This window comes from Zhengella sp., from assembly GCF_041397485.1.
GTDB lineage: Bacteria > Pseudomonadota > Alphaproteobacteria > Rhizobiales > Rhizobiaceae > Zhengella.
In genome coordinates this window covers 672,926-730,596 of record NZ_JAWKWO010000002.1, presented here as the reverse complement: position 1 = coordinate 730,596, position 57,671 = coordinate 672,926, and the positions used below count along the sequence as shown (strand labels likewise).

The 57,671-nt window shown below is 63.7% G+C and carries 46 protein-coding genes, 1 tRNA gene and 1 riboswitch (2 of these 48 running past the window's edge); of the genes, 17 read left to right on the top strand and 30 right to left on the bottom strand.

Features of this window, described 5'->3' with window-relative positions; genetic code table 11:
- The 6 genes from R3D65_RS09535 to R3D65_RS09510 all read left to right on the top strand — a co-directional run.
- On the top strand, positions 1-525 hold the 3' end of the coding sequence (locus R3D65_RS09535) for an EH signature domain-containing protein (protein ID WP_371274975.1). The gene continues 789 nt to the left of window position 1, outside the view; only the last 525 of its 1,314 coding nucleotides appear in the window; its start codon lies off the left edge, out of view; the stop codon is at positions 523-525.
- A 79-nt stretch (positions 526-604) separates the two neighbouring features.
- Positions 605-2,191 carry a hypothetical protein gene (locus tag R3D65_RS09530; RefSeq protein WP_371274974.1) on the top strand — a complete coding sequence of 529 codons (1,587 nt, stop codon included), beginning with the start codon at positions 605-607 and terminating at the stop codon, positions 2,189-2,191.
- The gene (locus tag R3D65_RS09525) at positions 2,094-3,656 is read left to right on the top strand and encodes a DEAD/DEAH box helicase (protein WP_371275023.1); all 1,563 of its coding nucleotides are present in this window, start codon (positions 2,094-2,096) and stop codon (positions 3,654-3,656) included. The genes R3D65_RS09530 and R3D65_RS09525 overlap by 98 nt, the downstream gene beginning before the upstream one ends.
- A 324-nt stretch (positions 3,657-3,980) precedes the next feature.
- On the top strand, positions 3,981-4,466 hold the full coding sequence (locus R3D65_RS09520) for a hypothetical protein (RefSeq protein ID WP_371274973.1): 486 nt from the start codon (positions 3,981-3,983) through the stop codon (positions 4,464-4,466).
- A gap of 224 nt (positions 4,467-4,690) precedes the next feature.
- Positions 4,691-4,927, top strand: a complete 237-nt coding sequence (locus tag R3D65_RS09515) for a hypothetical protein (RefSeq protein ID WP_371274972.1) — start codon at positions 4,691-4,693, stop codon at positions 4,925-4,927.
- A complete protein-coding gene (locus R3D65_RS09510) occupies positions 4,914-5,939 on the top strand; it encodes a tyrosine-type recombinase/integrase (RefSeq protein ID WP_371274971.1) in 1,026 nt (341 codons plus the stop codon). Before R3D65_RS09515 ends, R3D65_RS09510 begins: the two co-directional genes overlap by 14 nt.
- A gap of 68 nt (positions 5,940-6,007) precedes the next feature.
- Here the strand turns inward: R3D65_RS09510 and R3D65_RS09505 are convergent.
- A tRNA-Gly gene (locus tag R3D65_RS09505) sits at positions 6,008-6,082 on the bottom strand.
- Between the two features lie 232 nt (positions 6,083-6,314).
- On the opposite strand from R3D65_RS09505, the gene R3D65_RS09500 reads away from it, so the two are divergent.
- Positions 6,315-8,006, top strand: coding sequence for a sulfatase-like hydrolase/transferase (locus R3D65_RS09500; RefSeq protein ID WP_371274970.1), 1,692 nt, complete (start codon positions 6,315-6,317; stop codon positions 8,004-8,006).
- A gap of 22 nt (positions 8,007-8,028) precedes the next feature.
- Here the strand turns inward: R3D65_RS09500 and R3D65_RS09495 are convergent, their stop codons facing one another.
- Both R3D65_RS09495 and R3D65_RS09490 read right to left on the bottom strand, forming a co-directional pair.
- Positions 8,029-8,610, bottom strand: coding sequence for a hypothetical protein (locus R3D65_RS09495; protein WP_371274969.1), 582 nt, complete (start codon positions 8,608-8,610; stop codon positions 8,029-8,031).
- An 81-nt stretch (positions 8,611-8,691) separates the two neighbouring features.
- Entirely contained in the window at positions 8,692-9,810 is a 1,119-nt protein-coding gene (locus R3D65_RS09490) for a 2'-deoxycytidine 5'-triphosphate deaminase (protein ID WP_371274968.1), read from the bottom strand.
- 46 nt (positions 9,811-9,856) lie between these two features.
- A riboswitch (SAM riboswitch) is annotated at positions 9,857-9,935 on the top strand.
- A gap of 44 nt (positions 9,936-9,979) precedes the next feature.
- On the opposite strand from R3D65_RS09490, the gene R3D65_RS09485 reads away from it, so the two are divergent.
- The gene (locus tag R3D65_RS09485; RefSeq protein WP_371274967.1) at positions 9,980-11,167 is read left to right on the top strand and encodes an O-succinylhomoserine sulfhydrylase; all 1,188 of its coding nucleotides are present in this window, start codon (positions 9,980-9,982) and stop codon (positions 11,165-11,167) included.
- A 4-nt stretch (positions 11,168-11,171) separates the two neighbouring features.
- Here the strand turns inward: R3D65_RS09485 and R3D65_RS09480 are convergent, their stop codons facing one another.
- The gene (locus R3D65_RS09480) at positions 11,172-11,786 is read right to left on the bottom strand and encodes a CDP-alcohol phosphatidyltransferase family protein (RefSeq protein WP_371275022.1); all 615 of its coding nucleotides are present in this window, start codon (positions 11,784-11,786) and stop codon (positions 11,172-11,174) included.
- 358 nt (positions 11,787-12,144) lie between these two features.
- Between R3D65_RS09480 and apaG the strand changes: the two genes are divergently transcribed.
- Complete coding sequence (gene apaG, locus R3D65_RS09475; RefSeq protein WP_371274966.1) at positions 12,145-12,537, top strand: Co2+/Mg2+ efflux protein ApaG; 393 nt, start codon at positions 12,145-12,147, stop codon at positions 12,535-12,537.
- 12 nt (positions 12,538-12,549) lie between these two features.
- On the opposite strand, the gene R3D65_RS09470 is transcribed toward apaG, so the two are convergent.
- From R3D65_RS09470 to R3D65_RS09460, 3 genes are read right to left on the bottom strand one after another with little or no spacing between them, the layout of a single operon-like run.
- Positions 12,550-13,527 (bottom strand): Hsp33 family molecular chaperone, encoded by a 978-nt coding sequence (locus R3D65_RS09470; RefSeq protein WP_371274965.1) that lies wholly within the window; start codon positions 13,525-13,527, stop codon positions 12,550-12,552.
- 2 nt (positions 13,528-13,529) lie between these two features.
- Complete coding sequence (gene argF / locus R3D65_RS09465; RefSeq protein ID WP_371274964.1) at positions 13,530-14,453, bottom strand: ornithine carbamoyltransferase; 924 nt, start codon at positions 14,451-14,453, stop codon at positions 13,530-13,532.
- A 30-nt stretch (positions 14,454-14,483) separates the two neighbouring features.
- On the bottom strand, positions 14,484-15,662 hold the full coding sequence (locus R3D65_RS09460; RefSeq protein WP_371274963.1) for an aspartate aminotransferase family protein: 1,179 nt from the start codon (positions 15,660-15,662) through the stop codon (positions 14,484-14,486).
- Positions 15,663-16,046: 384 nt separating this feature from the next.
- Between R3D65_RS09460 and R3D65_RS09455 the strand changes: the two genes are divergently transcribed.
- Positions 16,047-16,577, top strand: a complete 531-nt coding sequence (locus tag R3D65_RS09455; RefSeq protein ID WP_371274962.1) for a GcrA family cell cycle regulator — start codon at positions 16,047-16,049, stop codon at positions 16,575-16,577.
- A 107-nt stretch (positions 16,578-16,684) separates the two neighbouring features.
- Here R3D65_RS09455 and phoU read toward each other — a convergent pair whose 3' ends face one another.
- Together phoU and R3D65_RS09445 are read right to left on the bottom strand one after the other, a co-directional pair.
- Complete coding sequence (phoU, locus tag R3D65_RS09450; protein ID WP_371274961.1) at positions 16,685-17,398, bottom strand: phosphate signaling complex protein PhoU; 714 nt, start codon at positions 17,396-17,398, stop codon at positions 16,685-16,687.
- A 158-nt stretch (positions 17,399-17,556) separates the two neighbouring features.
- On the bottom strand, positions 17,557-18,780 hold the full coding sequence (locus tag R3D65_RS09445; RefSeq protein WP_371274960.1) for an ATP-binding protein: 1,224 nt from the start codon (positions 18,778-18,780) through the stop codon (positions 17,557-17,559).
- Positions 18,781-18,874: 94 nt separating this feature from the next.
- Here R3D65_RS09445 and ppk2 point away from each other — a divergent pair, with 94 nt between their 5' ends.
- A complete protein-coding gene (gene ppk2 / locus R3D65_RS09440; RefSeq protein ID WP_371275021.1) occupies positions 18,875-19,810 on the top strand; it encodes a polyphosphate kinase 2 in 936 nt (311 codons plus the stop codon).
- Here the strand turns inward: ppk2 and R3D65_RS09435 are convergent.
- The 3 genes from R3D65_RS09435 to R3D65_RS09425 all read right to left on the bottom strand — a co-directional run bounded on the left by R3D65_RS09435 (position 19,767) and on the right by R3D65_RS09425 (position 22,694).
- Positions 19,767-21,662: a glycosyltransferase gene (locus R3D65_RS09435; protein ID WP_371274959.1), complete on the bottom strand. Its 1,896-nt coding sequence runs from the start codon at positions 21,660-21,662 to the stop codon at positions 19,767-19,769. The genes ppk2 and R3D65_RS09435 overlap by 44 nt on opposite strands.
- Positions 21,663-21,670: 8 nt before the next feature.
- On the bottom strand, positions 21,671-21,883 hold the full coding sequence (locus tag R3D65_RS09430) for a hypothetical protein (protein ID WP_371274958.1): 213 nt from the start codon (positions 21,881-21,883) through the stop codon (positions 21,671-21,673).
- Between the two features lie 76 nt (positions 21,884-21,959).
- Positions 21,960-22,694 (bottom strand): LuxR family transcriptional regulator, encoded by a 735-nt coding sequence (locus tag R3D65_RS09425; RefSeq protein ID WP_371274957.1) that lies wholly within the window; start codon positions 22,692-22,694, stop codon positions 21,960-21,962.
- Positions 22,695-22,896: 202 nt separating this feature from the next.
- On the opposite strand from R3D65_RS09425, the gene R3D65_RS09420 reads away from it, so the two are divergent.
- A complete protein-coding gene (locus R3D65_RS09420; protein WP_371274956.1) occupies positions 22,897-23,748 on the top strand; it encodes a transporter substrate-binding domain-containing protein in 852 nt (283 codons plus the stop codon).
- Here R3D65_RS09420 and R3D65_RS09415 read toward each other — a convergent pair.
- Together R3D65_RS09415 and R3D65_RS09410 are read right to left on the bottom strand one after the other, a co-directional pair.
- Positions 23,724-24,584, bottom strand: coding sequence for a sterol desaturase family protein (locus R3D65_RS09415; RefSeq protein WP_371275020.1), 861 nt, complete (start codon positions 24,582-24,584; stop codon positions 23,724-23,726). The two genes, R3D65_RS09420 and R3D65_RS09415, sit on opposite strands and share 25 nt — an antisense overlap.
- A gap of 97 nt (positions 24,585-24,681) precedes the next feature.
- Positions 24,682-25,095 (bottom strand): tellurite resistance TerB family protein, encoded by a 414-nt coding sequence (locus tag R3D65_RS09410; RefSeq protein ID WP_371274955.1) that lies wholly within the window; start codon positions 25,093-25,095, stop codon positions 24,682-24,684.
- Positions 25,096-25,258: 163 nt separating this feature from the next.
- Between R3D65_RS09410 and R3D65_RS09405 the strand changes: the two genes are divergently transcribed.
- Complete coding sequence (locus tag R3D65_RS09405) at positions 25,259-26,914, top strand: lysine--tRNA ligase (RefSeq protein ID WP_371274954.1); 1,656 nt, start codon at positions 25,259-25,261, stop codon at positions 26,912-26,914.
- An 8-nt stretch (positions 26,915-26,922) separates the two neighbouring features.
- Here R3D65_RS09405 and R3D65_RS09400 read toward each other — a convergent pair whose 3' ends face one another.
- The 10 genes from R3D65_RS09400 to R3D65_RS09355 form a co-directional block, all read right to left on the bottom strand.
- On the bottom strand, positions 26,923-27,231 hold the full coding sequence (locus R3D65_RS09400) for a polyhydroxyalkanoic acid system family protein (RefSeq protein WP_371274953.1): 309 nt from the start codon (positions 27,229-27,231) through the stop codon (positions 26,923-26,925).
- A 50-nt stretch (positions 27,232-27,281) separates the two neighbouring features.
- Complete coding sequence (locus R3D65_RS09395) at positions 27,282-27,986, bottom strand: thermonuclease family protein (protein ID WP_371274952.1); 705 nt, start codon at positions 27,984-27,986, stop codon at positions 27,282-27,284.
- Positions 27,987-27,993: 7 nt separating this feature from the next.
- Positions 27,994-28,629 (bottom strand): helix-turn-helix transcriptional regulator, encoded by a 636-nt coding sequence (locus R3D65_RS09390; protein ID WP_371274951.1) that lies wholly within the window; start codon positions 28,627-28,629, stop codon positions 27,994-27,996.
- Positions 28,630-28,699: 70 nt separating this feature from the next.
- Positions 28,700-29,326 (bottom strand): 2-hydroxychromene-2-carboxylate isomerase, encoded by a 627-nt coding sequence (locus R3D65_RS09385; RefSeq protein ID WP_371274950.1) that lies wholly within the window; start codon positions 29,324-29,326, stop codon positions 28,700-28,702.
- An 81-nt stretch (positions 29,327-29,407) separates the two neighbouring features.
- On the bottom strand, positions 29,408-29,956 hold the full coding sequence (locus tag R3D65_RS09380) for a thioesterase family protein (RefSeq protein ID WP_371274949.1): 549 nt from the start codon (positions 29,954-29,956) through the stop codon (positions 29,408-29,410).
- 21 nt (positions 29,957-29,977) lie between these two features.
- Positions 29,978-32,197, bottom strand: a complete 2,220-nt coding sequence (locus R3D65_RS09375; RefSeq protein WP_371274948.1) for a 3-hydroxyacyl-CoA dehydrogenase NAD-binding domain-containing protein — start codon at positions 32,195-32,197, stop codon at positions 29,978-29,980.
- Between the two features lie 18 nt (positions 32,198-32,215).
- Positions 32,216-33,424 carry an acetyl-CoA C-acetyltransferase gene (locus tag R3D65_RS09370; RefSeq protein WP_371274947.1) on the bottom strand — a complete coding sequence of 403 codons (1,209 nt, stop codon included), beginning with the start codon at positions 33,422-33,424 and terminating at the stop codon, positions 32,216-32,218.
- Between the two features lie 26 nt (positions 33,425-33,450).
- A complete protein-coding gene (locus R3D65_RS09365; protein ID WP_371274946.1) occupies positions 33,451-34,623 on the bottom strand; it encodes an acyl-CoA dehydrogenase family protein in 1,173 nt (390 codons plus the stop codon).
- 81 nt (positions 34,624-34,704) lie between these two features.
- Positions 34,705-36,501, bottom strand: coding sequence for an acyl-CoA dehydrogenase C-terminal domain-containing protein (locus R3D65_RS09360; RefSeq protein ID WP_371274945.1), 1,797 nt, complete (start codon positions 36,499-36,501; stop codon positions 34,705-34,707).
- 197 nt (positions 36,502-36,698) lie between these two features.
- Complete coding sequence (locus R3D65_RS09355) at positions 36,699-37,148, bottom strand: MerR family DNA-binding transcriptional regulator (protein WP_371274944.1); 450 nt, start codon at positions 37,146-37,148, stop codon at positions 36,699-36,701.
- A gap of 430 nt (positions 37,149-37,578) precedes the next feature.
- Here R3D65_RS09355 and R3D65_RS09350 point away from each other — a divergent pair, with 430 nt between their 5' ends.
- The 4 genes from R3D65_RS09350 to R3D65_RS09335 all read left to right on the top strand — a co-directional run bounded on the left by R3D65_RS09350 (position 37,579) and on the right by R3D65_RS09335 (position 43,758).
- The gene (locus tag R3D65_RS09350; protein ID WP_371274943.1) at positions 37,579-41,403 is read left to right on the top strand and encodes a peptidoglycan-binding protein; all 3,825 of its coding nucleotides are present in this window, start codon (positions 37,579-37,581) and stop codon (positions 41,401-41,403) included.
- A 149-nt stretch (positions 41,404-41,552) separates the two neighbouring features.
- Positions 41,553-42,476, top strand: a complete 924-nt coding sequence (locus R3D65_RS09345) for a sulfite exporter TauE/SafE family protein (protein ID WP_371274942.1) — start codon at positions 41,553-41,555, stop codon at positions 42,474-42,476.
- Positions 42,476-43,273: a TIGR02186 family protein gene (locus R3D65_RS09340; protein ID WP_371274941.1), complete on the top strand. Its 798-nt coding sequence runs from the start codon at positions 42,476-42,478 to the stop codon at positions 43,271-43,273. Before R3D65_RS09345 ends, R3D65_RS09340 begins: the two co-directional genes overlap by 1 nt.
- 29 nt (positions 43,274-43,302) lie before the next feature.
- Positions 43,303-43,758 carry a DUF3429 domain-containing protein gene (locus tag R3D65_RS09335; RefSeq protein WP_371274940.1) on the top strand — a complete coding sequence of 152 codons (456 nt, stop codon included), beginning with the start codon at positions 43,303-43,305 and terminating at the stop codon, positions 43,756-43,758.
- 10 nt (positions 43,759-43,768) lie between these two features.
- Here R3D65_RS09335 and pdeM read toward each other — a convergent pair whose 3' ends face one another.
- From pdeM to R3D65_RS09305, 6 genes are all read right to left on the bottom strand, one after another.
- A complete protein-coding gene (pdeM, locus tag R3D65_RS09330) occupies positions 43,769-44,503 on the bottom strand; it encodes a ligase-associated DNA damage response endonuclease PdeM (protein ID WP_371274939.1) in 735 nt (244 codons plus the stop codon).
- Positions 44,496-46,970 (bottom strand): ligase-associated DNA damage response DEXH box helicase, encoded by a 2,475-nt coding sequence (locus R3D65_RS09325; protein WP_371275019.1) that lies wholly within the window; start codon positions 46,968-46,970, stop codon positions 44,496-44,498. Before R3D65_RS09325 ends, pdeM begins: the two co-directional genes overlap by 8 nt.
- Before the next feature lie 86 nt (positions 46,971-47,056).
- A complete protein-coding gene (locus R3D65_RS09320; protein ID WP_371274938.1) occupies positions 47,057-48,055 on the bottom strand; it encodes a methyltransferase domain-containing protein in 999 nt (332 codons plus the stop codon).
- A 90-nt stretch (positions 48,056-48,145) separates the two neighbouring features.
- Positions 48,146-49,225, bottom strand: coding sequence for a hypothetical protein (locus R3D65_RS09315; protein ID WP_371274937.1), 1,080 nt, complete (start codon positions 49,223-49,225; stop codon positions 48,146-48,148).
- Positions 49,226-49,304: 79 nt separating this feature from the next.
- Positions 49,305-50,831, bottom strand: coding sequence for a TolC family protein (locus R3D65_RS09310; RefSeq protein ID WP_371274936.1), 1,527 nt, complete (start codon positions 50,829-50,831; stop codon positions 49,305-49,307).
- 61 nt (positions 50,832-50,892) lie between these two features.
- Positions 50,893-57,671: the 3' portion of a DUF4347 domain-containing protein gene (locus tag R3D65_RS09305; protein WP_371274935.1), read on the bottom strand. It continues 5,776 nt past the right edge of the window; 6,779 of the gene's 12,555 nt are visible here — the last part of the coding sequence; its start codon lies off the right edge, out of view — the gene reads right to left on this strand; it ends in the stop codon at positions 50,893-50,895.

Sequence of the window (57,671 nt, the reverse complement as noted above, 5' to 3'; positions counted from 1 at the left end):
GCCTATAATGACCCCCGCCTGCACCATGGCGGCATCTGGGCGAGCTTCGACCCCGACCTGAAGCAAGTCTTCCTGCGGTGGCTGACCAAGCAGGACATGAAATTCTTCTGCGACATGGTAACGGCCACACAGGACAGCCATATGTGGCCGCCAAGGCGGGATTTCTGGCTTCGGCTTTATGATGACGGCTTGATCGATGAAGCCTGGGTCGCTTTCGGCAGCACGGCCAGGCAATATGCCCAACGGCATCTATTCCAATCAGGAGAAAGCAACTTCAATCGTCGATTTGGAAGACAACTCGACCGTGGGGGCAGCACGTCGCTGCTCATCATGCGGATCGGGAACAAGATCGTGGTTGACGGATGTCATAGCTACCAGACGCACATATTCCGCCTAGATGATCGGAGTGCGCCTGTGCTTTATCAATCTACCTACCATTGCGACCAAATTTTGCATCGCTCAACTAAATCGAAAACGCATTGGCCTATTCCGAACTGGGAACGATGGGTGATGCAGAATGTTTGAATCGCATCTCGCCCATTCCGTCGCAGACAATGGCGTCGAAATCCATTTCCCGGAGATCAAGCGCAGCTTCCTCTCACGGTTGCGCGGGCAACCTGCGCAGACGCCATCATTCACACACCTGGGTCCTGAGCAGGGCGATCTGCTGTTTGCGCTGGCAGACCTGCGCAATTGGCAAGAAGATCACGAGGATGAGGTGGTCATCGCCGACGATCATCTTCGCCTGTCGCATGACGCCATCGCAAGCCTGACCGCAAAGGCAGCCGCAGCGCTCAGTCTTCCACCGGATGTGCACCTGACGCTCAAGACCGATGTCACCGGCGTTCTCGGTCGCAGCGATTTCCGGCTCGACTACGAATGGCTGCTGCATGGCCAAAGGCAGATGCCCAAACGCATCGGCGCCTTTCTCCAGACGGCCGAAGGCCCTCGACGCATCCCGCTCTGGATGAAACGGGCGCTCGACCTTGCGGATGGCTTTGATTCATCGCGCCCGATCGAAGATCATTGGAGCGCGCTTGCCGAATTCAGGCAGGCGCTTGAACCGGATGATGCCATCCCGTCTTCCGTTCCGGCCAACCGTGAAATGGCCGGGCTATCCATGACCGCCTTTCTGCGCGGCCTTGAAGTGCGTATTGCCAACCGGTTCTCGATCTCACCGGACCGGTCGCTCGGCCAGTTCGAGGTTGTTCCCTATTCGTCGAGGCGTCTGGAAGCGGATGGCATAGCCGAGCATGACATTTCCGAGGCCAATGCCGAACTGACCGGCGAGGCCCTCGCGGTCTTTCAGAACAGGCTTCACACGCGCGGAGCCCGCCCCGCTTATCAGCTAGGCAATAATTCCTATCTCGTGATCGACAAGAGCAGTGCACCGATTCTCGAAGAACTGGCCCGGGTGCAGAAGGCGGATCGCGCGGAGCGCAAGGCTTTCATCGAGAACCCGCGTGCCTTCATCACCGAGGCGGTCAATCGCCATTTGTCGAACCAGGGCGCCTTTGACGGTCTTGATGAAGCCAGCCAGGAGGAACTGGTCGAATCCATCGCGGGACCCGGGCTTGTAGAAAGCCGTGAATATTCCGAGCGCGTGGTTGGCGTCGTTGTCTACCGCAAGTCCGGTGCGGATTTCGAGGGAAGTGGCACGGCCTGGTTACCGGAAGCTTTTCCCGAGCCTGTGGCGGAGGCAATCAAGGAGATGTCTCTTGAGCGCCTGAAGGACTTGCGTGACGAAATGACCCGGCATCTCGATGGTGGCGGCGAGAAAGCCGTTACGATTGATGGACAAGATGTAAGGGTTACGCCGGAGCGGCTTGCTGCTGTCGAAGCACAGATCAAGGGCCTTGAGAACGAAACCGAGGGCCGTTCGTCGAAGAGCGACGAACAAGCCGACGACCGCCCCAGTGAAGGGCCGATCATCCTCGACACGCTGGACAACTTTGCCAGCCTGTCATGGCATGCAGCGCTCCGGCCGCGGAAAACGAGTGTTCCCTTTGGAGATACCCGAGACCATCACGACGCCGCTGCGAGAACATCAGGTCGAGAGCTTTCGCTGGGCCACGAGCGCGTGGGCAAGTGGCCTGCCGGGTATCCTGAATGCCGACGAACAGGGACTCGGCAAAACGCTGCAAACGATCGCGTTCCTGAACTGGCTGCAGGCCCATACGCGCTCGCCTGACGCCACGGCGAACGGACCCATCCTGATCGTTGCGCCCACATCCTTGCTCCGCAACTGGGAGGAAGAGGTTGATCGCCATGTCGCGCCCCGCAAGTTCGGAACGCTGATCCGGCTCTATGGCTCCTCGATTTCCGGACACAAGCGGGTCGGTGCGTCTGCGACCGAGACCAGAACCGGCTTGCCCATGCTGGACCTCGACTGGCTGGACGAAGCATTCGAGGACGGCCGCGCGCATCGCTTCTGGTTTCTCACCACCTACACCACCCTTGCCAACTATCAGCATTCGCTGGGCAGGATTCCCTTCGCTGCGCTGGTGATGGACGAGATCCAGAATATCAAGAACAAGGACACGATCGCCGCCAAGGCCGCAGAGGCGATGAACGCGGATTTCCGCATTGGACTGACCGGCACGCCTATCGAAAACGCCACGATAGATCTCTGGACCATCATGGACAACATCGCTCCGGGCTCGCTGGGGTCGGGCATCGATTTCAAAGAAAAGTATCGCGATCCCGATGAAGGCAACATGGCCGAGTTGCATGCAAGGGTCTTCAAGCCACAGGAAGGCCATCCTGCCCTCGGCATCCGGCGCCTCAAGGAAGAGGTTGCACGCGACCTGCCAACCAAATCGCGCCTCCTTCATCCGCGGTTGATGCCACAGGTTCAGTCAAGGACCTATGACGACGCCAGGGCCAAACTCGCCACCGGCGGACCCGGCGCTGCGCTCAGGATGCTCCACCACATCCGGTCCGTGTCTGTTCATCCCGGGGCTTCAGAGAACGTCGCCCCGGAAGATTTCGTGGAGATGAGCGCGCGACTGAGCGCCACGATGGAAATCTTGCGCCAGATAGCCGAGCGGAAGGAACGGGTCCTTGTCTTCATCGAACACCGGGAGATGCAGTTCCGCTTTGCCGAGCTGGTCCGCTACTTTTTCCAACTTGAACGGGTCGATATCATCAATGGCGACACTCCGATCCCAAAGCGTCAGGCCATCGTGAACCGGTTTCAGAAACATCTGGAAAACGACGGTGGGTTCGATGTTCTCGTTCTCGGTCCCAAGGCGGCAGGAACAGGCTTGACCCTCACAGCGGCAACCAATGTCATTCACTTGTCCCGCTGGTGGAATCCGGCTGTAGAGGAACAGTGCAATGACCGGGTCCATCGCATCGGCCAAACGAAGCCGGTCGAAGTGCATGTGCCGATGGCCATTCATCCAGGTTACGGTGCGGAATCCTTCGACTGCCTGTTGCAAAGCCTGATGCAACGAAAGCGCAAGCTGGCATCCCAGGCGCTTTGGCCGATGGGCGATACCCGCGAGGATATGGCGGGCCTTCAATCGGGTATGACCGCCGGCTCAGCGGGATCGTCACAAACCGCGATCTCCGAGATCATGTCCGCGATGTTTCGGCGAGATGGCATCACGGACGCGATTCAGAATGAGCAAGGGGCATGGAGGATGCCTTGATCCCTTTGCGATTGGGCTCGGATAAAGTATCGCAGGCCGACGCTAAATGCTGACGTGTCAGGATTAATTATTTATTCTCAATCACTTATGATCAACACAACGAACTGGACCGTGATGCACATCTGCGTTGTGAAACAGCTTTTCGGTGCACGATCCGACATCAGATTTTCCGGAGGATCTGCTGAGGTGTCTAGGAACTTTCGACGATGGCTGGCGATGGCTGCCCTTGCATTGACCCTTTTTGCAAACGCGGGACCCGCGGAGGCCGCCATCCGCTGTGCCGAGATGTCAGGTCTCTCCTATCACGCGCCGATGCGGTTCTGCATGCGAAACGACATCTACATTGCAGCAGTCGGCAAGATCACGGCATCGACACCGGACGAGTTTACCGCGTTCCTGAAGAGAGTGCGGGCTGCCGGTTACACACCGCACAGCGTCACGTTCCACAGCCCCGGCGGCAACATGCTGGCCGGCATGAAGATGGGCGCCGATATACGCGACCGGAAACTGGACACGCATGTCGGCGAGAGCTCCCGCTGCGCCTCGGCATGCATGCTCGCCTTCATCGGCGGCTGGTCGCGCAAGGTTACCCATGACGGGCGCATCGGCAATCATCAGTTCAGCCATATCGATAGCGCCTATGCCGAGATCCAGTCGGTGCAGGACATGATCGGCTTTCTGTCCAGCTATCACGAGTTGATGCAGGTGAGCCCCCTGGCCGTGATGAGAGCCATGACCCGCCGCGCCGACGACATCTATTGGTATTCGCCGGCAGAACGCCGTGAATGGGGAATCGTGACGAAGCGGTAGCAAAGTGAGGCTTGCCAAGTCCTGGAGGGAAAAGTCTTATTGTCGGGCTCGCGCGAGCCAATCATCTTCCATATCGAGTATCGCCTTTAAAGGCTGGCGCCGGCCTTATCAGCGCGGTTAGCCACAAATGGCCAAAATCTGATTGTATATTTCTCAATTATCTACTTTTGATAGTGCGTCATTCTGCCGCAGCATTGCCTCTTCGCGATTGCTATAACGCAGTCATGAATGAGCAGTCCGGCACCAATGAAGGTCAATCGAGAAAATCACGTGCCAAGATTGGCACGCGACAGATGAAGGCTACACTCTCGGTTCTGCGTGAGGCTGGTCTCGAGCCGACGGCGCTGGATCTAATGCCTGACGGCACGTATCGTTGGCATCTTGCTTCACCTTCGATCGATGACACCGATGACCTCGATCGTGAGCTATTGGAGTTCAAGTCGAGACATGGTCAAGGTTGATCTGAAGGGTCTGCACAAGGTCAACAGCAAGGGCCGAACTTACTACTATGCTTGGCGCGGAGGGCCTCGGATAGCCGGGAAACCCGGGACACCAGAGTTCCACGCGGCCTATCAGAAGGCAATTGCCAGCCGCTCAGGGCCAGACGAAAACAGGTTCCGTGGACTCGTTGCGCTCTACAAGGCCAGCAACGATTACAAGAAACTGGCCGATACGACGAAGCAAACCTGGGCACCGTGGCTTGATCGGATCGCCGATTATTTCGGCGATCTGCGCATCGCACAGTTCGATCGGCCAGAGAAGATCCGGCCCGAGATTCGAAAGTGGCGTGGTAGCTATGCTGCGACACCGCGAGCCGCCGATACCGGCATGCAAGTATTGTCCCGGGTGCTATCTTACGCGGTCGATCCTCTCGGCAGGATCGCTAACAATCCCTGCGAGGGTATCAAACAGTTGTATTCTGGCTCACGCGCTGACATCATTTGGACAGACGCCGACATAGCGCGCCTCAAAGAGACCTGTTCATCCTCGATTGCAGATGCTGTCGATCTGGCAGCGCACACAGGCTTGCGCGTCAGCGACCTTATCCGACCATCCTGGTCTCACATTGATCAGAATGCGATCATCATAACAACCGGCAAGAGTGGGCACCGTCGCGAAGCAATAATTCCTCTATACGAGGACCTACGTGATGTTCTGGCCCGCATACCAAGATGCTCTCCGACGGTCCTGACCAACAGCAACCGCAAGCCCTGGACGCGCGACGGGCTTGGAAGTTCGTTCAACAAGGCAAAGCGGAAAGCTTGGCCTGACGGCGATAATTTGCACTTCCATGACCTCCGCGGCACTGCGGCAACCAAGTTCTATGTTGCCGGCCTGTCAGAGCGTGAAATCGCGGAAATGATGGCCTGGGAGGAGGAGCACGTGCACAGAATCATTCGGCGTTATGTCAGTCACTCCGCCGCGATGCGTGACCTGATCAGCAGGCTCGATCAGGCCAGAGGGAGAACATAGAGTGTAAAACCGGGTGTAAAACCCGCCGGTCGAGACCCAATCAAAACTCGTTAACGCCTTGGAATGACTGGAGCGGGCGATGGGGATCGAACCCACGACATCAAGCTTGGGAAGCTTGCGTTCTACCACTGAACTACACCCGCTCAGGTGATGCCATAGATTGACCGTGGCGGCCGGGAAGTCAAGCGGCAAGGCCGGCAGCATGGCAAGGGATGGCCCGGGATTTGGCAACGGGCATTGCGAATGCGCATGCGCGCTTGCCGTCAATGACACCGGGTGGCGCTAACCATTCCGGTTAAGTATTTTCGTATTCAATTGCCGACTAATTTATTCTTTTGTTGCATGATGCACGACTTCCAGCCGGGAGCGAATGCCATGCCATTGAACAAGATACTGAATATCGTCCTGCACCCGGTCGCGCTGACGGCGATCAGCCTTTGCGGCATTCTTTTCATAGCGCGAATGGACAACAGTTCGATGACAGTCCTGTACTGTATCGCAACGGTCCTCTTCATCGCCAGCCTGGCCTATGTCCTTTCGGGCCGCTTGGGGTTCTCGATCCTGCTGGCCTGGTTTCTTGTCGGTTTTCTGACAGTGGTCTCGACGCTCAAATACAAGATCAAGGGATTTTCGCTGCATTTCTACGACTTCGTGATGGTCGCGGAGGACCGCGAGGTCGCTTCCTTCCTGCTGGATTCCTACCCCATGCTGGCGCTGCCCGTTCTCGGGCTCGCCATCGCCTGCATTGCGGGGGCCGTGATGCTTTTCCGCTGCGACAAGAGGCAGACCATACGCCTGCCGCACCGTTTCGCCGGCGCTCTGGCCGCCGCCATGGTGCTGAAGCTGACCTTTCCGGCAGAGGCCTCGGCCGAGCAGCGCTATTTCTACTATCTCCAGGGGCGCCATGTTTCTGCATTCTTCGTGTCGCTTCTCGACCTGCAATACATGTTTGCTTCCAATGATTTCGAAAAGCGCATCGCCGGCATGGCGCCGGAGGCGCCTTTCAGCGGCGATGTGGATTGCGGCAACGGGCAGCGGCCGGACATCATCGTCGTGCTGGAAGAGAGCATGACCGACCCGGCCATCTTTCCCGAGATGCCGCACGGCAAGGCGATCTCCCGCCGGATGCAGGGCGCGGCAGACACCTTCAAGCCGCTTTTCGTCGAGACCTTCGGCGGCGGAACCTGGATCTCCAATCTTTCGCTGATGACCGGGCTGTCGGCGACCGATTTCGGGTGGCGCAGCCCCTATCTGACCATGATGCTGGAAGGAAAGGTGCGCGGAGCGCTGCCCGAGATGCTCTCGCAATGCGGATACCGGACGGCGGCGATCCTTCCGCTCAACTACACCTTCGTCAACGAAGGTCCCTTTCTTTCATCCATCGGCTTCGAGACGGTTCTCGACCGGTATGACATCGGAGCATCGTCCTACCACATGCGGGATGCGTTCTATTTCGACGCCGCGAGCCAGTTTGTCGAAGGGCACAGGGAACAGGACGAACGGCCGCTCTTCCTGCTCGTCCAGACCATGATTGCCCATTCGCCCTATGAAGAGGCCCTGCTGCCGGGCGTGCAACCGGACGCCGCCTCCCTCGATCCGGACCCGCAAACCGCCGAATATCTGCGCCGCATGGTGATCGGGCGCCAGGACTTCGAGACGTTCGCCGCGCGCGAGACCGCCCGCAAACAGGACCGCGGCCTCATCGTCATGAGTTTCGGCGATCATCAGACCTATGTGACGCTTGACCACGCCAAGCGCCTGTCGGGCGAGGATGCGCTGGCCCGGCCGCGCTCCATGGCCTATCGCACCTTCTACACGGTTTCTCCGCAGACCGGCGCCACAGCGCCGGCGCCCATCGACATCGCCTATCTGTCCACAGCCCTGCTGGACGCCGCAGGGATACCCGGATCGGATGTCTTCAAGGATTTGCGGCGGCTTGCGGGCCATTGCGGCGGGCGGTTCCACGACTGCCCCGACCGCGCCGGCGTGGACCGGCATATTGCGCGGCGCATCGCCGGCGGGCTGCTCGACCTGGGCGGCGATGACGCGGCCGCGCCTGGTTCCTGACCGCGCCCGCCCCTGCCCACTGTCACAGTGAGCGACGGTCACCCGCCGCAACACCGGCGCGGGCCTTGTAGGCTTCAGCGTCGCCGAAATCGGCGAAACCGGCATGGTAGGGATGGATGCCCCTGGCCTGTCTGGCATGCTTGATCGGGCACCAGCGGGTTTCCGTGCGCGCCGCGATCTCCCGCACATAGGCAAGAAGGCCATTGGCATAGGAACAGTACCAGCAATTGAGCTTTTCCAACCCGTTCAGATAGGCCAGCCTGTAGCGGTCGAAGACTATGTAATCGGCGCGCCGCACCTTCTCCAGCCCGTATGCGGGGAAGCAGACAGCCTGATAGACGGACGCAAAGACATCGAGCAGGACGAGCGGAATGAAGACCGAATAGATGACCGGTGCTGTCAGGATCACGGATAGACGGGCACCGGCGACGTATTTCAGCCAATGCGTCCGCATCTGGCGATGCAGGCGCAGGACTTCGGCCTCGAAGACAACCCGGCCGCGCTCCATGCGGTAGTTGAATGCCGCGCGGCGCTCCGCGATGGCCCTCTCAAGGTCGTCCTGCAGTTTCTCGAACTTCTCGGCCAGTTCCGGATAAATCGCCATTGCCATCTTCCCGCTGCGGTAGAGCCAAATCCTGGCGGGAAAGGGAGCCATGCGCCTTGGCTCAGGTCAAGGCAGGTGCCTTCAGCGGAAATGCTTCGACAGTTTCAGGCCCTGCGCCTGATAGTTCGATTTCAGGTCCGCACCGTAGAGGGTGCCGGGGCGCGCCAGCATGTGCTCATAGACGAGACGGCCGACGATCTGCCCGTGTTCGAGAATGAAGGGCACTTCATGGCTGCGCACTTCCAGCACGGCGCGCGCGCCCTTGCCGCCTGCCGAGGCATGGCCGAAACCGGGGTCGAAGAAACCGGCATAGTGGACCCGGAATTCGCCCACCAGCGGATCGAAGGGCGTCATTTCGGCGGCAAAATCCGGCGGCACATGAACCGCCTCGCGGCTGACGAGGATGTAGAACTCGTCCGGATCGAGCACCAGTTCGCCCAGGCCCCTGCCCTGCAACGGCTCCCAGAAATCCAGCACGTCATGGGCGGCGCGGCGGTCCACATCCACCAGGCCGGTATGGTGCTTGCCGCGATAGCCGATCAGGCCGCCTTCGCCGCCCATCAGGTCGATGGACAAGGCTACCCCGCCACCGGAAATATGCGGTTCGCCCTCGTCCACCAGCGCCTCGGAGCGGTGGAGCAGCATCAGCTCGCCTTCCGACAGCAGCGAATGGCCGTTGCGGAAGCGGATCTGGCTCAGCCTGGACCCGGTGCGCACGACGATGGGAAAGGTGCGCGGGCTGACCTCGATGAAGAGCGGGCCCGAATAGCCACGCGCGATCTTGTCGAATTCGCGGCCGTGGTCCGTCATCACGCGGGTGAAGATGTCGAGCCGGCCGGTGGAGCTTTTCGGATTGGCCGATGCCGAAACCGTGTCGGGCAGATGCAGGCTTTCCAGCAGCGGGATGATGTAGACGCAGCCTGTTTCAAGAACCGCGCCCTCGGACAGGTCGATCTCGTGCAGCTTCAGTCGCTCCAGCTTGCTTTCCACCGTCGCCGACGGACCCGGCAAAAAGGAAGCACGGACGCGATAGGCCGTATGGCCAAGACGCAAGTCGAGGCTGGCGGGCTGGACCTGGTCATCATCCAGCGGACGGGCGCTGATCAGCCCGCCCGTCTTGTGCAGTTCGGCAATGTCACGGTCCGGCAGAATGCCTGTCTGGCGCACGGTGCCGCCCTCCCCTGTCTGGCCGCAGAGCATTAACGCGCAAGCGCGTTGACGCAAGGGATCTGCAAGCCTATAAGCCCGTTTATCCCGTGGTGATTTGGCCGGCCGGCTTGCAGCCACGTTAAACAAGTCGCTAAAAAGGGCCGAATGACACCGGCTTTGCGACTTTCGCGGCCGGTTTTTTGTTGTGAAGGCTTGACCGATGGCTGAGACAAAACGCCCCCTCCACCCGCAGACAACCCTCGTTCACGGCGGCACGCTGCGCTCGCAGTTCGGCGAAACATCGGAAGCGATGTATCTGACGCAGGGCTTCGTCTATGACAGCGCGGAGGCTGCGGAAGCCCGTTTCAAGGGCGAGGCGCCCGGCTTCATCTATTCCCGCTACGCCAATCCGACCGTCGACATGTTCGAAAGGCGGATGGCGGCGCTGGAAGGGGCGGAAGACGCGCGGGCAATGGCGTCCGGCATGGCCGCCGTTTCGGCCGCCCTGCTCTGCCAGCTCAAGGCGGGCGACCACATCGTCGCGGCCAAGCAGTTGTTCGGCTCCTGCCGGTGGGTGGCGGAAACGCTGTGTCCGAAATTCGGCATCGAGACCACGATCATCGACGGCACCAGCCCGGAGGCGTGGGAGGCTGCCATCCGGCCGAACACGAAGGTGTTCTTCCTGGAAAGCCCGACGAATCCGACACTGGCGGTGATCGACATCGCGGCGGTCACAGCCCTTGCCAATGCCCATGGCATCACGGTCGTTGTCGACAATGTCTTCGCGACGCCGCTTTACCAGAAGCCGCTGGAACTGGGCGCCCATGTGGTCGTCTATTCGGCCACCAAGCACATTGACGGGCAGGGCCGGTGCCTTGGCGGCATCGTGCTGTCATCGAAGGACTGGATCGACGAGAACCTGCACGACTATTTCCGCCATACCGGCCCCAGCCTTTCGCCGTTCAACGCCTGGACGCTGCTGAAGGGGCTGGAAACGCTGCCGCTGCGCGTGGCGCAGCAGACGGCGAGCGCGGGCCAGATCGCCGATTTCCTGGCCGGTCACGGCAAAGTGGCGCAGGTCATCTATCCCGGGCGGGCCGACCATCCGCAGGCCGCCATCATCGCGCGGCAGATGGCCGGCGGCTCCACCATGGTCTGCATGGAACTGAATGGCGGCAAGGACGCTGCCTTCGCCTTCGAGAACGCCCTGGAGATCTTCGCCATTTCCAACAATCTGGGCGATGCCAAGAGCCTCGTCACCCACCCCAGCACGACCACGCACAAGAACCTGAGCGAGGAGGCGCGGCTGGAACAGGGCATCCGGCCCGGCACGGTGCGCCTGTCGGTCGGGCTGGAACATGCCGGCGACCTGATCGCCGATCTCGAACAGGCGCTGGCGCGGGCCTGACCGGTCAGCGGCGCGCGGCGAATGTGCGCCGGGCCAGCAGGATGCGCATGGCCGCCGTGTAGAGGCACACGGCGGCGAAACACCACGCGATGACGGCGAACCAGGCCGGGAACAGGCACATGGCGACGAAGACGGCAATGGTCTCGGTGGCTTCCGCCAGGCCGGTGGTGAAATAGAGCGACTTTTCGCCCCGGGCCGTGGTTTCCATGGCATGGCGCTCGGCCAGCACCGCATAGGCCAGAAAACTGGCGCCATTGGCATAGAAGGTGAAGAGAAGCGCCGCGGCCGCCAATGCATTGGCTTGCGGGTCGAGCATGGCGAAGGCCAGCGGGATGGCGCCGTAGAAAATGAAATCCAGGACGATGTCGAGATAACCGCCATAGCCGGTCTTGCCGCGGATCGCGGCGACGGCGCCGTCAAGCCCGTCGGCGAGCCGGCTGGCGAGCAGCAGGGCGAGCCCGGTCCATAGCCATCCGCCTGCAATGGCGCCAGCCGCCGCCATGCCGATCGCCCAGCCGCACCAGGTCACCATGTTTGCACTGACGCCCCAGGCGGCCAGCTTGCGCGCCATGGCCCTGAGGCCCGGATCGATGCGCCTGCGCACCCAGCCATCCAGCATGCTATCCCCCGTGAAAATGACCGCGCCTTGGCGGTTGCTCATCCTGTCGCGATTCAAGACGGGCGGGCAAGACCCGGTTTTTCAACAGAACTCCGATCGCACCCGATAGGCCGAAACGCCTCTATTCAGCAATGGTTGAACGGCTTGCTCGTCCGAACTGCGAACGACTTGACGCCATGGATCAACCTGTGTTTGTTTTCATCGCAAATACAACTATATGTTGTTTTTTCCTGAGCTTCTTTCTGAGGTTGAGGATTTCTCGGTTTCCCGTTCCGGCACCACCGTTCCTGACTGTCCGGGCCAAGCCCGTTGACGACAGGGCGCGCCATGGGTGTATGATCGCGCATTGGAGCCTGCCATGTATCGAGCACGTACCGAAAACATCGAAGTCAGCGTCGAGCCGATCTATCTCGATGACGAATCCGAGCCCGAGGAAAACCGCTTCTTCTGGGCCTACCAGGTTCTGATCGCCAATGAGGGCGATGTCGCTGTCAAGCTGCTCTTCCGGCACTGGCGCATCACTGACGCCCATGGACGGGTGGAAGAGGTACGCGGGCCGGGCGTGGTGGGCGAACAGCCGGTGATCGCGCCGGGCAGCCAGTTCGAATACACGTCGGGCTGCCCTCTGCCCACCCCTTCGGGCATCATGCAGGGCAGCTACACGATGAGCGACGCCCAGGGCCGGCACTTCGATGTCGACATTCCGGCATTCTCGCTGGACATTCCCGGCACCGTTCGCATGGTCAACTGACCTGCCGGCGGTTCATTCCTTCTTCAGGTCCGCCGGATCGAACGTGTAGCTGGTGGAACAGAATTCACAGGTTACCTGGATCCTGCCGTCCTCGATGCTCTCGTCGATCTCCTCGGCGGTGAAGCCGTCGAGGATCGCGCCGATCTTTTCGCGGGTGCAGGAGCATTTGTCATGGACCGGTGCCGGCTCATAGACCGTCGCGCCATGCTCATGGAACAGACGGTAGAGCAGGCGCTCGGCGCCGACGGTCGGATCCCAGAGTTCCGTCGGCTCGATGGTAGCAAGAAGCGCCTCCGTTTCGCGCCAGGCATTGTCCACCGGGACATGGGCGCTGCCATCGTCGCCGTCGCCGCCATGCAGGTCGGGCATGCGCATGCGCTCCGGCGCATCGGGCAGGAACTGGGCGACGATGCCACCGGCGCGCCATTGCTGGAGGTTTCCGGGCAGGATTTGCCGGCCGGCCGAAAGGCGTACGGCGGTGGGGATCTGCTCGGACTGGCGGAAGTATTTCTGCGCCACCGTTTCGAGGCTGGACCCGTCCAGTTCGACAATTCCCTGATAGCGCTGCATGTGAACGCCCTGGTCGATGGTCAGGGCCAGGATGCCCTTGCCAAGGAGATCCTCCGGCGCGGTGCGGCCGGTTTCCACCGCCTCGGCGAGCCGCGCCTCGTCATATCGGGCATAGGCGCGTACGCCGTCCGGCGTGGTGAAGTCGGCCACCAGCATGTCCACCGGCCCGTCGGACTGGGTCTGGAAGATGAACTTGCCGTTGAACTTCAGCGATGTGCCGAGCAGGACCGCCAGCGTCGTCGCCTCGGCCAGAAGCAGGCTGACCTCCGGCGGATAAGCGTGGCGGGAGAGAATGGAATCCAGTTCCGGGCCAAGCTGGACAATGCGGCCGCGCACATCCAGAGGCGACACCTGAAACGGCACGACGGCATCGTCGCCGGCGTGTCCGATCTCGCCAAGCTCCTTGTCACTGTCAGTCACGGTCAGCGCCCCGCTGTGAAACACCAGTTGATGATGGCCTTTTGCGCATGAAGCCGGTTTTCAGCCTCGTCGAAGACCACGGAATGCGGTCCGTCGATGACCTCGTCGGTCACTTCCTCGCCCCGATGGGCAGGAAGACAATGCATGAACAGGGCGTCGGGTTTCGCATGCGCCATCAGTTCCGCGTTGACCTGGTAGGGCAGAAAGACGTTATGCCCGCGGGCGCGGTGCTCCTGCCCCATCGAAACCCAGGTGTCGGTGACCACGCAATCGGCGCCGGTCACGGCTTCCACCGGGTCGGGGGTCAGCGTGATGGTGCCGCCATTTGCGCGGGCCCAGTCGACGAATGCCGGCGAGGGCTCGCTGCCTTCCGGATGCGCGATGGCCAGTTCGAACCGGAAGCGGGCTGACGCCTCCATGAGCGAATGGAGAACATTGTTGCCATCACCGGTCCAGGCGAAACGCTTTCCGGCAACCGGCCCGCGATGCTCCTCGAAGGTCAGCAGGTCGGCCATGATCTGGCAGGGATGCGTGTCATCGGTCAGGCCGTTGATGACGGGAACGGTCGCCGCATCGGCCAGTTCGAGCAGGCGGGCATGCTCTGTGGTGCGGATCATGATCGCATCGACATAGCGCGACAGAACCTTCGCGGTGTCCGCGATCGTCTCGGAGCGGCCGAGCTGCATCTCGGTACCGGTGAGCATGATCGTCTCGCCGCCGAGCTGGCGCATGCCGACATCGAAGGAAACGCGGGTGCGCGTGGACGGCTTCTCGAAGATCATGGCCAGCACCTTGCCCTCCAGCGGACGCGGACCTTGACCGGCCTTGGTGGCTGCCTTGATCTGGCGGGCGCTGTCGAGCATCCCGCGCAGTTCCGATGGACTGACGGCGGAAAGGTCGAGGAAATGGCGCATGGTGTCGGCCATGGCTGGGCTCCATCCGTTTCTTGTGATTGGCTATGGCGTGGCCAGGCTGGCGGCGGCCTCGCGAACCCGCTCGACCGCGATGCGGATCTCGTCGTCGGAGGCGGTGAGCGGCGGCAGGAAGCGAAGGACGTTGTCGCCTGCCGGCACGGCCAGAAGCCTGGCGGCCCGCAATGCGGTATTGACCGTCGCATTGGGCATCACGCATTTCACGCCGAGCATGAGGCCCGACCCGCGCACCTGTGCCAGCACGTCCGGAAATTCGTCGACGACCGAGGCAAGACCCTGCTTGAAGAGCAGCGCCTTGCGCGACACTTCCTCCAGGAACCCGTCTTCCAGAACCACGTCGAGCACGGCATTGGCCACTGCCATGGCCAGCGGATTGCCGCCAAAGGTGGTGCCGTGCGTACCGGCAGCCATGCCGCTGGCCGCCTCTTCCGTTGCAAGGCAGGCGCCGACGGGGAACCCGCCGCCAATGCCTTTCGCGATGGCCATGATGTCTGGCGTCACGCCCGACCATTCATGTGCGAACAGACGGCCGGTGCGCCCGACGCCGCTCTGCACCTCGTCGAGGATGAGCAGCGCGCCGCTCCTGTCGCACAGGTCGCGCAGGTCGCGCATCGTCTCGCCCGATACCGGCCGGATGCCGCCCTCGCCCTGGATCGGCTCGATGAGAATGGCAGCGGTGGTTTCGCCCATGGCTGCGAGCAGGGCTTCCCGGTCGCCGAAGGGCACCTGCATGAAGCCCGGCGCCTTCGGGCCGAAGCCCTCAAGGTATTTCGCCTGTCCGCCAGCGGCGATGGTGGCCAGGGTGCGCCCGTGGAAGGCGCCCTCGAAGGTGATGATGTCGATCCGCTCCGGCTGGCCCTTCTGAAAATGGTAGCGGCGCGCGGTCTTGATCGCGCATTCCAGCGCCTCGGCGCCCGAATTGGTGAAGAACACCTTGTCGGCAAAGGTATGCTCGGCAAGCCGCTCGGCGAGCCGGCGCTGGCCGGGAATCTCGAAAAGGTTGGATGTGTGCCACAGCTTGCCGGCCTGCTCGGTGAGCGCGGCAACGAGATGGGGATGGCAATGGCCAAGCGAGTTGACCGCGATGCCGCCGGAGAAGTCCAGATAACGGTCGCCGTCGCTCATATGGAGCCATGATCCCTCCCCGCGTTCCGGCGACACCGGAATGCGTGCATAGGTATCAAACAATGCGGACCCAGACATACCGTCCCATCTCCAGAGAGAGCCCCGGACGGGGCAAGGAAAATCAAAAAAAGCCGCCTCTCCGGGCGGCCGGCGGCACTATTCCCGTTCTACGGCATGAAGTCAATCTATGCCGCTCCGGCGGGTATTTCAAACGCCGCAAACGGGCCCCGGCACGATCTGTCGCATTTCGGACTCACCCCGGAAGCAAATTTGGGGAAAACCGCGAAAAGGTCGGACGGCACGAGGCCGGACTCTTGTCACCGAGTCACCGGGTATTGTAGCTTTCAGCCAATCAAAGACTACATCTCGTGCGGCGAACCCTACATGTTGCGTATCAGGGCGCCCGGTCATCCGGGCGGACGCCGGGGGATTCAATGAAATGCGGCGACCGGAGCAATGACCATGAACTGGACCGATGAGCGGGTTGAACTCCTCAAGAAACTATGGGCGGAGGGCCTGAGCGCCAGCCAGATCGCCGCCCAGCTGGGCGGGGTGAGCCGCAACGCGGTGATCGGCAAGGTCCACCGGCTCAAGCTCTCCGGGCGCGGCCGCCCGGCTGCCAGCCAGCAGCGGCCCAAGAAAACCGGCCGCCCCGCGGCCGCCACACCGGCCAAACCGGCACAGCGGACCGGAAATCCAGCGCCGCGGCCGACGCCGATGACCTCGGGGGCGAACGCGCTGAAAGCCGACTTCGATGTCGATGTGATCGCGGAGGAAGTGCCCGCCCCGCGCAGCCTCGAAGTGGTCGTGCCGATTTCGCGCAAACTGGCGCTTACCGACCTGACCGAACGCACCTGCAAGTGGCCGATCGGCGATCCGCTGGCCGAGGATTTCCATTTCTGCGGCAACGATTCCGGCGAGAGCGGACCCTATTGCACCTATCATGCGCGCCTGGCCTTCCAGCCTGCTTCCGAGCGGCGGCGCAACCGCTAAACCGCGCCGGCGGGAACCGTCTCGCCCGACATGGCGGTGAGGCAGTTCGACTTGTTGCCCCGCCGGCAGACAGCCTGAATGCATCCACGGCCTTCAAGGCCGCGATTTCAGGACTTGAAAGCGACCGTGTGACTGTCATCATCCTTCGGCCGGTCCGCTTCGAGCTGACGGCCGGTGGCGATGAAATAGACCGTCTCGGCCACATTGGTCGCATGATCGCCGATGCGCTCGATGTTCTTGGCGCAGAAGAGCAGATGGGTGCAGGCAGAGATGTTGCGCGGATCCTCCATCATGTAGGTCAGCAACTCGCGAAAAAGCGAGGTGTACATGCTGTCGATTTCCTCGTCCCGGTCGCGCATGGCCGGGATGCGGTCGACGGAGCGCGTGGCATAGGCGTCCAGAACATCCTTGAGCTGGCCAAGCGCCAGTTCCGCCAGCGCCTCCAGTCCCCGGTAGAAGCTGCGCGGCTGCGTGTCGCGGGTGATGACGGCAACGCGCTTGGCAATGCTCTTGCCGAGATCGCCCACCCGCTCAAGGTCGGCGGCAATGCGCATGGCGCCGACAACCTCGCGCAGGTCCTGCGCCATCGGCTGGCGGCGCGCGATGATGGCCACGGCCTTGTCGTCTATCTCGCGCTGCAACCGGTCCAGAACCATGTCGCGGTCGCGCACCTCGTCGCCAAAGCTTTCGTCGGCCCGCACCAGTGCCGAAACCGCGTCGAAGACAATCGATTCCGCCATTCCGCCCATCTGGGCGATCTTGTCGGACAGGGCATGAAGATCGGCATCGAAGCCGCGTACCGTGTGATTTGATTCCGGCATTTGAAAACCTGTTTCCTCCCATGGATGCTTTCGTCGCGAAACTCGCTCCATTTGAATAACCGGCTAACATGTTTTGCCGGACTTGTCGTGCGATACCTGTTTCCTGCCGCCTGCTATAAAATGCATGCATGGCAAACAGACAGGCCGGCGGCAGGGGATCAGGCCAGCGGGAGCACTACGGTGAAGGTCGATCCCTGGCCCGGTTCCGATTCAATGCGCAACTGGCCGCTGTGACGGGCCACGATGTGCTTGACGATGGCGAGCCCGAGGCCAGTGCCCTTGCGCAGCCGGCTCTCGTCGGCGTCAACGCGGTAGAAGCGCTCGGTGATCCGCGGAAGATGCTCCCTGGCAATTCCCTTGCCGTAATCGCGGATGGCGACCGCGACGGCGGGCTTTCCGTCCATGCTGGCAGGCGATGCGGTCACATCGACACGGCCGCCGCTGCCGCCATATTTGCAGGCATTGGCCAGCAGGTTTTCAAAAACCTGAAACAATTCATCCTCCTCGCCGGAGACCATGCGTGGGGCCGCGTCCCACCGGCTGCTGATCTCCACACCGCTTTCGCCCGCCAGATGCGACAGCGAGCCGATCAGGCGCTCCACGAGGGATGCGAGATCGACCGGTTGCCGACTGCGCAAGACTGGCTTCATTTCAAGACGCGACAATGACAGCAAGTCGTCGATCAGGCGTGCCATGCGGTCGGTCTGGCTCTGCATGATGCCAAGGAACCGCTCGCGTGCCTTCGCATCGTCCCTTGCCGGACCGCGCAACGTCTCGATGAAGCCGGACACCGAGGCAAGGGGCGTGCGCAGCTCATGGCTTGCATTGGCGATGAAATCGGAGCGCATGCGCTCCATGCGCCAGACTTCCGTCCGGTCGGAAAAGGTGGCCAGGAAATGGCCGGGCGTGCCGGCAAGCGGGCTTGCGGTGACACGGAAGCGGCGCTCCAGCGGCGAACGCTCGGAATAGTCGGTGGCGCGCGGCTTGCCGTCCTTCAAGACATGATCGACAAGATCCATCATCTCAGCGGTGCGGAAGCGCAGCCGGAAGGACGCCCCGCGCCGGAATTCACCGAAAACCTCACGGGCCGCCTGGTTCGCGAAGACCACTTCGGCATTTCGGCCGAAAACGACAAGCGGATCGGGCATCGCATCGGCGAAACGGCGCACTTCGTCATCGCCGGCAGGTTCGAGCACCACTGGCGGTGCCTTCGTTTCGCGCCTTTCCGCCGACAACCGCAGGATCTGGTAAATGGCGACAAGGATCACGAGCAGCATACCGGCGGCCGCATAGCCCGGGCGCGTGGCACTCAGCCAGAATGAAACAAGGCCGGCAAGAAGCAGAAAGACCGTGGCACGCCAGGGATCGGCAAGTCGTCGCATGATTTCCTTTCCGGCCGCAGCCAATGGCGCCGCCTGCCCGGCCCCGGTTTCCATCGCGAACCGTTTGGGGCAAAGATCAGCTTCCTTGTTTTGTTTGAATGAAGGTTTGATGACAATGGGAAAGCGTCTCAGCCATATTGGCGGCACGGAACTGAAACCGGTTTCAATCGAGGTGGACGGCCATCAACGCGTGTTCGACATCGGCGACCCGGAGCTGCCGGATTGGGTGAAAGACAATGTGATGACCGCCGGCGGCTATCCCCATGAGGACAAGCTTGACCGGAAGGTCTACGACAAGACCCTGGAGGCGCTGCAGGAGGAACTGGTCAAGATGCAGGCCTGGCTGCAGACATCGGGCCACCGCGTGATGCTGCTTTTCGAGGGGCGCGACGCGGCCGGCAAGGGCGGCTCCATCTCGGCCTTCCGCCAGTTTCTCAACCCGCGCCACACACGCAATGTCGCCCTTTCCAAACCCACGGAGACCGAACGCCAGCAATGGTATTTCCAGCGCTACGTGGTGCATTTCCCCACGGCGGGCGAGATCGTCACCTTCGACCGGTCCTGGTACAATCGCGCCGTCGTCGAACCGGTCATGGGTTTTTGCACGACCACGGAGTATCTGAAATTCCTCGATGACGTGCCCGATTTCGAGCGCATGATCTCGGAGGAGGGCATTCATCTGTTCAAGTTCTGGCTCAACATCGGCCAGGAGACGCAACTCAAGCGGTTTCACGACCGGGTCCACAGCCGGCTGAAATACTGGAAGTTCTCGCCCATCGACATTGCCGGCATCACCAAGTGGGATGCCTATACGCAGCATCGCGACGCCATGCTGGAAAAGACCGATACCGGACATGCCCCTTGGACCGTGGTGCGGGCGAATGACAAACGGCGCGCCCGGATCGAGATCATACGCCACGTCCTGCGTGCGATCGATTTCCCGGAACGCGACGAAGCGCGGCTCGGTGAACCGGACGAGGCGGTCATCATGTCCGGCGCGGCATTCCTCGAAAAACGGGGAAAGGCCTGACCGAAGCCGGGCGGTGCGGGGTCTTGGCCCAGTAGTGGGGCGCGCGAACCAGTTCATGCAATGCGCACCAGGCGGCCCATGACTGCATGAGCCAGTAGAGCGGCAGGCATAGACAGTGCCAGGACAGGCGCTTGCGTTCCGGTGGCGACATGGCCTTGCACCCCAGGAAGAAATGGACGGCATAGGCCGACAGCATGATTCCCATGTCGAGATACCAAAGCCCGAGGGCCGGGCTTGCCGGCATGTCGAGGATGCCAGCCAGATGAAGCAGGACCGTGCCATAGATCACCGGATGAACCAGCGCGCAAAACACGATGCCCAGCAGGAAAACCTGCACGATGAGGAAATCGGCCATGCCGCATTCGCGGGCCAGCCGGAGCGGATGGCGCATGTGGACCAGCCAGCACTGCATCCAGCCCTTCAGCCAGCGGGTGCGCTGGCCGCGCCAGTCGCCGAGGTTTCCGGGCGCGTCCTCGAGTGTCGGCCGTTCGATCATGGTCGCGCGATAGCCGGAACGCACCAGCCGCACGCCCAGATCCGCATCCTCGGTCACATTGTAGGGGTCCCAGCCCATGACCTCGTCGAGGACGGACCGGCGGAAGTGGTTTGATGTCCCGCCCAGGGGCAGGAAATGCCCGCGCCGGGCAAGCCAGGGCAGAAGCCCGCGGAACAAGGCCGCATATTCCAGTGCAAACATGGATGTCAGCCAGTTGGCCGAGCCATTGCGCACGAAGAGGGGCGCCTGAACACAGGCGACATCCGGCTTCGCCGCCTGGAATGCCTGCCAGGCTTCCAGCAATTGTTCGGGATGCGGCCGGTCTTCTGCATCGTACAGGACGAGAAATTCGCCATGGGTCACACCGAGGGCATAGGCCAGGGCGTTGGGCTTCGTTCGCGGGCCGCCGGGCGGCACCACGATCACCTCGACGGTTCCGGCAAGCGGGTGCGCGTGGATCGCGGCAAGCGTTTCCTCGTCCCCGGCCTCGCATATGATCTTGATATCCAGCTTGGACCGAGGCCAGCGCAACTGGTTCAGATTGACCAGCAATTCACCGACAACCGCCGCTTCCCGGTAGGCGGCGACGAGAACGCTGTAGGTCGGGAGCAGTGCCGGATCGACAGGCATCAGCGGCGCGGGACGGCGTGTGCGGGCCGTCCCGATCGCCAGAGCGCGCAGGACGAGGCATGAAAGGAAGAAAAGACTGGAAAGGGCGTGAACGAGGGACAATGTGGCCTGCGGCGCCAGCAGGAAACCGGCCGGCAATCCGCCGGCGAGCAAGCCTGCCGCAAAGCTTTGCCAGGTGTTGGAGACCAGCCGCGCGGACAGGTCCGGCCGGGCCGCGAACAGCCGGCCTGTGCTCCGCCTGCGCAGCGCGCCGGCGTAGCGCTTCAAGAGCGCCTCACGAAGGCGGCCGGGGGCGACCACGGTCAGGGATGAGAACCGCTCGGCGCCGGCCTGCCTGAGTGCCTGCAGGGTGGGCAGATCGGAGATGTCGGGTGATACCAGGGTCTCGACCGCACCGCCTTCGCCCCTGTAATACGCCGTGCCTTCATGCGGCGGGCGCGAGAGCGCGGCCGGGCCGCCGGACACGTGGATCAGGCGATCCGGTTCGACATGGTCGGTGAAGGCAAGGCCGAGTTCGCTGGCCATGGCATGAAAATAGCGCACATCATCGACACTCGGCGAGGCCAGAAATTCACGCTGGATGGTCGTTCCATTGCGCGCCGCGCGATGCATGAGCGCGACCGTGTCACGCGGGGCTATGCCCGCACGGCTGAATATGCCGACAAGGCGAACCGACTCCGGATGCAGCCTGGCTGCCTCCCCGGGGCCGGTATCGGCGAGCCGCATGGCAGCGGTCAGATGGAAGGGGAAAGAAAACGCGCCAGCTTGCGCAGGATATCGCGCTTGCGGATGCCGTGTCTGCCGGAAGGTGACGGATCCTGCACCACGCCTTCCTGCGACCGGCTGAAAGCGCCGTCACGGCCTGGCTCCCGGCCAGACGCTTCTTCGCCGCCGGGCGCCGCCTGTTCAAAGCCGGACTGCCGCTTGTCGAACCTTGCTTCATTCACCGGATTGTCTCGCAAGCCCACCACCCCATGTTGCGAGCCTAACCTAATGCTCCGCAGAGCTGTCGAAATGGTGCGATCACGTAATATAGCCTTCACGGATGGCCATGGCGACCGCCTGGGTCCGGTTGACGGCACCGAGCTTCGTCTTCGCACTGAGCAGGTGCTTCTCGGATGTATGCTCGGAGATGCCGAGGATGCGTGAGATTTCCCATTCGCTCTTGCCTTCCGCTGCCCAGCGAATGCACTCCGCCTCGCGTTGCGTCAAACGGGCGAAGCGCCCGACACGACTTCCCTGGGCCAGACGGATCGCCTTTTCCATGGCATAGGTCGAGATCAGCGAAACCATGCTGAATTCCCTTTCGGCCAGTTCCATCGCCTCGCCGCCGAGCGAAAGCAGGGCCGGCAAGCCTTGCGAGGTGATCGAAGGGACCGAGATTCCCCTCCGGATGCCGAATTGCGAGATTTCCTCCATCACGGCGTTGCCGGGATGGCGCCTGCCGGCGGCTTCGGTTGCCTCGTTCCAGTCGAACGGCCGCATGGTCCGCTTTGCGTAGCGCACGACGAGGCTGATGCGGGCATAGTCGCGGTTCAGATAGCGCTCGACCCAGGACTCCGGCCATCCGCTTTGCAGGATATCCGCGTTCTCGCTGCGCGCGGTCTCGTTCAGCGCGGCCTGCGTCCCGACGATCATGCGATCCAGCCCGAAACGCGCCGTAATTCCCAGCAACCGGTCGCAGACTTCCTGAGCATTGCCCGCCTTGTCGATCCAGCCGATATGGTTCAGCGTATCGTCAAACAGCCTGCTACCCATCCATTTCGCCCCCTGACATTTTATTCGCACAGCACACACAACCATTTAAACAGGGTGCGTCTTAACTTTCCATAAATCCACGGTTGCGTCACGCGAACGTGTCCGGAAGCGGTCGCCTCACCCGCCGGCGCCTGCTATTGATCCGGGCCAGACGCAAGCCCTATGCTTGCCAGAAGCATTGCGCGACCGGAGGATTCTTTTCTTGCAACAGAAGACATCGCCACGGGCGTGGCAGGCCATCGCGCTGGCACTGGCCCTGTCATTGCCTGCACAGACCAGTGCACGCGCGAACGGATTCCCGGCACTCTGGGACAGCCGCGAAAGGCTTCCGGCCGTCACCCTTGGCGAGACCAGCCGCCTCCGGTTTCTCGTCATGGTTGATTTTCCGCCTTTCAGTTTCCTTGACGGAAACGGCCGGCTGACCGGCTTTCATGTCGATCTCGCACATGCCTTGTGCCGCGAGATGGACATGCTGGACAAATGCCAGATCCAGGGCCTTCCCTGGGGCGAATTGCCCGGTGCGCTGCGATCCGGCCAGGGCGATGCCGTGCTCAGCGGCCTGCCCGCCGACGACACGATGGAGGGTATTGCCCTCACACGCGCCTATTTCCCGCTGCCCGCCCGCTTCGCGACCCGGCGCGAGGCCGCGCTGGAAGAACCGCTGGCCGCCACGCTCGCCGGCAAACGCGTCGGTGTCCTGTCCGGCTCGGCACATGAGCAAATGTTGCGGGCCTGGTTTCCCGACGCGCAACCGGTCGTCTATTCGCGCGAGGCCTGGATGACCCAGGACCTCAGGGACGGCAAGACCGACGCGGTGTTTTCCGACGGCATGCGCCTGTCGTTCTGGCTTGGTGGCACCGGCGCACAGGCATGCTGCATGTTTTCCGGCGGTGCCTATTATGCGCCCGACCTGCTGGGCACGGGTCACCGCATCGCGGTGGATGCGCGTCAGGACAAGCTGGCGCCCGCGCTGGAGCAAGCCCTGAAACAGCTCTCCGCCAAGGGCGTCCTGAACGAATTGTATCTACGCTATTTCCCTGTCGGCTTTTTCTGAGCCTCGGGCAGGCCGACGCGATAGCCCGACCGGCGGAACGGCAGCATGAGCGCCCATGGCAGGCTCGCCGTGGCCGGCCCGCGATAGTCGTCAAGGCCGATGGTCATCCCGTCATGGCCCGCCCGCGGCTGATCCCGGTAGGTGCCGAACAGACGGTCCCATACCGGCAGGTTGAAACCGTAGTTGGAATCGGTTTCCGGCTGCCAGGACGAATGATGCACGCGGTGCATGTCCGGCGTGACGAGAAAAAGCCGCATCACACGGTCGAGTTTCAGCGGCAACCGGGCATTGGCATGATTGAACATGGCCGTGGCATTGAGCACGATCTCGAAGACCAGGACGGCGACGACGGGCGGGCCCAGCAGCACGACGATGGCAGCCTTCCAGACCATGGAAAGCAGGATTTCCGCCGGATGAAACCGCAGCGCCGTGGTCAGGTCGAAGCCGTTGTCGGCATGGTGCATGCGGTGGATGCGCCAAAGAAGCGGGATCTTGTGGCTTGCCCAATGCTCCAGCCAAACGGCGAAATCAAGCATCAGGAAGGCCAGGATGCCGGCGACAAGCGGCGACAGACCGAGGGCGGGAAACAGGCCCCAGCCCTGCGCCTGCGTCCAGAGCGCGGTGCCGACGGCGGCAGCGGGAAAGACAAGCCGCAGGACCAGGGTGGACAAAACGGCCATGGACAGGTTGGCAAACCAGCGCCGGCCCTTCCAGGCACCGACCATTTCCGGACGCGCCAGACGCGGCGACCAGAGCTCGAACAGCGCCATGACCGCAAACACGGATGCGAAGGCGCCGAAACGGATGACGGGCTCGGGAAGCGACAGAAGCATGATGTTTCACCCTCGATGTCCGGTGCCTGCTGCTTTGGAAAATCCGGCGCACACGGGCAAGTCACGTTGAGGTGAATTGGCCGGTGGAACGGCCTTCCGGTCACTCCACGGTGCGAAAGCGTGCCTGTGCGCCGCGCTCGATGGCCGCCACGGTCAGCTTGTCGAGACCGAGGCGGTCGCGCAGCATCTGCAGGAAGCGCAGTTCCTCCTGCTCGACATGCAGGTCGGCGGCGGCCACCTCGACGGCCATGGCATAGGCGGTGTCGCGCAGGCGGTGCGGCACGGATTCCGAAACGATGTCGAAGATGCGGTCGAGCCCGTCGTCGGACTGCAACAGTTCCCGGCAGACGCGCGTTGCCGAGATAAGCCGGTCTTCGCCGTAGCCCCGGAACACCGGCAGCGTTTCGATGAGATTGCCGATCCGCTTCATCTCGTCATCCGACATGGAGCGGTCCACCGCCGACATGACCACCATGACATAGACCAGTGCATCCTGTGTCGCGAGCAGGCTCATCTTCAACTCCTGATCAATTCAAATCGCCGCATAGGTAGGATTTGCAAAGGGCAGACGCAAGCAAATTCCGGAGCCGCCGATTGACCCCTGCCCGCCACTTCAATATCAGGGTCCGCGCATCCTGATATGAAGCAACGCAGCGCAACCGGAGCGCCCCCGTCCCATGACCGCGTCAACGCCCCTCTCGCCCGGCCTCACCCAGGCCCTCACAACGGCTGCCCAGACAAGCAAGGCCTGGCCCTTCGAGGAAGCGCGCAAGATCATCAAACGGTACGAGAAGACGGGCTACCCGGCCGAGGTCCTGTTCGAGACCGGCTATGGCCCCTCCGGCCTGCCGCATATCGGCACATTCGGCGAAGTGGCGCGCACGACGATGGTGCGCAATGCCTTTCGCGTGCTGACCGGCGACACGGTGTCGACACGCCTGCTATGCTTTTCCGACGACATGGACGGCATGCGCAAGATCCCGGAAAACGTGCCGGACCGCAAGGCGCTGGAGCCCTATCTGCACATGCCGCTGACCGTGGTTCCCAATCCGTTTGGCGGCGAGCATCCCAGTTTCGGCCATCACAACAATGCCATGCTGCGGCGCTTTCTCGACACGTTCGGCTTCGACTACGAGTTCGCCAGCGCAACCGACTACTACAAGTCCGGCCGGTTCGACGACATCCTGCTGCGCGTCGCCGAGCGCTATGACGCCATCATGGACATCATGCTGCCCACGCTTGGCGAGGAACGGCGGGCGACCTATTCGCCCTTCCTGCCGATCTCGCCCAAGACGGGGCGCGTGCTCTATGTGCCGATGAAGGCGGTGGATGCGGCCAACGGCACCATCACCTATCTCGACGAGGATGGCGAGGAAATCACCCAGCGCGTCACCGGCGGCCAGGTGAAATTGCAGTGGAAGCCGGATTTCGGCGCGCGATGGGCAGCGCTGGGGGTCGATTTCGAAATGTTCGGCAAGGACCACGGCCCCAACATGATGGTCTACGATGCCATCTGCAAGGCACTTGGCGGGCGTCCGCCGGAGCATTTCGTCTACGAACTCTTTCTCGACGACAAGGGCGAGAAGATTTCCAAGTCGAAAGGCAATGGCCTGACCATCGACGAATGGCTGGCCTATGCGCCCACCGAAAGCCTGGCCCTCTACATGTTCCAGAAGCCGCGCACGGCAAAGCGGCTCTATTTCGACGTCATTCCGCGCGCGGTCGACGAATATTTCACGTTCCTGTCGGCCTATGAGCGCCAGGACGAGGCCAACCGGCTGGCCAATCCCGTCTGGCATATCCATGGCGGCAATCCGCCGGCCGGCGACATGCCGGTCAGCTTCGCCATGCTGCTCAACCTCGTCAGCGCCTCCAACGCCCATGACAAGGACGTGCTGTGGGGCTTCATCTCGCGCTACGCGCCGGGCGTGACAGCGCAGACGCATCCCAAGCTCGACGAGCTGGTGGGCTATGCTATCCGCTATTTCGACGATTTCGTGCTGCCGGCGAAGACCTTCCGCTCTCCTGACGCGGTGGAACGCGCCGCGCTGGAGACGCTGGAAGCCTCGCTCGGAACATTGCCGGCGGACGCCGATGGCGCGGCAATCCAGGATGCGGCGCTGGACGTTGCCCGCGGCATCGAACGCTACCAGGATCACAAGAAGACCAGTCCGGATGGCGGGCCTGGCGTCTCTGTCGCCTTCTTCCAGATGATCTATGAGGTCCTGCTGGGGCAAGAACGCGGACCGCGCTTCGGCTCGTTCACCGCGCTTTACGGCATCGCGGAGATGCGCGCCCTCATTCGCAAGGCGCTCAACGGCGAACTGGCCTGACGGCGGTCCTATTCCTTCGTCAGCAGGAGACGGCTCTGCTTTCCGAGCGTATCGGAGAGCTTGCCGGCCATGCCGGCCAGCAAGGCCGGCAGCATGAGCTGGATCGTCATGTCCGTCTCGGTGACATCGACCGTGCCGGTCACCGTCTGGCCAAAGGCGCCGGCGGTGAAATGCAATTGCTCGTCGCGCCATTCCTTGTCGAGACGAACACCCATGCCGATGGCCTCCTCGACCTTGTCGAAACGGTTGCGCACCCGTTCCAGCGCCTTTTCGCGGCCCAGTTCATGGGAAACGGTAATGGTGACGGGCTTGGCCATGGTGGCTCCTGTGCGGGGATGCTTGCAGTCTCGTGCCACGCATATGGGCCTCATCGCGGCTCTTGTGAAGGCGGGGCGGGCGGATTGATCGCGCGATAGGCATAAAGCCCCCTGCCTTCGCGCCTGGCATCCTGAAGGCTTGCCTCAAGCGCCGGGGCATCCGCCCGCGTCACCCAGCCCTGGCGGGCCAGCCATGCGGCGACATCCTCCCCGCCCAGCGTGCAGGATGTGGCGATCACTGCGGGATGTGGCTTTTCGGGTGCGCGGCAGGATATGGCCCGGAGGCGGATCCAGCGGCGCAGCGCGGTTCTGGCCATCATGCCGCAAGGCCGGTCCCGTGCCTCGTCATCGCGGCAGGTGGCATCGAGCGGCAGGGTGGTTATGCCATCGAGGCGCAGGCGCTGGCCATCGGCCTCCAGCAGGTTGGTTTCAAGCACCACGGGCTTGTGCAGAAGCCGGTCCTTCCAGGCCGACCTGTCGGCGGGATCGGGTGGCGGGGCAGGCGTTGCCGGCGCGGCCAGCGGGCTCAGCGGCGCGCGCGGCTCGACACGATCGTATCCGGTGGGCGCAACGCCGGTCTTGCCGGAACCCGGAGATGGCGGCAAGATCCTTGGCCGGGCTGAACCCAGTGGCGCCCCGTCGTTGCGTGGCGCCAGCTTTTCGACCGGCTCCACCGGGATGCGCGGCCAGAATTCCATTGCCGCGAAGAGGAAAGCCAGCAGCATCACCGGCAGGGCCAGGTAACGCAGCCGCACGGCCGGCCTACTGGCTTGCCCAGAGGATGCGGGCCATCCAGTCCACGTCCTTGCGCTCCAGCAGGCGCGGGGGATGCTCCGGGTTCAGGGAGGCGAGTTCCAGTTCGGTGCGGCCCTGACGGGCCAGCACCTTGGCCATCACCTCTCCGCCCTGCGTGCGCACCACCACCCGGTCGCCCTTGCGGCATTGCGCGCCCGGCTGGACGATCAGGCGGTCACCGTCGCGATAGACCGGCAGCATGGAATCGCCCTGCACTTCCAGCGCATAGACGCCCTCGCCCGGCTGGACGGGAAAGTCCACGACGTCCAGCCCCTGCCCTACCGGAAAACCGGCATCATCGAAGAAACCGCCTGCACCGGCCTGCGCCACGCCCAGCAACGGCACGTGCGCCGGCATGCCGTAATCGCCGTTGCCCGCCCCCAGCAGCTTCAAGAACTCGTCCAGCGAGGTGCCCGTGGCGACCAGGACCTTGGACACGGATTCGGTGGAGGGCCAGCGCAAACGGCCGTCGCCGGACTGGCGCTTGGAGCGGTTGAAGGCCGTGGAATCAAGACCGGCCTTGCGCGCAAGGGCGGAGGCCGACAGACCGTGCCGATCGGCCAGGGCATCAATGGCTGCCCAGACGCCTGCGTGGGATAGCATGGCTCCTGCCTTTTTCGCCTCAAGGAATATTTACCTTAGGAGATCGAACAACCCGCTGTCCAGAGCACGATCAGGCCATGTTGGCAAAAAACGGCCCTCGTCCGGTCGCCAGCGCGTGATCGACGTGCTCCACGCGGTCCTGTCCCCAGAACACCTCGCCATTGAGCACATAGGACGGGCTGCCGAGCGCTCCGGCAGCGATTGCCGCCTCTGTATTGGCGCTGACGAGGGCGATGGCCGCCTCACCGCGCGCCTTGGCCAGGATCGCTGAAGCGTCGAACCCGGCCGCGCCCAGCCTGTCCGCGATGACCGCATCGTCGGCCACATTCGCTTCGTCCACCCATACGGCGCGATAGAGGCTGTCCAGATAGGCGAAGGCGTCGGCGCCCTCGTCCACCAGCACCGCAACCGTGGCGTCGGCCAGCGTGGGATCGGTCGGGAAATGCGCCGGCTTCAGGTTGACCGGCAGATCGCGCATGGCGGCGATGCGCTGCAGTTCCAGCATGCGGTAGCGCTGACGCGGCAAGGGACGCCGGGCTAGCGGCAACGCGCCGGAGGTCTCGAAAACCTCGCCAAGCCGGACCGGGCGCAGGTTCAGCCGGGCGCCGTGACGCCGCGCCACGTCGCCGATGGCCTGATGACCGAAATAGCTGAAGGGCGAAATGCAGGTGAAATAGTAGTCGATATGCGCCGTCATGGGTTTCCCTCGCTTCGCCGTCGTCCGGCAGGCTCATGCAGAGATTAGGGCCTGGCCAGAAAAAGGACAGGGCCAGGCGCTTTACGGTGCTGCCTGCCTGGCGAAGGTTCGCAGGTTGGCATGGGAGGTCATGAAGGCGCGCTCGGCTTCCGTCGGGGGCCGCGGCCGGTCCTCGTAACCCAGCGCCTCGATGACCTCGCCGGCGCGGATGAAGTGACGATTGGAAAAATCGTAGATGCCGGCCGTCGTCATCACCACGGCAGCGGTGGTGCCATCCTCCAGCAGGAAGCGATGGCGGCCGATGATCTGGCTGTCCTCCCAGGTCTCGATGGTGGAGACCACGTCGAAGCGCTTCCAGAGCCTTATCTCGCGCACATAGACGGCTTGCACGCCGCCCATGAGCGGCCCCCAGTTGCGCGCGCGGGTGAGCCTGAGAAGCCCGGAGCGGAAGAAGATGTCGAGCCGGCCGCAATCGGCCAGCATCATGTAGCGGGCATTGTTGAGATGAAGGTTCGGGTCGATGTCCGTTGGCAGGCAACGGAAGGTGAGCCGGCTTTCGTCACCGTCCCGGAACGGACCGCGGCGGCGATATGTCGCCGCGATCCGGATCATGCGGGCCCATACATACATGGGAGATGCGCCCTTTCAGCGTCAGGCGGCCTGCTTCTCTTCGGCTTTGGCGCCGTAACGCTGGTAGAAGGTCTCGCCCTTTCCGGCCATCTCGACCAGACCCTTCGGCGCCTTGAACTGCTTGCCGTATTTCTTCTGCAGTTTCTTCGCCAGGTCGACGAATTCGGCCACGCCCATGCCGTCGATATAGGAGAGCGTACCGCCCGTGTAGGGCGCAAAACCGAAGGCCAGGATGGAGCCGACATCGGCCTCGCGCGGGTCGGTGACGATGCCTTCTTCCATGACGCGGGCCGCTTCCAGCGCGATGGTGACGAGGAAGCGCTGCTTGAGTTCCTCCACATCCACCTTGTCGGGATCCTGCTGCGGATAGAGATCCTTCAGGCCCGGCCAGAGATGCTTCCTGGCCGGCTTGGCCGGATAATCGTAGAAGCCCTTGCCGTTCTTGCGGCCAAGGCGCCCGTGCTTGTCCACCATGGTGTCGACCAGCTCGACATGGCTCATGTCGACGGCCTTCTCGCCCATGTCGCGGATGGTCTGCTTGAGGATCTTCTGCGACAGGTCGATGGCGGTCTCGTCGTTGAGCGCCAGCGGCCCGACCGGCATGCCGGCCATCTTGGCTGCGTTCTCGATCATGGCCGGCGGCACGCCCTCGATGAGCATGTTGTAGGCTTCCGACATGTAGCGCAGCACGCAGCGGTTGACGTAGAAGCCGCGCGTGTCATTGACCACGATCGGCGTCTTTTTGATGGCGCGGACATAGTCGATCGCCGTGGCGAGCGCCTTGTCGCCGGTCTTCTTGCCCATGATGATTTCCACCAGCATCATCTTGTCCACCGGCGAGAAGAAGTGGATGCCGATGAAGTTCTTCGGGCGCGCCGAGTTCTTCGCCAGTCCGGTGATCGGAATGGTGGAGGTGTTGGAAGCGAAGATGCCGGTGGACTTGAGAACGGCTTCCGCCTTTTCCGTCACGCCCTTCTTGATTTCCGAATCCTCGAACACCGCCTCGATGACGAGGTCGGCGCCGTCGAGTTCGGCATAGTCCGGCGTGGCGGTGATCAGCGAAAGCAGCTTTTCCTTGTCGTCCGCGGTGGCACGGCCCTTCTTGATGAGACCGTCCATCAGGCTGGCCGAATGGGCCTTGCCCTTGTCCGCGGATTCCTGGTCACGGTCGATCAGGACGACCGGAATGCCGGCCTTCGCGGTGACATAGGCAATGCCGGCGCCCATGAAGCCCGCGCCCAGAACGCCGACCTTCCTGAACTTCGTCGGCTTGATACCCTCGGGGCGGCGCGCGCCCTTGTTCAGTTCCTGCAGCGAGACGAAGAGCGAGCGGATCATCATGCCCGCCTCGGTGGTCTGAAGGATCTCGGCGAAATAGCGCTGCTCGATGCGCAATGCCGTGTCGAAGGGCACGAGCAGGCCCTCATAGATGCACTTCAGGATGGCCGTGGCCGCAGGATAATTGCCATAGGACTGCTTGCGCAGATGAGCGATGGCCGGCGGAAAGAGATTGGCCCCGGCCGCGGAGTAGACCGGGCCGCCGGGCAGCTTGAAACCCTTCTTGTCCCACGGCTGGACCGGCTCCAAACCGTCCTTGATGAGCTTTTTAGCCTCATCCACCAGCTTTTTGCCCGGCACGACGGACGTGACCAGGCCCATCTTGAGCGCCTTGGCAGGCGACAGGGTCTGGCCCGTCGTCATCATCTGCATGGCCGACTGCGTGTCGGTCAGGCGTGGCACGCGCTGGGTGCCGCCGGCGCCGGGGAAGATGCCGACCTTGACTTCCGGCAGGGCGATCTTCACCGCGTCGCTGTCAGCCACCACACGGGCATGGCAGGCCAGCGATAATTCGAACGCGCCGCCCATGCAGGTGCCGTTGATGGCCGACACCCATGGCTTGCCGCAGGTCTCCAGCTTGTGCCAGAGCCAGTTCATGCGCCCGGCCGCCTCGAAGACGAGTTCGGCGGCCTTTGCCGGATCCTGTGCCCTGGCGTCGCGGATGGTATCGAAGATGCCGCGCAGCATGGTCAGATCCGCACCGCCGGAGAAGCTGTCCGTCTTGCCGGAGGTGAAGACGGCACCCTTGACCGCCTCGTCGGCGACAACCTGGTCGATGATGGCGTCGATCTCGTCCATCACCTCCTGGGTGAAGACGTTCATCGACTTGTCGGGCATGTCCCAGGTGACGAGCGCGATGCCGTCGGTGTCCACCTCGACCGTGAAATTCCTGTATTCAGCCATTTTCTTTCTCTCTCCCGGTCAGACGCGTTCGATGATGGTGGCGGTGCCCATGCCGGCGCCGATGCACAGGGTGACGAGCGCGGTGTTGAGATCACGGCGTTCCAGTTCGTCCAGCACGGTGCCGAAGATCATGGCACCCGTGGCGCCCAGCGGATGGCCCATGGCGATGGCGCCGCCGTTCACGTTGATCCTGTCGTGCGGGATCTCGAAGGCCTGCATGTAGCGCAGCACGACGGAGGCGAAGGCCTCGTTGAGTTCGAACAGGTCGATGTCGGAGATCTTCATCTTCGCGCGCTTGAGCAGCTTTTCCGTCACGTCCACCGGGCCGGTCAGCATGATGGCCGGTTCAGAGCCGATGTTGGAGAAGGCACGGATGCGGGCGCGCGGCTTCAGGCCCATGGTCTTGCCGGCCTTTTTCGACCCGAGCAGCACGGCGGCAGCGCCATCGACGATGCCGGAGGAATTGCCGGCGTGATGGACATAGTTGATGCTCTCGATCTCCGGATAGCGCTGGACGGCCACGGCTTCGAAACCGCCCATCTCGCCGGGCATGACGAAGGAGGGGTTGAGCGAGGCCAGCGACTGCATGTCGGTGCCGGGCCGCATGTGCTCGTCATGGTCCAGGATTGTCAGGCCGTTCTGGTCCCTGATCGGGATGACGGAGTTTTTGAACCAGCCCTTCTCCCAGGCATGGGCGGCGCGCTTCTGGCTTTCCACCGCATAGGCATCCACATCATCGCGCGAGAAGCCGTGCTTGGTGGCGATCAGATCCGCCGACACGCCCTGCGGCATGAAATAGGACGGCAGGCCGACAGACGGGTCCATGAACCAGGCGCCGCCGGACATGCCCATGCCGACGCGCGACATGCTTTCCACGCCGCCGGCGATGACGATGTCGTCAGCGCCCTGGGCGATCTTGGCCGCGCCGAAATTGATGGCGTCGAGGCCAGACGCGCAGAAGCGCGAGATCTGCATGCCCGGCGCCTTGATGTCATAGCCGGCTTCGAAAGCGGAGGCACGCGGAATGACCGACCCGGCTTCGCCGACCGGATCGACGCAGCCGAAAATGATGTCGTCGACCGTGCCGGTGTCGAGGCCGTTGCGGTCACGCACGGCTTCCAGAACCTTGGCGCCAAGGCGAACGGCCGGCACCTCGTGCAGGCTGCCGTCCTTCTTGCCGCGGCCGCGCGGCGTGCGCACGGCGTCATATACGTAAGCATCTGCCATGGGATGTCTCCTTCCTGTGCCGCAGTTCAGAGGCTGCGGGCAATCAAAAGCTTCATGATTTCATTCGTTCCGCCATAGATGCGCTGAACGCGGGCATCGCGGAACATGCGGGCGATGGGATATTCGTTCATGTAGCCATAGCCGCCATGCAATTGCAGGCATTCGTCGATGATCTTGTTCTGCAGGTCGCTGAGCCAGTATTTTGCCATGGAGGCCAGTTCCGCACTCAGGCGGCCCTCCAGATGCTCGGCCACGCAGTGATTGTAGAAGGCGCGGCCGACAGTCGCCTCGGTCTTGGCCTCGGCCAGCTTGAACTGGGTGTTCTGGAATTCCAGGACGGATTTGCCGAAGGCCTTGCGCTCCTTCACGTAGTCGATGGTCAATGCCAGCGCGCGCTCGATCATGGCAATGGCCGTCGCACCGATCATCAGGCGCTCCTGCGGCAATTGCTGCATGAGCTGGACGAAGCCGTGGCCCTCTTCCGCGCCCAGGAGGTTGGAGGTGGGCACGCGCACATCGTTGAAGAACAGTTCCGACGTGTCGTTCGATTTCAGGCCCACCTTGTCAAGGTTGCGGCCGCGCTCGAAACCCTCCACCTCATCGGTTTCCACCACGATCAGAGACGTGCCCTTCGCACCGGCGGACGGGTCGGTCTTGGTGACGACGATGATGAGGTTGGCGTTCTGGCCGTTGGTGATGAAGGTCTTGGAGCCGTTGATGGAATAGTGATTGCCGTCGCGGCGGGCGGTGGTCTTGATGCCCTGCAGGTCGGAGCCGGCTGCCGGTTCGGTCATGGCGATGGCGCCGATCAGCTCGCCGGAAACCATGCGCGGCAACCACTTGCGCTTCTGTTCTTCCGAGCCGTAGTGAACGATGTAGGGCGCGACGATGGAATTGTGCAGGCCGATGCCGAAGCCGTCGACACCGACATGGCTGATGGCCTCGATGATGGCGGTCTCGTGGGCATAGGTGCCGCCCGCGCCGCCGTATTCCTCCGGCACGGCCGGGCAGAGGAGGCCTGCCTCGCCGGCCTTGCGCCAGTATTCGCGGCCGACGATCTCGTCCTTCTCGAAGTCCTCGTAGTGGGGCGCGATCTCGGCGTCGAGCCATTTCGCCGCCATGTCCTTGAGCATGGAGACGTCCTCGGTTTCCCAGGACGGGCGGGTCACGCCCAGTATGTCGGCCGGATTTGCAGCCATCGGTATCCTCCCGGTTGTGCTGTTTGCAGAAACCGGAGCGGGCCGGTCAGACCGGCCCGTTCCCCATCATTCACGGCGAGCTTAGAACGCCTCGGCAGGCAATGCCATCATGGAATCGGCGCCCGCCTGGATGCGCGCCAGCCGCATGCCGGTCTCCGGCATCAGCCGCTCCATGAAGAACCTGGCGGTGACCAGCTTGCCGTCAAGGAATTCCTTCGCGTCGCTGGCGCCGCTGTCGAGTTGCTCCTGCGCGGCCTTCGCCGTCATGGCCCACATGTAGCCCAGGGCCACCAGGCCGAAGAGATGCATGTAATCGGTGGAGCCGGCACCGGCATTGTCGGGCTTGGCCATGGCGTTCTGCACGAACCACATGGTCGCCGCCTGCAGATCGTTCAGGCCCTTCTTGAGCGCCTTGGTGAAGCCCTTCATCTGCTCGTCTTCGCGATGGGCCTCGCAGAATTCGCCCACTTCCCGGAAGAAGGCCTGCACGGCACGCCCGCCATTGGCCGGCAGCTTGCGGCCGACCAGATCGAGCGCCTGGATGCCGTTGGCGCCCTCGTAGATCATGGCAATGCGGGCATCGCGGACATACTGGCTCATGCCCCATTCCTCGATATAGCCATGGCCGCCATACATCTGCTGGGCGTTGACCGCGTTCTCAAAGCCCTTGTCGGTCAGCACACCCTTGATGATGGGGGTGAGCAGGCCCATGAAATCGTCAGCCTCCTGACGCTCCTTCTCGTCGCCGGAGCGGTGGGCGACGTCGGACTTCAGCGCGCTCCACAGGATGAAGGCGCGGCCGCCTTCGTTGAAGGCCCTGATCGTCATCAGCGTGCGGCGCACGTCAGGATGGACGATGATCGGGTCAGCCTTCTTGTCGGGCGCCTTCGGGCCGGTCAGGGCGCGGCCCTGGATGCGCTCGCGGGCATAGGCGACGGCATTCTGGTAGGCGATCTCGGACACCGAGAGACCCTGCAACCCGACGCCGAGACGCGCCTCGTTCATCATGGTGAACATGGCCTTGAGGCCCTTGTGCGCCTCGCCGATGAGATAGCCGGTGGCCTCGTCATAGTTCATGACGCAGGTGGCGTTGCCGTGAATGCCCATCTTCTCTTCCAGCGAACCGCAGGACACGCCGTTGCGCGCGCCCGGATTGCCATCGCCATCGGGGATGAACTTCGGCACGATGAACAGCGAAATGCCCTTCACGCCTTCCGGCGCGCCCTCGATGCGGGCCAGCACGAGATGGATGATGTTTTCCGAAAGGTCGTGTTCGCCGGCTGAGATGAAGATTTTCTGGCCGGAAATACGGTAACTGCCATCGTCCTGCAGCACGGCCCTGGTGCGCAGCAGACCCAGATCCGTGCCGCAATGGGGCTCGGTCAGGTTCATCGTGCCGGTCCAAACGCCTTCCGCCATTTTCGGAATGTAGGCCTGCTTCTGTTCGTCGGACCCGTGGGCGAGGATGGCCGCCATGGCACCCTGGGTGAGACCCGGATACATCATGAAGGCCATGTTGGCCGACGACATGTATTCGCCCACCGCAGTGTGCAGCGTGTAGGGCAGGTTCTGGCCGCCGAATTCCTCCGGCAGGGCAAGGCCCATCCAGCCGCCTTCGCGATACTGGCCATAGGCTTCCCTGAAGCCATCGGGCGTGGTGACCGAACCGTCATCATGGCGGGTGCAACCCTGCCGGTCGCCGATCTGGTTGAGCGGGAACATGACGTTCTCGGCCAGTTTCGCGCCCTCTTCGAGAATCGCCTCGACGACATCGAGCGAAGCGTCGGAAAAACCGGGCAGGTTGCTGAAGCGTTCATAGCCGAGGACGTCCCTGAGAACGAACAGGGTATCCTTCACCGGCGCGGAATAGGTCGGCATGGGTTCCTCCAAGAAGATGATCCGGTTGTCCCGCCGGTGTCCGGCGTGTCCAATCCCTTGCTAAAGAATATTGACGTTTACGCAAACGTCAATAGCGGCTCGTGCGTTTGCCTTCCCGCCCTGCATGGCCGGCCTGCAAGGACCGCGGCCGGGCAGAAAAAAGCCCCTCGCGCCGGCCGGGCGGAGGGGCTTTGCGTTCATGCGGCGCCAGCGGCGCCCGTTCTTTCACTCAGAAGCGACCTTACGGTGTCCATGGCGCCCGACAATTCGCCGATCGCCTCGTCCAGCGCCTCGCGCTGGGCCTGCAAGCGGGCCATCTGGCGCTCGGATTTCTCCAGCGTGACCTTGAGCTGGCGCACATTCGAACCCGCGGGCTCGTAGAGATCCATCATCTGCTTGACCTCACGCAGCGAGAAGCCGACCTTGCGCCCCAGAAGGATGAGCTTGAGGCGGGTCTGGTCGCGGCGGTCATAAAGCCGTGTATTGCCTTCGCGCAGCGGTGACAGCAGGCCCTTGTCCTCGTAGAACCGCAAGGTGCGCAGCGTTACGCCGAACTCCTCGGCCAGTTCCCCGATCCGCTTGTAACCCGGCGCGATCTGTCCGTCCTCGTGCAAATCCGTTTCGCTGGCCGTGGATGCGCCAGCCATGTTCATTTCCATCATGTCTTCAACTTTCCATGCGCACACCTGTGCTGCCGGCGTCCGGAAACACGAAACCACCGGCCCGGGCGAACGAGCGGCGCGTGTGGTGCATCTAACGTTTACGTAAACGAGATATACGCGGGCGATCCCGCCGTTTCAAGAGGCCGCGGGCAGCCGGCGCGGGTTTTTCACAGCCGGGTCCGCACGGCAGCGGCCCGTGAAACGGCCAAGGGTTAACGCCTTGTTTACCATGATCGGATGAATGTGGGCCGTCGGTGATTTGCGCCACCTGTTTCGCGTTTTCATGGCCCACCACCCAGGCGGACGTGCCGAACCGGGGTTGCCAGCATTGCTGCCCTCCCTTCAAAGCCGTTCCGTCCGGCCAGACAGACCAGGCACCGGTCGCGGTGCCACAAACCTGCAAGCGGGCGTTTCGATGAACGACAAGAAATCCTATCTCGGCTCCCTGAACGCAGGACGCGAACGGCGGTCCGGCGCAATCCTTGACGACATCACCGAAAAGCTCGACGCGCTGGAGCGACGCATTTCGGGCGAGCGCATGGCCATGCCGGCCAAACCCGCCCGGCGCGACGCCGCCCCGAGCCCTTCACCGCGCCGCCCGGCGCGCTCGAACCTCTACAACGACATTGCCCACGACCTGGAGCGGGCGCGCGAACGCTCCGACGAGTTCGGCTCGATCAGCCGCATTTCCCATGACCTGCAAGCGCTGCGCGAGGAATTGCGCCAGGAGATGAGCCACGGCATCCGCCAGGAATTCGACAGCCTGCGGCGGCAGATGGCGGACTTCTACCAGGACGTCCAGGCCGGCCTGAGCAGCCGCGAACTCGCCCCGGAACTGGAGCGCATCGCCGCCGGCGTGGCTTCCCTTTCGGAGCGCAGCGGCAATCGCGACGTCATGGCGTTGCGCCATGACGTGGAAGAGCTGCGCGAGACCGTCGAAGCGCTTGCGCGCGAGGAGACGCTGCAGTCGGTCAACAACCGCTGGGACGATTTCGACCGCCGCTGGGACCGCATCGCCGACCATATCGAAGGCGGCATGGAAGCCAGCGGACGGGCCGATGCCATGTTCGACAGGCTGTCGGAACGCATGGAAGCCATATACGACGCGCTGGCGCAGGTGCCCTCGCGCAGCGTCATGGCATCGCTGGAAGACAAGGTGCGCATGCTGACGGAGGCTGTCGGCCAGATCGCCGACGCGCAGGCACGCATCCCGCCCGACCTTTTCGGCATGGTGGAGGACCGGCTGGACGAGATTTCCCGCGCCATCGTCGCCTCGTCCGTCTCCGCCGAGCCGGTGCAGCTCGATACCGCGCCGCTGGAGCGCATCGAGGCGCGGATTTCGGCCCTGGCCAACCAGATCAACGAGGTTGCGGCACAGGACAATGGTGCGCTTGTCGAGCAGCTTCACGTGCTCACGCAGCGCGTGGACGACCTGGCGCGCGAGCGCGACCTGCCATCGGAGGACCTGGAGCGGATCGCCACCCAGATGGCCTCGATCACCCGCATCCTGACGGATTCACCGGCCCCGCCGGACATGGCTGTCATTCTCGACGGCGTGGAACAGCGCATCAATGCCTTGGGCGCGACCCTGGAAGACCGCACCCACAGCGCATCGCGCCAGAGCATGACCCTGTTCAAGGATCTGGAGGGGCGCATTGGCGACCTTGCCGGCAAGATCGAGGCGTTGCCGCGCGCAAACGAGGGCGAACATGCCAGCGATATCGATGCACGCCTGCGCGACCTGACCGCGCGGCTCGAAGAGAGCACACGGCGCCAGTCCAAGAGCGAAGCGGCACTGCTGACCACGCTGGACGAACGGTTGCAGGGTTTCCAGAAGGAACTGGAATCACGTCAGGCAGCCGCTCCGGTCGACACGCGTGCCATCGCGAATATCGAGGCCCGGCTGGAAGCGATTTCGGCGCACCTGGACGAGGCCAGCCGCGCAATCCTGCCGGAAGCCGACGCCTCCCTCGTGGCGACGCTGGGCAGCCGCCTCGACGAAATCGCCAGCCGCCTCGACGAGACGAGCCGCAATGCCGAAGCCGCCGACCGCAGCCTGATCGAACATCTGGAAACCCAGGTGGCCGACATGGCCCGCTTCATGTCCAACCCCGGCTCGAACCTGCCGGAGCTGGAAAACCTGACGCCGCGGCTGGAGGAAATCGAACGGGCGCTGGCAAGCAATCATGAAACGATCCTGCAGACCGCCCAGCGCGCCGCCGAGGACGCGCTGCGTACGGCTTCCGCCCACAATGCCGCCCATCACGATGCCGTCGCGGCACTGGCCGAGGATCTGAAATCGCTCGACAAGCTCGCCCGCCGCTCCGAGGAACGCAATACGAAAACGTTCGAGGCCATTCACGAAACGCTGCTGAAGATCGTGGACAGGCTGGCGACGCTGGAGGCATCGGGAACGGAGGGAAAGCCGGATGAGCGCGCCGCCCTGGCGGACGCGCCGCAGCCGGAACCGGCCAGAAAGGCGGCCAAGCGAACCGTCCAGCAAGCGCCCTCCATCGACACGGCCGAGGTATTCGACGACGCGGAACCGCTGAGCGAAGCTGCCGGCGACACGCGCGCGGCACCGGCTGTATCGCCATCGCAGGCTGCCGCGGCGGCCGCCCTTGCAGCCTTGCAGGATGGTGACACGGCAGTCATGGCGGAGGACGACAGGCGTCCCTCCATGCTGAACGGCCTGACGCGCGCCTTGCGGGGGAAGAAGCAGGCCGCGCCGCAGGAACCATCCATGGAAGGCGCCCCCGTTCTGGATGACGAGCAGGACGATACGCCCCTGGCGCCGGGCGACAGTGCGCCGGATCTGACCGCCATCATGGAAAAGGTGCGGGCAGACCGGGAGGCCGAGCGCGCCGGCGACCCGGATGCGGCCAAGGCGGATTTCATCGCCGCTGCACGGCGGGCGGCCCAGGCGGCTGCAGCCGAAGCGGAAATGCTGAAGGGCAAGACCACGCTTGGCAGCGCCGGCTCCAGGCTTTCGCTCGCCACGCTGCTGCAGGAAAAGCGCAAGCCGGTCCTGATGGCGGCCGGCGCGGTGATGATCCTGCTGGCAGGCCTCCAGGTGGGCAAGATGGTGCTTTCGGGCAACGAGGATGTGCCGGTCGCGGCGGAACAGGGATCGTTGTCCGAACCGGACACCGGGACGACCGCGGAAATTCCCGCCCGCCAGATCATGCCTGACGCGACCGCCGAAACCGGCGACGCGGACGGCAGCACCAATGCCATTGCAGCCGACACGGACAGCATCGAACCGGCGATCCCTGAACTGGAGGCCGATGCCGGCGACATCATGCCCCCGGACGTCATCGCTTCCGGCGATGCCGGCGAAACGGGCGGAACCGCCATGGCGGACGAGACGACGGGCGATGACGGCGCGGACGCGCCTGCGATCGCGTTCGGCCCGGTGGCGCTGCGCGAGGCCGTGGCCGCCGGCGATCCGAAGGCGTTCTTCGAGGTCGGCAACCGATACACGGAAGGCCGCGGGGTGGCCGCATCACCGGAAACGGCGGCGGAATGGTATGCCCGTTCGGCGGAAGCCGGTTTCGCGCCCGGTCAGTATCGCTATGGCAACCTGCTGGAAAAGGGCATCGGCGTGGAGCGCGACCTGGAAGGGGCCAAGACCTGGTACCAGTTGGCCGCGCAGCAGGGCAATGCCAGCGCCATGCACAACCTTGCCGTCCTCTTCGCCACGGGCGCCGACGGCGTGACGGACAACACGTCGGCCGTGCGCTGGTTCATGGAAGCGGCCGAACTGGGCGTCAAGGACAGCCAGTTCAACCTGGGCATCCTGGCTGCCAAGGGCGTGGGCATGAAGCAGGACCTGGAAGAATCGTACAAGTGGTTTGCGGTGGCCGCTCGCAATGGCGACAAGGATGCCGCACAGAAGCGCGACGAGGTGGCCAAGGCGATGCGGCCGGAACAGCTTGACCGTGCGCGGGCTAAGGCCGACCTGTGGAAACCGCGCACGCCCGACCTGGAGGCCAATACGCCTTCCATTCCCGAAGGCTGGACCGTCTCGAACGAAACGACCGCAAGCGTGGACATGACCAAGGCGGTGCGCAACATCCAGCTTATCCTGAACAAGAACGGTTTCGATGCGGGCGCGCCGGACGGCATCATGGGCGACAAGACCAAGCAGGCCATCCGCGACTTCCAGTCGGCCCATGGCCTGCCGGCGACGGGGGAAGTCGACAACGCGCTGGTCTCGAAACTGCTGGACATGAAATAAGTATGTGAAATTGCAGCGCCGCGGCACTGTAGCGGACGCTTCATCAACCATTGCTGCAATGAAGGTTTGACAGCCCGGTTCCGAAGGCGCAAGAACAGGCCAGACGGGGTGGGGTCGCCCCAGGTTTCCAATGCACGCGGGACTGGCGGGTGAGTATCTATCTCCCGATTGCAGAAATGTCAGCCAATGTCGCCGTGCTGCTGGCGATGGGCGCGGCGGTCGGTTTCCTTTCCGGCATGTTCGGCGTGGGTGGCGGCTTCCTCATCACGCCCCTGCTGATCTTCTACAACATCCCCCCGGCCGTCGCCGTCGCAACCGGCGCCAACCAGGTCGTCGCCTCATCGGTCTCCGGAGCGCTGGTTCATTTCAAGCGCAAGACGCTGGATTTCAAGCTCGGGACGGTGCTGCTGATGGGCGGCATGGCGGGATCGCTGGCGGGCGTGTTCGTCTTTGCCAAGCTGAGGGAACTCGGACAGCTCGACCTCATCGTTTCCCTGCTCTACGTGGTCTTTCTGGGCACGGTCGGCGGACTGATGCTGTGGGAAAGCATCGGCGCCATGGCACGCGCCAAGGGCGGCGCGGCGCCCAGCCTGCGCAAGCCGGGTCAGCACAACTGGATTCACAAGCTGCCGCTGAAAATGCGCTTTCGCGCCTCCAAGCTGTTCGTCAGCATCATTCCGGTGCTCGGACTGGGGGCCTTCATCGGCTTCCTGGCCTCCATCATGGGTGTCGGTGGCGGTTTCATCATGGTTCCGGCCATGATCTACCTGCTCAAGGTGCCGACCAATGTCGTCATCGGCACGTCGCTGTTCCAGATCGTCTTCGTCGCCGCCTTCACCACCATCATTCACGCCATGACCAACCAGACAGTCGATGCCGTGCTGGCGTTCCTGCTGATGATCGGCGGCGTGATCGGCGCGCAATACGGCGCCAAGGTGGGCCAGCGCCTGCGCGGCGAGCAGTTGCGCGCGCTGCTGGCCGGCCTCGTTCTGCTTGTTGGCCTGCGCCTTGCCATCGACCTCTTTCTGCAGCCCGCCAACATCTATTCGCTCGCCGCGACGGGAGGTCTGTGATGGCCGGCCGGCGGACATGGCTGGCCTGTCTCGCACTGCCCGCGCTGCTGGCGGCCCTGCCCGTGCAGGCGCAGGCGCAGGCGCAGGAACCGCTGCGCGAAGCCATCCAGATCGGCCTTTCGACCGACAAGATCGGCATCACGTCGAGCTTTTCAGGCGCTGACCTGACCATTTTCGGGGCATTGGAAAACGCCGACCCCGAGGTGCGGCGGACCGGGCGATACGACGTGGTCGTCGTTCTGGAAGGCCCGCCGCGCCTGGCCACGGTGCGGCGAAAGGACCGGTTCTTCGGCCTCTGGATCAACCGGCAGTCGGAAACCTTTCAGAGCGTGCCGGCGTCCTATTCCATCGCCACCACGCGGGCGATCCAGGACATCACGACCGAGACAAGCTACCGACAGCTCGCGCTCGGCGCGCCGAACCTGGCCTTCAACCAGGGGGCGGCCGAAAGCGGGCGGATTGCCGAATTTTCCGAAGCCCTGCGCACCATCAAGCGCGATACCGGTCTCTACACCGAACGGATCGGCGGTGTCCGCTTCCTGTCGCAGAACCTGTTCCGGGCGTCGCTGGCCATTCCCGCCAATGTTCCGGTCGGCACGCATCGCGCACGGGCCTTCCTGTTCCGAAACGGCGTCTTCATCGACGAGATGTCGGCGCCGCTGGTGATTGTCAAATCCGGGTTCGAAGCGGCCATATACAACATGGCGAAGACACAGGGCCTGACCTATGGCCTGTTCGCCGTGGCCCTGGCGGTGGTGACCGGCTGGCTCGGCCGGCTGCTGTTCCGCCGCGACTGACCTGAGCACGAGACAACGGGGGAGACGACATGAGCGAGGCAGGCCCGGGTTCGAACGGCAGGACCGCCATGGCACTGGCGCTGGCCGGCTTCATCCCGTTCCTGGCGCTGTTGCTGTGGCTCGCCGGCATCGACGACGATCATCCGTGGCGGGCAATGACCATCGACATGCTGAAGACCTATGGCGCGGTGATCCTGTCTTTCCTCGGCGGCATTCGCTGGGGCCTCGCCACGGGCCGCGACGACGCCACGACGGCGCGGATCCTGCTGCTTTCCACCGTGCCGTCGCTGGCCGGTTGGGCCGCTCTCGCCCTGCCCGACGCCCATGCCTTCGCCCTCCTGGCGGTTGCCTTCGCAGCGCAGGGCGCCTGGGACCAGTTCACCGTTCACGCAGGACATGCGCCGGCCTGGTTCGGTCATTTGCGCATGCGGCTCAGCCTGCTGGTGGTCACGGCCATGGTGGCCGCCTTCTGGCTGACGCACTGACAGCGGCAGGTCAATCGGGCCGCAGGCGGCTGGCGGCAAGCGGAAAGAGCCGCGCCTCGCCCAGCATGCAGGCGCGCAGGTTCGGGCGGTCGAACAGGCCGGAAAAGGCAGCATCGAGGATGTTCAGGCAGCCGGTATAGGCGCCGAAGGCCGGGAGGATGATGCGCCGGCCATCGGTCGCGAAACAGGCACGGCGTACCGAACGGCCGCGATGCACAACCCTTGCGCCGGGATGAAGATGGCCCGCCACCTCGCCCTGAGCACCGGCGGCCGGGCGCGGCTCGTGACGCAGCCTCAGCGACGCCATGCACAATTCCGCCACCGTCTCGCCGCCAAGGCCGGCTGGCGCTTCGGGGTCGTGATTGCCGGCAATCCAGATCCAGTCGCGCCCCGCCATCAATTCCGACAGGAGTGCCATTTCCTCGCCCGGCAGGCGCGCCGCCGCCTTCGCGTCGTGAAAGCTGTCACCGAGGCAGACGACCGTGGCCGGATCGTGACGCGCCACCGCCTCGCCAAGGCGCAGCAGGGTGGCCCGCGTGTCGTATGGCGGCAGGTATTGCCGGCGGCCGGCAAAGGCGGAGCCCTTTTCCAGATGGAGATCGGCAACCAGCAGCGCACGGCTTTCCGGCAGCACGGCCACACCGCAAGGGTCGAGGAGAATGGCGCTGCCGGCGAGCTGCGTTTCCAGGAGATCGGGCAAGCGGCGCACGGTTTGCCGCGGCCTTGCGGCGCTGCCCTCAGCCATCGGCGGCCTCATGTACCAGTTCATCGGCTATCTCCGCCAGAAGCGTGTCGCTGACGCTGCCTTCCACCCGTTCACGGCCGATTTCAAGCATGATCGGCACGGCGAGCGGCGAAATCCGCTCCAGCGCGCGGTGGACGATGCGTCCCCTGATTCGTGCCAGCATTTCACCCAGTCTTCGCACGTCGAGCAAGCCCGCAGCCGCATCGGCGCGCGTGGCCTTGAGCAGGATGTGATCGGGTTCATGGGTGCGCAAGACGTCATAGATGAGGTCGGCGGATACGGTGACCTGCCGGCCGGTCTTTTCCTTCCCGGGATGACGGCGCTCGATGAGACCGGCGATCACCGCGCAATAACGGAAGGTGCGCTTGAGCATGAAACTCTCGTCCAGCCACGCTTCCAGATCGTCGCCGAGCATGTCCTCCTCGAACAATCCGCCCCAGGAGATGTCTCCGCGCGATGCCATCGCGCCCATGTCGCCCAGCGACCAGACAGCCAGCGCATAGTCGGTGGCGACAAAGCCGAGCGGGCGGGCGCCCATCCGCTCCAGCCGGCGCGTCAGCAGCATGCCGAGGGTCTGGTGCGCCAGCCTGCCTTCAAAGGGATAGCAAACCATGTAGTGCCTGCCGGCGCGGGGGAAGGTCTCGATGAGCAGGTTGTCGCGGTCGGGCAGGACCGACTTGTCGCGCTGCAGGCGCAGCCAGTCGGCCACCTGGTCCGGCAGGCTCGACCAGCAGTTCGGATCGGCCAGCATGGCGCGGACCTGTTCGGCCAGATAGGTGGACAGCGGGAACTTTCCGCCCGCATAGGCCGGAATGCGCGCCTCCGTGTCAGCGGCGGTGGAGACGAAACACTCGTTCTCGCGAATACCCTGGAAGCGCAGCACCTTGCCGGCAAACAGGAACGTGTCGCCCGGGGAAAGCTGTTCAAGGAAATATTCCTCGACCTGACCCAGGACAGGCCCGCCGCGCAAGGGGCCCGCGCGCCCGGCGCGGGCCAGCCGCACGGTCAGCATGGGCGATTCGATGATCGTGCCGACATTGAGCCGGTATTGCTGCGCAACGGAGGGATGGGAAATGCGCCAGGTGCCATCCGCTGTCCGCCGGATGCGGGCGAAGCGCTCGTAATTGCGCAGCGCATAGCCGCCGGTGGCAACGAATTCGATCACGCGGTCGAAATCGTCGCGGGACAGGCGGGCATAGGGTTCGGCCAGACGCACCTCCTCGTACAGCGCATCGGCTTGAAACGGTTCGGCGCAAGCCATGCCGAGCACATGCTGGGCCAGCACGTCCAGCGCGCCTTCGCCCAGGGGCGGCGTGTCCTGCGCTCCATGGTCGTTGGCCTCGAGGGCGGCGCGGCATTCCAGCACCTCGAAACGATTAGCCGGAACGAGAATGGCGCGGCTGGGCTCGTCCATGCGATGGTTGGAACGGCCGATCCGCTGGGCCAGGCGGCTGGCCCCCTTCGGCGCGCCGACATGAATGACCAGGTCCACATCGCCCCAGTCGATTCCCAGGTCGAGCGTGGAGGTGGCGACGATGGCGCGCAGGCTGTTGGTCTCCATCGCCTTCTCCACCCTGCGCCGCTGGCTTACGTCCAGCGAGCCATGGTGCAGCGCGATCGGCAGGCTGTCCTCGTTCACGGTCCACAGTTCCTGAAAGACCAACTCGGCCTGGCTGCGGGTGTTGACGAAGACGAGCGTGGTGCGGTTCCGGCGGATCTCCTCGTAGATGTCCGGAATGGCGTAGCGCGCGGAATGACCCGACCAGGGGATGCGGTCCTGCGATTCCAGGATGCGGATCACCGGCTTGGCGCCGCCCTCCACCTGCACGATATCCGCCATGGCGCCGCCTGGCGGCTGCGGGACAAGCCAGCGGCGCAGCCCTTCCGGATCGGCCACGGTGGCCGAGAGGCCGATGGTCCGCAGGTTCGGGCGCAGGCGGTGCAGGCGGGCCAGCCCGAGCGCCAGGAGATGCCCGCGCTTCGATGTCACCAGTGAATGCAGTTCGTCCAGCACGACCGTTTCGAGATCGGCGAAAAAGCGCCCGGCATCCTTTGCCGCCAGAAGCAGGGCGAGTTGTTCCGGCGTGGTCAGAAGAATGTCCGGCGGTGCCAGTTTCTGGCGTTGCCGCTTGTGGCCGGGCGTGTCCCCGGTGCGGGTTTCGACCTCGATCCCGAGCCGCATTTCGGCGATGGGGCGGGCAAGGTTGCGCTCGATATCCACCGCCAGCGCCTTGAGCGGGGAAATGTAGAGTGTATGGATTCCACGTTTCGCCTCGCCTGGCCGCCCTGGCTTCCTCCGTGACAGGTCGATCAGGCTCGGCAGGAAGCCGGACAACGTCTTGCCCGCCCCTGTCGGGGCGATCAGCAAGGCAGAGCGGCCGGCTTCGGCAAGCGAAAGGATGGCACGCTGATGCGGCCTCGGCCTCCATCCCCGGCTTTCAAACCAGTTGCTGAAGACCGGGGGCATATCAGCGTGGGCGGCGGCGCCCGCCTCGTGAGTGGGAAGCTGTGTCACGCGCGCAAGATAGGGTGCGGCGCGCGCACGGCCAAGCATCAATGGGGATGCACGGGCCGGTCCGGACCGGTTTCTTCCTCGCCATGCACGCGCGCAGACCAGACAGGCCGATCCGGCGCGCCGGGGCCGGCCTTTTCGGCAACCACGACGAAGCCCGCGACCGGTTCGCCCCGGTCCTTGCGGATTTCATGCCTGGCGAAGGAAACCGGCTCCAGCCCGCAGGCTTCCAGCCGCGCTCGCAGGTAGGCCTCGCCATGGGCAAAGCGCATGGAAGGGCGCAAGACGACATCGCCATCTCCCGCCGCCGCCTCGACGGTGAAACCGAAGAGGCCGCCTGGCGCCAGCGCCGATGCCACCCAGTCAAAGATGCGTTCGAGATCGCCCAGATACATGAACACGTCGGCTGCCGTGACCAGATCCGGGGCGATTCCCGTCCAGGGGTGAAGCATGGTGAGATCGGCCTGCTCCAGCCGGTCATAAATTCCCTTGGCAGAAACCTTGCGCAGCATCTCGGCGGAAATGTCCATGCCTTCAAGGCGGCTGGCCATGGTTCTCAGCCGGACGCCCATCAGGCCGGTTCCGCATCCCAGATCCAGCGCCTTGGCGAAACCGCCACGGCCAACCGCGACAAGCGACTCCGCAAGCCGGTCCGGCGCGGCATAGGCGAGTCGTTCCACCAATGCGTGATCGAACTCGTCGGCATAGGCATCGAACAACGTTTCCACATAGGCGGACGGCATGACCGCCATGTCGGCCGCCTGGCCGGCGAGTTGCAGCTTTAGCGTCGCGCCAAATGGATCGTCAGGATCGAGGCTGAGGGCCCGGCGCCAGCACGCCGCGGCTGCCGGGAGATTGCCCGCCTTGTCCTCGATTTCGCCCAGCCGGAACCAGCCCGCAGCCCATTGCCCGACGCGATCGAGGGCCTGGCGGTAAAGATCGGCGGCGGCCGCGGCATCGCCGGATTGCAGAAGCATCTCGCCATAATCGGCGCGCCGGTCGGCAAGCATGTCGCCGGACGAAAGCAGGACAGGTTTCATGAAGGACTGGACCCGGGAAGAAACGGACAAGCGCCTATGCCGCCGAACCTGCAGGAAATCAACTGTCTTTTTGGCAGAAGTCGCCCAGGTTCAGGAGTCGGGAATGAAAACACGAATGCTGAAGATGTCCACCGGCTTCCTGCCTTGCGCGATATCGGGCGTCAGGCTGATGGAGCCGAAGGAACCGGGGGCGCGATCCGGCAGATCGATCTCGAACAGGAAATCGCTGCGGGACGCCTCGACATCGAAGCGCTTGCGGCCGCAATCGCCCAGTTCCGCCAGGCTGCAGCGAATGGACATCTGGGTGGATTCCCCTTCCGGCGCAGCCGCATTGATGTCAAAGGTCACGCGCTTTCCCGCCAATTGCGAAAGAATACCTTCTCCCAGGTCGAAAACCGCGGCGGAGTCGGTCGCGCTCGGCGTGATCCGCAGCGCCTTGTCTGATCCCTCGCCGCTCACATCCACCGTGGTGCCCGAGGGAGCGGTCACGGTGGTCGGATCATCGGGCGTGAACACGGTGATCCAGCTTCCCGCTTGCGGCAATGCCCCGAGCGACCCGGCGGTCCCCGGCTCGGCCGGCTTGAACTCGTCTTCGCGCAATTGCACCGGCGGATTGGGGACCGCGCCATCGCGGACAGAAAGAGGCAGCAGGGCCTGGCTGGAATAGAGCCACCAGATGCCCATCGCGACGAACACGGCCAGCAGGCTGACCGTCAAAAGGCGGGCGAACGGCCGGCGCTTCCTTCGCCGTCCCTGCGGAAGACCGCTCTCCGGCTCCGGCCCGGCAGCGGAAGCGGCCGGGATCCCGCCTTCCTCGTCGGTACGCGTGACCCGCAATTGCGACACGAAATCGGTCTCGGATTCAGCTTCCGGCGCGGCCGCGGGCGCGGCCTCGACACGTGGTTCCGGCGCTGCCACCGTTTCATCCGCAGGCGGTTGCGGCTCAGGACCGGTCTCCAAGGCGGGCCGGAATTCCGTTTCGATCGCACGGATGCGCTTTCGCAGAGCCTCGCGCCTGTTCGCCGCTGTTTCCGCCGGCAGGTCCGGGTGGGATTTCAGCGATCGCTCAAGGGCGGACAAGGCGGACAGATAGACCCTTTCGCGATGCTTCGGGTCGGACGCGTCTCCCTTTTCCAGGGCTGCGCGGATTGCCTTTTCTATCGGGTCCAAATCACTGTCCCCCGGTTGATCCTGCCATGACGTTAGCTGCGCTGCCTGAAGGGATCAACCGGGGGACGACGGATGGCTGTCAGCCTTCCATGTCGCCTCGCCCGCGCCAGGTTTCACGCAGGACAGAAGCGATATCGGCAACCGGCGCGCGGGTGTCGATCGGCTTGTCGACCGGGTCGGCACCCAGCGAGGTGTAGACCGCTCCGAACGCATTCTGCAGATCGGCATAGGCGACGTCGAACTCAACGGCTGCGACCAGCGTGTTCATCTCCTCACGGATCAGGTTCTGGTCGCTGGTTGCGTCTGCGCTGGCACGGGCCTTGATCTGACTGAGGATCTTGCGCTGGACATTGTAATATTCAGCGGCCGTGGCCGCTTCCCGGCGCAGGTGCTCGTAGCGGGTTCTGGCAACGAAGACCTGGGTCAGGATGGCCATCGTCAGGGCCTGCGCCTGGGCATCCAGCAGGTTGCCATCGGCCTCGATCGATGCCTTGACGGCGGGATACTGGACAAGGCGCATCAGGTTCCAGCCGACCTTCGCTCCCCAGGAAACCCAATCCGTGCTGTAGAGAAGATCGTTGGTATCGAGGTTCAGGCCGGCATAGAGCTGCGCGCCCGGAAGGATTTCCAGCAATGCGGCGCGCGCTTCCTTTTCGTTGATCCGGCCGCGATACACGGATTCGCGGAACTCCGGACGGTTGCGCAAGGCCACCATCATCATCTCGTCCGGCGATCCCGACAGTTTGAGATCGACCATGTCGCGCTTGGGAACGACGAGCTTGAACGCCGTGCCCGGCTTGAGGTTCATCAAAGCAGCCAGCTTGTGGCGCGCGGTCGTCAGTTCGCGTTCGAGCTTCTGGATCTTGCGCTTGATGTCAACCAACTCACGCTCATAGGTCAATGAGGCTAGTGGCGAGGTCTGACCCGACCGGCGCAATGCCTGGTTCTTGCGCTGCGTGGTGCGAACCCGGGCTTCCAGCGCGTTCAGGCCGGACAGCAGGCGCTCCGCGCTGATGGCGCGCCAATAGGCAGTACGCACATCCTCGATGATCTGGTTTGCCACCTTGCGTTTCTGTTCCTCCGCGACAAGCGCCTTGTCGGCAGCCTGCTGCGCGCGGACGTAGGACAAACCGAAATCCAGCACATGCCAGGAGAAGGAGAGATCCGCCGACAGCGTTTCCTTCTCGGAGGATGTGCTGGGTTCGGCCGAACGGGTTCCGGAAAAGAGCGTTCGCGAATAGCTGGCATCAAACCGGTCCCGCCCGGCATAGCCGGCATTTGCAACCAGTTGCGGCAGCATTTGCGCCGACGCGTTGCGCAACTGCTTCTGGGCAAGCGTCACCTGCATCATCTCCACGCGATGATCCAGATTGTATTTCAGCGCCCGGGCCATGGCCTCGTAGAGCCCGATCGGCGCCGTCACCGGTTCCTGGCCGCGTTCCAGGCCCTGCAGGTTCATTGATGCCCGGCTGGCGATCTCTGCCTGTGTCAGCGGCGCCGGTGTCACGGCGCAGCCAGCCAGAAGACCGGACATGGCCAATGCGACGATGGCAAGCCGGCGCGGCGACCCCGTCCGGCCGCGCTCCGCTTTACGCGTATTCTTCATCATAATCCCCTTCAGGTTGTATTGCCGGCCATGCCGATGCGTGTTCATCCCTGCCATGACCTTACCCCTTCAATGCCTGTAGAAGCCGTGCCGTCTCATTGGCCGCACGGTTCGAAAGATAGGCCATCCGGTCTTCGATCGAGGCGCCGGTGTCCATGGCGAATCTGGCGGCAGCGGTCTGCACAACTTCGCCGGAAATACGGTCCACATCGACCGGAACGACCAATTCCTGCCCGTCGCCGAAGCGGATACGGATTTCCAGCGATACTTCGCTCGTCCCGGCCGGCCACAGGATCATGGCCTGATCGCTGCCCAGCCGTGTGACCCAGGCTGGAATTTCCCCGCCATCCGGTCCCGTGATCCGCCATTCGCCTTGCGAACCGCCGGTCTGGTCGAGCAGCAGATATGTCCGTCCGTCCCTTCCGATGGTGGAAATCTCCACGCCTTGCGTTCCATCGCCCAACGAAAGCGAAACACTGCCGCCATGCTCCTGGCCCACGTCGAAACCAAGGCCATCACCGCTGACGGAATAGGTCTCTCCGAGTTCGTCGATCCAGCGCAGCGTGCCTGCGACCGACATGTCATCGGCGAGCGGCGTTGCTGCCGCTCCATCGTTCGTGGAGCCATTGTCTCCAAAGCCGGTCAAGCCCTGCGTGCCGTCCGGTGCGCCGGCATCGGAACGGGGCGCATTGCCCAGCGGCGGCATGATGACACCGAGCCTGCCTGTGCCCGACACATTGCCGGCTTCGTCCTGCTGGCTCGCCGTCACGTCGCCGGAGGTCTGCGGCGCGGTCGAGGTCACCGGACCCCAGTCGCCATTGCCGTCCACCGTCGCCGTGCCCGTCGTGCCATCCGGGAAGGTCACCGTGACCTCGGAGCCCGGCTCGCCCTTGCCGCTCACCGACAGCGTGCCGTCGGCATTCGGTGTGGCGGTGACGCCCGTCGGGTCGAGCGGCGCGGTCGTGTCCGTATAGGGTTCTGTATCCGGGCCATCGACATTGCCCTGGGAGTCGGTCTGCTTGACCGACAGGTTGCCGGAAGTCTGCGGCGCTACGGATGTAACCGACCAAGTACCGTTCGCGGCGACGGTGGTGCTTTCCGTCGAGCCGTCGGGATATGTCACCTCGATGGTTGCCCCGGGCTCGCCCGTTCCCGTGGCTGTCAGCGTGCCATTCGAATTTGCACTCGTCCCGGAGACGGCCATGGGTTCGGTAACCCCGGCAACGGTCATGGTGGCGACGGCTGTTGCGGTGCCGCCATTTCCGTCGTCGATCTGGTAGACGATTGACGTCGTGCGGCTTTCGCCGGTGTCGAGATCGTTGAAATCCGCACCGGGGTCGAAACTGATGCTGCCGTCATCGTTCAGGGTGAACGTGCCGCCGCCAGAACCGGCAATGGCCGAACCGACATTGTCGCCATCGGCCAGTGCGGCGAGTGCGGCTTTGTCCGTTCCTCCGGTCACGCGCGTGACGGTGAACGTATCGAGATCGACATCGATATCGGCGCCATTGCCATTGTCATCGAAGACATTGCCGCTGAAACCGGTGTCCTCATCCGTCGCAAGCGCATCGTCCTGCGCGACAGGCGCATCGTTCACGGCCACGACGGAAATGCTCGCAGCCGCCGTATTCGACTCCTGGCCAGCGGAATCCGTGACCGAGAATGCGAAACCGCGTGTGCCTTCGGTCGGATTCTGGCTGGTGTTTTCATAGGTCATTCCGGCAATGATGGCCGAAAGATCCGCCGAGGCCATGGGCGTGGTTGCGCCGGCCGCATTGGTGACTGTGAAGGTGCCCGTGGCCGCGACATAGGCGACATCCACCTGCATGCCGCCCACGGTGATGCCGTTGAGGCTGGCATCCTGCGACAGGTCGACGGTCTGGCCGGCAATGGTCACTTGTTCGGACGCGCCATCGGCGATGCCGGAGGCCACGACGGTCAGTGACGTGATATCGGCTTCGCCAAGGTCGGACAGCGTCGCATCGCTGTCGGCGATCGCCACCGGGCCGCCATCTTCCGTGAAGGTGGCTGACGCATTCAGCGCCTCCGGAACGGTCCCCATGATGGCGAACTGGAAGAAGAGACCGGATTGCGCGGTAATCTGAAGGTCCTGCATTCCCGAAATGTCGAAGACGATCAACTGGTCCGACTGGAAGCCCGACGGCGAACCGAGCCCGCTCAGTTCCCCGGTCGCCGCATCATAGGGAATGTCCAGGGTGACCGCACCGAGATAGCGGTCGGTCTGTTCGACAATTGCCGGGGTCTGACCGTTGGCATCGATCAAGGTGACGCGTTCAGCGCCATCGACATCCTTGAGGACGAGGAACGTGCCTTCAGGGATGATGCCGCCGTTGAAGGAAATGATCGCCGGCTGGTTTTCCGCACCAAGGCGCATTTCGGTCAGCGAATCGGCGTAGGCATCGGTGAAGTTCGGGTTCTCGACCGGCGCTGTTCCGGTAACCGTTACAGAAGCGCCGGTGACGGTGAAACCGGTTCCGTCGGGCAGGCTGCCTGTCAGGGAACCGGCCGAACCGGACACGTCAGACCGCTCGACAATGGTGGCGCTGTTGGTCGCACCGGTGGAATTGTCGGCGTCCAGCGACAATTGCGCGGCATCATTGACACCGGCGACCGAGATGGATGCGGTTGCCTGTGCCGTGAAGCCACGCGTATCGGTGACGGTGATCTTGAAGGACCGGTCGCCTTCGGTCGGCGCCTGGGACGTGTTGCCGTAGCGCAGGATATCGAGAGCGGTGCGCGCCTGCGCCTCGGTCAGGGACTGGCCGTCGGCGGCGTTGGAGATCGTTACCGTTCCGGTCCCGTCGAACTGGAAGCGGTAGTTCGTGCCCTCAACGAGCATGTTCACATCGAACGTGCTTCCGCCCTGTGTGAAAATCGCGCTCGTGGTCGTGCGGTTCATCGGATAGAGCTTTTCGTGCCCGCTGTCCGGGAACGTGCCGTCGAATTCAACGGTCAGCGAGGCGATGCCGACACCGTCGATATCCGAAATCACCAGATCCGTGGCGTCCTGTAGCGGCGTCCCGCCCTGCAGGCCTTCGGTGAAGGTCCCCGCAAAGCCCGTACCGCTCGCGCCGGAACTGTCATCGCCATCCAGATCGATGAAGGGGTTGTCGTCGACCGGCGTGATGGTGCCGAATTTCATGGTCAGCGGGGCACCGTCGTCGGTGCCGTCGGTCGGGACCACGGTCAGGTCGGGAACCGGGCCGATGTAGTTGGCCGCCGGCGTAAAGCTGACCGCGCCGTTCTCGTCCACCCGGATCGTGCCGACCGGGTTTCCGCCGGCATCGACAATATCGCTCGGCGTGCCCAGCGTCAGGGCATCCGGCGTGCCGTCGCCATCCAGATCGATGGAAGCGGAGGCGACGGTGACCGTGTCGCCCTCGGCGTCCGTGACGCCATCCAGCACATTGGCCGTGGCTTCCGTGTCCTCGGTGACGGGGAGATCGGCAATGGACCCGGCGGGCGCATCGTTGACCGCGGTCACCGTGATCGAGGCGGATCGGACGGCGGAACTGAGTTCTCCGTCAGTCACGCTGACCGTGATATCCCGGGTCGTCGTGTCCGGATTTTCCGAGACGCTGGAATAGGTTATCGCTGCGATGGCCGCCTGGTAGTCGGCCAGTGTGGCTGAACCGGTCAATTCGATGGTGATCGTGCCAGCCGATGTCAGGCTGCCCGGTGCCGCGCCGGCCAGCGAGATCCCGGCCGGCAAGGTCCCGACGGTCAGCTGATCGCCGGCAAAGCCATTGGTCAATCGAATGGTCGCGCCTTCGAGCATGGTATCGTCAAAGTCGGAGATCAGGACACCGCCAGAAATCGCGGCAGGTGCGCCATTCTCGGTGTATGCGCCATTGTAATGGCCACCGACCGCGCCGGAACCGTTGTCATCGTCCAGGTCCAGCGTCGGCGCGTCGTTCACCGGAATGACGTGAATGGTCGTTGTCAGCGTGGCGGTCGTGGCCAGTGCTGAATCCGTCGCCTGGATGGTGATCGTGCGGTCGGCCGGATCGGGATTTTCCGGATTTGTCGCCGACGGGATGAACTCGATGCCCTTGATGACCGTCGCCCAGTCGGCGCTGGTGGTCGTGGCTTCCCCGGTCAGCGTGATGGTGACCGTGCCATCGGCAGCCAGGGGCGTGGACGGCACGACAGATGGTATTATCCCGCCGGGCATGGACCCCGGCATGAAGAACATGTCGCCCACCAGACCGTTGGTCAGGGTGATGACGACTTCCATGATGTCGTCTTCCGGGTCGGAGATGGTGAAGTCGGAATCGACAATCGTCAGGCGCGGTCCTTGCTCGGTGAAGGTGGTCTCGAAACCGCCGTCATCGGCGCCGTCATCGGTGGTGTCGCCCGGTGTTCCGGAATCGTTGTTCGGGTCGAGATTCATCACCGGCGCATCGTTGACGGCGGTGATCGGGCCGAAGGAGACCGTGCCCGGCGCGCTGTTCACGGTGCCATCGGTGGCGACATAGGTCAGGTTCGGCACGGCGCCGGTATAGTTGAGCGCCGGAACGAAGGTCACGTTGCCATCAGCCGTCACGGTGATCGTGCCAATGGCGTTGCCGCCGGCATCGGTGATGGGCGTCGCGGTGCCCAGCGTCAGCGCATCGGGCGTGCCGTCGCCATTCGTGTCCATGGTCGCGGAAGCGATGGTGATCGTGTCGCCATCGGCATCCGTGTCATTTGCCAGAACGTTGACCGGACCTGCCGTCGTATCCTCCGTCACGGGAATCGTGTCGGCCACGGTGACGGGCGCGTCATTGGTGTCGCGGAACAAGAGGTCCGTCGTGAGCGGAACGGCATTGGAGCCGTCGGCGTTCAACGCGGGCACGCCTTCCAGCGCGAAGTTCCCGGAACCGTCCATGTTTTCGTCATTGGCGTCGAAGCCGTCATTGGCGTCGGCGCCCTCGAAAATGTCGAGCAGGCCGTCGCCGTCGGTGTCGGTGGTCGCGGTGACAGAGGTCGGCGCGCCATCGCCGCGCTCGGCAATGTCAGCCGTGCCGTCGCCATCGCTGTCGGCATCGATGAAATCCGCCGTGCCGTCGCTGTCGGTGTCGACGGGTGTCAGGCCCTCGCCCGCGCCGGGCGTGCTTTCATAGGCGTCATCGAGGCCATTGCCATCGGCATCGACCCCGGACGGCGCGATGTAACCGGCTGTCTCCTGTGCCTCGACATTGTCAGTGATGCCGTCATTGTCGGAATCAAGGTCGAGGTAGTCCGCGATGCCGTCCGAATCGGTATCGGCAGCCAGCGGGACCACAAATCCGACATCCGTCGGGGCGCGCACTATAATGTCCGAGCCTGAGAATTCCTTGATGTAGGTAAAGGTGAAGCTGGTGCGGCCGGCCTGCCCGATCAGCAGCACGGACGGGCCATCAGGGGTGCTCGTGCTCACGAAACGAACCTCGTCAGGATTTTCCTGGGTCGTGATCGTCTCGGTCGGACGCGTGTGATAGGCCGCGATCTGATCCCAGGCAACGGCTAAACCGCCGGGCAGGTCGAGATCGACGATCGTGGTTCCGAAGTTGATCGCCGCGGGCGTCGTGGTCCCGGCCTCGAAGAAATCGAGGCGGAAGACATAGTCCTGCTCCTTTCCGTCAACTGTCGGCAATGTCGCGCCGGGTAAATCCGTTCTGAACACATATTCCTGGTCCACCGGCTGGCTGACCACGGTATAGACGACGTCGATCGAGCGTCCCTGGAAGGACAGGGCGTCGCGATAGGTCGCCGATGCGCCGACACCGGTTGTCGAATGGATGATGACCTCGGATGGCGTTGTCTGCACGGCCAGTTCGCCGACGCCGGCATAGTAGAACGGCGAGGCCGCCGGCGTGCCGTATTCCACCGTGTCGAGAATGCCGTCATTGTCGTCGTCGATGTCGTCGGTATTGGCGACGCCGTCGCCGTCGGAATCGCGAGCCAGCGTGATCGTGCCGGTGCCGGTGCCGCCATTGCCGTCGGAGACCACGTAGTCGATCGGTTCAAGATCGTTGACGCCCTGCGCCATGACGAAATCGAGCGTGCCGTCGGCCTTCAGCGTCACCGTCGTGCCTGAGGCGAGCGTCACCGGCGTACCGACCGTCAGCGCGATCTGTTTGCCCGGATCGGCACGGTCGATGATGTGCGTCAGGGTGAGCGTGTCGCCATCGGCATCAGTGTCGTTGGCCAGCGGATCGACATTGACCGCCACGCCCGGCACGGCTGTGACCGGCCCATCGGCCACGGCGACCGGGGCGTCGTTGACACCGATCACGGTGCCGAAGGACACGGTGACCGGCGCGCCATTGTCGGTGCCGTCGGTCGGCGTATAGGTCAGGTCCGGCACGGCGCCGTCATAATTCGAAGCAGGCACGAAAGTGACGTTGCCGTCGGCGGCGACGGTGATGGTGCCGATGGCATTGCCGCCGGCGTCGGTGATGGGCGTCGCCGTGCCCAGCGTCAGCGCATCCGGTGTACCGTCGCCATTCGTGTCGATGGTGGCGGAGGCGATGGTGATCGTGTCGCCTTCCGCGTCGCTGAGATTGGCGAGCACATTGACCGGGCCCGCCGGCGTATCCTCCGTCACCGAAACAGGATCGGCCGTGCCGGTGGGCGCATCGTTGACCGGGACGACCGTGACACTGGCGGTGGCGGTGTTGGAGGTCAGGCCGCCCGCATCGGTGACCGTGAAGGCGAAGGCGCGCGCGCCTGCGGTCGGATCCTGGCTGGTGTTCTCGTAGGTCATGCCGGCGATCAGCGTGTCGAGATCGGCCACCGCCATGGGGGTCGTGGCGCCCACCGTATTGGTGACGGTGAAGCTGCCGGTGGCCGCGT

Coding starts and splice junctions, on each gene's coding strand:
- R3D65_RS09520 (WP_371274973.1), top strand. CDS start 3,981: ATGCGAAACGACATCTACATTGCAGCAGTCGGCAAGATCACGGCATCG.
- R3D65_RS09515 (WP_371274972.1), top strand. CDS start 4,691: ATGAATGAGCAGTCCGGCACCAATGAAGGTCAATCGAGAAAATCACGT.
- R3D65_RS09510 (WP_371274971.1), top strand. CDS start 4,914: ATGGTCAAGGTTGATCTGAAGGGTCTGCACAAGGTCAACAGCAAGGGC.
- R3D65_RS09500 (WP_371274970.1), top strand. CDS start 6,315: ATGCCATTGAACAAGATACTGAATATCGTCCTGCACCCGGTCGCGCTG.
- R3D65_RS09495 (WP_371274969.1), bottom strand. CDS start 8,610: ATGGCGATTTATCCGGAACTGGCCGAGAAGTTCGAGAAACTGCAGGAC.
- R3D65_RS09490 (WP_371274968.1), bottom strand. CDS start 9,810: ATGCTCTGCGGCCAGACAGGGGAGGGCGGCACCGTGCGCCAGACAGGC.
- R3D65_RS09485 (WP_371274967.1), top strand. CDS start 9,980: ATGGCTGAGACAAAACGCCCCCTCCACCCGCAGACAACCCTCGTTCAC.
- R3D65_RS09480 (WP_371275022.1), bottom strand. CDS start 11,786: ATGCTGGATGGCTGGGTGCGCAGGCGCATCGATCCGGGCCTCAGGGCC.
- apaG (WP_371274966.1), top strand. CDS start 12,145: ATGTATCGAGCACGTACCGAAAACATCGAAGTCAGCGTCGAGCCGATC.
- argF (WP_371274964.1), bottom strand. CDS start 14,453: ATGGCCGACACCATGCGCCATTTCCTCGACCTTTCCGCCGTCAGTCCA.
- R3D65_RS09460 (WP_371274963.1), bottom strand. CDS start 15,662: ATGTCTGGGTCCGCATTGTTTGATACCTATGCACGCATTCCGGTGTCG.
- R3D65_RS09455 (WP_371274962.1), top strand. CDS start 16,047: ATGAACTGGACCGATGAGCGGGTTGAACTCCTCAAGAAACTATGGGCG.
- phoU (WP_371274961.1), bottom strand. CDS start 17,398: ATGCCGGAATCAAATCACACGGTACGCGGCTTCGATGCCGATCTTCAT.
- R3D65_RS09445 (WP_371274960.1), bottom strand. CDS start 18,780: ATGCGACGACTTGCCGATCCCTGGCGTGCCACGGTCTTTCTGCTTCTT.
- R3D65_RS09435 (WP_371274959.1), bottom strand. CDS start 21,662: ATGCGGCTCGCCGATACCGGCCCCGGGGAGGCAGCCAGGCTGCATCCG.
- R3D65_RS09425 (WP_371274957.1), bottom strand. CDS start 22,694: ATGGGTAGCAGGCTGTTTGACGATACGCTGAACCATATCGGCTGGATC.
- R3D65_RS09410 (WP_371274955.1), bottom strand. CDS start 25,095: ATGAGCCTGCTCGCGACACAGGATGCACTGGTCTATGTCATGGTGGTC.
- R3D65_RS09405 (WP_371274954.1), top strand. CDS start 25,259: ATGACCGCGTCAACGCCCCTCTCGCCCGGCCTCACCCAGGCCCTCACA.
- R3D65_RS09400 (WP_371274953.1), bottom strand. CDS start 27,231: ATGGCCAAGCCCGTCACCATTACCGTTTCCCATGAACTGGGCCGCGAA.
- R3D65_RS09390 (WP_371274951.1), bottom strand. CDS start 28,629: ATGCTATCCCACGCAGGCGTCTGGGCAGCCATTGATGCCCTGGCCGAT.
- R3D65_RS09385 (WP_371274950.1), bottom strand. CDS start 29,326: ATGACGGCGCATATCGACTACTATTTCACCTGCATTTCGCCCTTCAGC.
- R3D65_RS09380 (WP_371274949.1), bottom strand. CDS start 29,956: ATGTATGTATGGGCCCGCATGATCCGGATCGCGGCGACATATCGCCGC.
- R3D65_RS09375 (WP_371274948.1), bottom strand. CDS start 32,197: ATGGCTGAATACAGGAATTTCACGGTCGAGGTGGACACCGACGGCATC.
- R3D65_RS09370 (WP_371274947.1), bottom strand. CDS start 33,424: ATGGCAGATGCTTACGTATATGACGCCGTGCGCACGCCGCGCGGCCGC.
- R3D65_RS09365 (WP_371274946.1), bottom strand. CDS start 34,623: ATGGCTGCAAATCCGGCCGACATACTGGGCGTGACCCGCCCGTCCTGG.
- R3D65_RS09360 (WP_371274945.1), bottom strand. CDS start 36,501: ATGCCGACCTATTCCGCGCCGGTGAAGGATACCCTGTTCGTTCTCAGG.
- R3D65_RS09355 (WP_371274944.1), bottom strand. CDS start 37,148: ATGGCTGGCGCATCCACGGCCAGCGAAACGGATTTGCACGAGGACGGA.
- R3D65_RS09350 (WP_371274943.1), top strand. CDS start 37,579: ATGAACGACAAGAAATCCTATCTCGGCTCCCTGAACGCAGGACGCGAA.
- R3D65_RS09340 (WP_371274941.1), top strand. CDS start 42,476: ATGGCCGGCCGGCGGACATGGCTGGCCTGTCTCGCACTGCCCGCGCTG.
- R3D65_RS09335 (WP_371274940.1), top strand. CDS start 43,303: ATGAGCGAGGCAGGCCCGGGTTCGAACGGCAGGACCGCCATGGCACTG.
- pdeM (WP_371274939.1), bottom strand. CDS start 44,503: ATGGCTGAGGGCAGCGCCGCAAGGCCGCGGCAAACCGTGCGCCGCTTG.
- R3D65_RS09325 (WP_371275019.1), bottom strand. CDS start 46,970: ATGCCCCCGGTCTTCAGCAACTGGTTTGAAAGCCGGGGATGGAGGCCG.
- R3D65_RS09320 (WP_371274938.1), bottom strand. CDS start 48,055: ATGAAACCTGTCCTGCTTTCGTCCGGCGACATGCTTGCCGACCGGCGC.
- R3D65_RS09310 (WP_371274936.1), bottom strand. CDS start 50,831: ATGAAGAATACGCGTAAAGCGGAGCGCGGCCGGACGGGGTCGCCGCGC.